The following is a 57,671-nucleotide window of genomic DNA, read 5'->3' as shown; positions in this document are numbered from 1 at the left end:
ATAGGTAATAAACACAAATGCTTTTAAGTCTATTTATCAGGAATTAGTATCAATTAAGTAATCAATCTAGACGTAAAATCAAAAAGCCGAACTGAATCCAGTTCGGCGTTTTTGTTATAAGTCACAGATTACGTATAGAAACCCTTAAAAATATCGACACTCGTTCAGTAAAAAATAAAAACATGATATAAAACAGTCTGTATATAAGAGAAGTCACAGCGTTACCTGAAATTATAAATCTACGGGGTAATCTTGAAAGTCAGACGTAAATACATTCTTAATTTTTCAATTGCGCTCGCCGTCGTGTCGATGATTCTTTCTGCCTTTCAATTTAATCGAACTGAAAGGTCATTGTTGGAATCTAACCAACTGTTTTTTCGTACGATTGTGAACGCGAGTTACGATATTGTCGACACCACAGTTAATGAGGCGATAAAGACATATCTTAAAGGAATTACGGATACCGTTGCGTCTCATGTATGGCATACCACGCCAGAACAAGAAGTTGAACAGGTAAGCCAAATTGCCCGTGAATTGCATATTGGACAATCGGGTTATATCTATTTGATGTCACCCCAAGGCGTCCATCTCTACCATCCATTCTTGCAAGGTCAGAAGCGTGGGCATCTTACTCATGTCCAAAAACAGTTCACTATTGACTCTGGCATGATCGAGTACTTTCACGCTAACCCTCATGAGATAAGCCGCAGAGCCAAAGTCGCTTATTCGATGAGGCTACCGAGTGGTAATACTTTGGTTGCGACGACCTATAAAGAAGAATTGATGTATTTGGTCGATCTTGAAGGTTTAAAAGATAAACTTAGAAAGTATGCGTTTGGTGATAGCGGATATGTGTACATTGTCGATCTGCAGGGTAACTTAGTGCTTCATCCAGATTATGAGCACAAATCATTGAAATCCTTAATAGGCTACTCGTCTGAACTGCTTATTGATCGAATCGCCACCAAACCAGAAGGTCAATTCAGTTACTCGATTTCCAGTGATAGTGGCACGACCAACAAAAAAATCTTCTATAAGTTTTACCCTTATCTTAATTGGGTCATTTCTGCAGGTATCTTAGAGCAAGAGCTTAATCGAAATCATAGCCTATTGTTTATTAGCTTGATGGCTTTGGTTGTAAGTTTGTTGAGCATTATTGTCGTGTTGGTGCTTTACCTGCGGCATCGTCATCTTAGAATCTTGGATGTGGCAAGCCTCGATTACCTTACTGGGCTTCCTAGTCGACGGAGTTTTATCGAACAGCTAAAACTGAAAATTACTCAAAGGTCGCCTTATCCGCTAACAAATGTCGGTGTCATTTTGCTGGATATTGACCATTTCAAGCGGGTGAACGATCAATATGGTCATGCTCAAGGCGATAGGTTTATCTGTGAGGTCGCAAAATCACTGAAGAGATTTGTTAACCGTCGTCGTTTGATTGCACGCTATGGCGGTGAAGAGTTTATTTTGGTGACGTTTGATTGTGATGAACATGAGTTATTCGAATTATCAGAGGCGTTACGGTTATGTGTTGAGCAACTTCAAGGCTTAGTGTCGCCAGTAACAATCAGCGCTGGTTGTTGCCATGCTCAAGCACTGACTGACATTGAAACCGCTATCGATAAAGCCGACAAAGCGCTTTATCAAGCAAAAGAGAGTGGACGTAACAACACTCAAGCGTATCGAGAGAACGAATATCACGTTGCTTACATGTGATCGGTTGAAAGCCTCATTGAATTGAAAAGTTTTGTTCACACAAATCGAGCTCTTGAGAACGACAAACACAAAAAAGCCCAAATAGATCGCTCTATTTGGGCTTTTTCAGAATTATTTGAAAGGCTAATCGTTAATTTAAGCTTTCGCTGCTTTCGCTGCTTTCATCGCTTCCGTTTTTTTTTCCTTTTGCATTTTTGCAAGGAAGTAGATGTTTACACAAGCGATAAAGCCGTTGGTGGCTGCAACTGGCCATGCGTCAATCATGATGCCGTATGCTGTGAAGAGTGCACAGCCAATAAAGTTAAGGACACGCAGACGAACGATATCTTTCATTGTTAATGAAATTGCGACCATAATAGACGCAGCGTAACCTAAAATTTCAACCATATTGAATTCCATTGTTTGACCCTCTTAAATTTGCCGATACTTTGTCGGTACCAATTCTTCTCTTCATGAGATGATTGAGGAAGCTCCGTGCCTCGAATGGTCTGGTTTTGTTTAACGGGGAGAACTATACCAACTCTGTTTTTGTGATTAAACCCCCAAAACAGACAGAGGTGAAGGTTAGCGATTACGCAAACGTTTAATGACCTTTCTATTAACATAATTACTATTTATGTTGGAGGTTGAATTGATAGTTATTCTTATATAGGTAAGGAAGCCTCGAATGATAAAACGATCCATTTGTGCAACAAAAAGGATAAAAAAAGCAGCACTATTGGCTTTGATGGCTATTGGGCTGACCGCATGCTCTACGCAAGAAATACCACCCACACACAATTATGGTGTGGTCACTAGCGGTGACTTTAGTTTCATGAAACACGGCGTGATGACGTACTCCTGGCACCCTGAGTCAGAAAAGGTTTACCTTTCTCAAAAATACGATGAAACCGTGGTAACCGATTTAGTGCGTGATTCGATTCAAGAACAGCTCTCAAGTAAAGGTTATCAGTTAAAGCAGGATGGTGTCGGTGATGTTGTTGTAGGCTTTGGATTAGCGGAAGAATCGGAACTGAACGATGAGTCTATCTTCGATGCGATTAAGCTATCTACTGGTGTGCCATTTTACGATGGTGAAGGTAAAGTCGCGGAGAAAGGGTCGTTGTACATTGCGTTTTTCGTACCTAACTCAGAGGTCGTACAATGGCAAGCATTAGCACAGTCTGGCATCCAACCTGATTTAGAGCCAAGCGAGAGCAAACAGCGTATTACTGGCTTTGTTGAAATGTTATTTAGACGCATGCCTGAGCGATAGCATTAGGCGTTGAATGCATTCGTGGAGTAAATATTAGTTGTGGAAAATATGGTCAGATCGCAGATTATACTTTTTTATTTGTAACGAATGGTACAAATACGTAAAGCAACGTAAAGTTCGCGCTTCTTTTGCTAGCATTTGTCTATACTGCTCAAAACGTTAACTTAGGTTTGATTCAATGAAACTGTTTTCCAAATACTCTCTCCCTCTATTAAGTATATTCATTGTAAGTAACGCCGCGATGGTAAGTAATGCAGCTATCGCAGCACCTTCTATAGTACCAAGCCCACCTAGCCTAGGCGCAAAAGGGTATGTGTTAATTGATTTTAATTCTGGTGATGTGCTGGTAGAAAAAAACGCACATACGAAGTTAAACCCAGCAAGCTTGACCAAACTGATGACCAGTTATGTGGCAGGTCAAGAGATGAAGCGAGGCAACATCTCTGCTGATGATCAGGTACGAATCAGTGAGAACGCGTGGGCGAAGAACTTCCCAGACTCTTCAAAAATGTTCATCGAAGTAAACACCGATGTAGCAATGATGGATCTTTATCGTGGCTTGATTATTCAATCCGGTAATGATGCTAGCGTTGCGATTGCAGAGCATGTTGCAGGCTCACAAGATGCATTCGTTGACCTGATGAACTCTTGGGCTACCTCTCTGAAGCTAGAAAACACCCATTTTGCCAATGCACATGGTTTGGATGCAGACGACCTCTATTCGACTCCTTACGATATCGCGTTACTCGGTCGTGCCATTATTCGTGATTTACCGGATGTGTATGGCTTATACAGCGAACGCTCTTTCAGTTACAACGGCATCACTCAACATAACCGTAATGGCTTGTTGCGTGATAGAAGCTTAACCGTTGATGGCATGAAAACGGGCTACACCTCTGGTGCTGGCTACAGTTTGGCGAGTTCAGCGACACAAGGTGAGATGAGACTTATCGCGGTTGTGATGGGCGCATCAAGCGTTAAGAGCCGTGAATCAGACAGCAAACAGCTGTTGAGCTACGGTTTCCGTTTCTTCGATACACTAAACCCGCATAAAGGCGGCGATCAAGTGGCTGAAGAGAAGGTATGGTTTGGTGAGCAAGACACATTGAAATTAGGTGTGGCAGAAGACACGTTCATTACGTTGCCTAAGTCAGACAGTAAAAAGCTGACTGCATCTATCGAGCTTAACTCTGAACTGAAAGCGCCAATTGCAGAAGGTCAAACTCTAGGTGTGGTTCATTACACCGTTGATGGCGAAGATGTTCAAACTCAGCCTTTGATCGCGCTTGAAGCGGTTGAACAGGGCGGTTTGTTCAAACGTTTAATAGACTACGTTAAGCTGTTCTTCGCGAGCCTGTTCTAAATAGAGCCTGTGGCGATAAGCCGCGCTGAAAAGTCGAAATATTATGGGTGTTGTGAGTGAATCACAGCGCCCTTTGTTATTTCTACATCAATGAAAACGCCGCGCCGCACTATCTTTATTAGCCGTAGCGGGCGGTTTCGATTACTATACGCAAAATTTAGCAGTGTAGTCACTTATGACGATAGATATAAAGAACGTAACCGAACCCGAAGTAACCTGTGCAAATTGTCAGGCATGCTGTTGTCGTTTAGAGGTTATGATCATCACAGATACGGGCGTACCTGAAGAGCACATCGCTTATGATGAATGGGGCGGTGAAACCATGAAGCGCTTAGACGACGGCTGGTGTTCTGCGGTAGATAGAGAAACACTGATGTGTACTATCTACGAAAACCGACCATGGATCTGTCGCGAGTTCGAAATGGGCTCTTTCGAATGTGTTGACCAGCGCAAAGATGTGATGGGCTAGGCGTCTGCAGTATTGAACTCAGTAACTAAAGTACGCTAATGAACTGTGATAATCACATTAAAATTAAATATCAGGGTTCTATACCTTAAGCAGTTGTAGAACCCTGATGCGTTTTATGAGATCAAATATTGAGTGAGATAAGAGTCTTCGCTCGATAAGTTAGAGTTTAGAACTCGGAAGGCACTTCAAACTCCATCCATTCACCGGTTGTCGGGTGAATCAACTTTAAGTAGCCAGCGTGCAGGTGTAAGCGCTCGCGTTTGTATCCGTATAAGTCGTCACCACGAATAGGTACACCAAGCCCTAATGGATGAGCACAGTGCACTCGCAGCTGGTGGGTTCGCCCTGTTTTAGGGTACAAGTGAACCTTGGTTTTGCCATTGTGAGTGCTAACCACTTGCCAATGGGTCTCTGCATTTCGGCCGTGTTGGTGACAAACCAGTTGTCTTGGTCTGTCCGTGATGTCGCCGCGCAAAGGAAGGCTGATATTGCCAGATTCGCCCGTTATCTCGCCATCTAACAAAGCGGTGTAGCGTTTCTCTACGGTTCTATTAATGAACTGCTTCTGAATATGCTTGTTTGATTCCGCCGTGAGCGCCAAGATCAACAAACCTGACGTCGACATATCCAACCTATGGATAATCAAAGGACCAGTCGCATCCGGGTAACGCGCTTTTATGCGGGTATAAACTGAATCTTCGATGAACTTACCGGGAACCGACAAGAACTCTTCAGGCTTATTGACGACTAAGATTTCATCGTCTTCATAAACAATATTAAAAGACTTACCAACCGCAGGGTTCACGATAAGCGGGTTATCTTCTAGCTCTATGCCACTTAACTGGTGTTCGAGGATCTCAAAGCTTTTACTCTGACAAACAGGGTAGAGGTTTGCGTGTTGTCGAATGATGTCTGTAGGCGGTAATCCCCACCAAAATTCAGACAAAGCTAACGGCTTGAACCCGTGTTCAAAGGCGAAGTTAAGCAGCTTTGGTAGGCAGCAGTCACCAGAGCCTTCAAGCGCGTCTTTACCATCGAGCAACTCGAGTAAATTCTTAGATTGCTTGGCTTGATTGATAAAGCGATAGTGAGAGAGGCGTTGAGTTTCCAACTGTTGTGAAACTGCTTGGTGATCTTGCTTACGGTTTTTCAGTTCGCTTTCAATCAAATCAATTTGTGATTGGCGCTCTGCGATCTTCTGTTTCCACTCAATACGAAGTGCTTTTAGGTCACGTTTCTCTTGGCTACTTTGATTGCCCAGTTGTTTGAGCAAATTCGCCGCTGACTCTAGATTCCCTAATGCTTTTTCTTGATTGGCTTGTTCTCTGAATTCGTTACGCTGAGCTTTGTTTGCGGCCATTGCTAACTGAAAGGCTTCGATAGCTTTTGCTGATTCGATTTTTAACCCTTCAAGCTCGGCCAATAATGTGTCTAGATTGTGCGACTGTTGCAGCTTTTCAATGTCGTCCGAGAGCTGCAATTGTCGAGCAAGGTTCGCACTGTTTTGAGATTGAAACTGTTTTGAATCGAAGGCTGGTGGAACAAAGTGAATGTTGTTTAACTGAGAGACCAAAGCCGGATCTAACTGCAAGCCTGAAAACGCAGAAAGGTAACCTAACCCTTGTGTGGTTGGATTCTGAACAAGAAGCACAGCGTAGAGATTACCTTGCGAGGTTTCATTCACACCACAGTCGACAAGTGATTGCTGAAGCTGCAGCATAGCGAATTCACACACAGGGTGCGGGGTATAGTAATACGGAAACGTAAAACGAGTCGGTAGCGCTAAATCGACATTCGTGTTTGCTAGGTGCAGAGGTGTGTATTGAGCGAGGTTTGTTGGCATTAAGATCAAACTCTATGGCTGTTCAGTTAGAGTTCGGTATTGTTGTCGAAATGAAGACAAATGAGAAGCCAAAGCAGAAGATAAATCGGCTTTGGCTTCATTTAGTTTCTTGTGTTTACTCTAGCAAGCACGTGTTTGAGTGAAACTCGATCAGTTCGAGTGTTCTAGCTCTACTTGCTCAGCTTTTTGGTAAGCAGGGTGGCTCTTTAAAAGTTCACCGTATTTAGCGATGTTAGGGTAAAGCGCAGTTGCACCAAAGTTACCAACGATTTCTACGATGAACGACATCATAAAATCTGCACCTGTTAGTGTGTCTGCAACCAAGTAGGTTTTACCTTCAAGTGCATTATTCACGTAAGTTAAGATCTTTTGGTTTTCATCGTCTGCATAACCGCCTAGGAAGTTAGTTTCACAGCCGTCCTTCATTACAAAGATCTTAAGCAGCATTGGCAAAATACCTGAACTCTCAGCGAAGTGAAGCCATTGCGAATACTCAACGTAGTTTGCGGTGCCGCGTGTAGGTGCGAACTTACCCTGACCGTATTTGTCGATTAGGTATTCCGTGATAGCACCAGATTCAGTGATCACGACGCCATCGTCTTCAATGACAGGAGATTTACCCAATGGGTGAATGGATTTGAGTTCTGGTGGTGCAAGAAAAGTGACACTGTCTCGTTTGTATGGTTTGATTTGGTAATCTACACCAAGCTCTTCCAACAGCCAGATGATGCGCTTTGAGCGTGATTTATTCAGGTGATGCAAAGTAATCATGATTCTACCTAGTTAACTAACGGGTTCAGTTCTGAATTTATTTAGCTTCGTTTGTTTTGATAACAAGCTTACCGAAGTTTTGGCCTTCTAATAGACCCATGAATGCTTGTGGCGCCTCGTCTAGACCTTCAATTAGGTGCTCACGATAGTGCATCTTGCCTTGAGACAACCATTCGGTCATTTGAACAGCAAATTCGTTATAACGGTGCGCGTAGTCATCAAAGATAATGAAGCCTTGCATCTTAATACGCTTGACCAGCAGCGTACCCATAAGGCTAGACATACGATCCGGGCCTTCAGGCAGTGATGTCGCATTGTATTGAGAGATAAGGCCACATACAGGAATACGAGCACCGGTGTTAAGCAATGGCATTACGGCATCGAAAACCTTGCCGCCAACGTTTTCAAAATAAACGTCGATGCCGTTGTCACATGCTTTAGCCAGTTGCTCCGCGAAGTCATCAGCTTTGTGGTCGATACATTCGTCAAAGCCAAGCACGTCTTTCGCGTACTGACACTTCTCTTGGCCACCAGCAACGCCGATAACACGACAGCCTTTTAGTTTGCCGATTTGTCCAACGGTTGCGCCTACTGCACCTGTTGCCGCCGCAACGACTAGCGTGTCGCCTTGTTTAGGTTGGCCGATATCAAGCAAACCCATATAAGCCGTAAAGCCAGGCATACCCATAATGCCAAGTGCATAAGAAGGGTGCGTTGGTTCTTTGCCTAGTTTGATAAGGCCTTCACCGTTAGACGCACCAAGATCTTGCCAACCTGTGTAAGCCAGTACCCATTCGTCAACTTCGTAATCAGCGTGGTTTGATTCTTCAACCTGACATACGGTTGCACCAACCATCACTTCATCAATCGCAACGGGATCTGCGTAGGATTTAGCATCGCTCATACGACCACGCATGTATGGGTCTAGAGAAAGGTAAACTGAGCGAAGTAACATCTCGCCGTCTTTGATGCTTGGCGCAGCTATTGTCTCTAAACGGAAGTTGTCTTGAGTCGGTGCGCCAACTGGGCGAGAAGCCAATACGATTCGGCGATTGTCTTGTTGAGTCATTGGATGTCCTTAATTGTGTATTTTATACATTTAGAATTAGACCAGTCGTCTAGTCTTGTTGTCTAAAAATCCCGCCGTCATCAAATTGATAAGAGGGCGGGTGATTTTTTTAAGTTAAAGCCAATAAAGCGCGCTGCGCGTTATTAGCTTTCACCTTTTAAAATTCGTTCGGTAAGGCTCAAAGCTGACTGTAAGCTATGTGAGCTTTGGCTCAGCTTGCTCAATAAGCTGGCGCCTAACCACATTGAGTATAGGTTCTGAGCTGCTTCTTGGCTCTCTTCAACCTTTATGGAGCCATCTTCAATACCGCCGACAATGCACTGTTCGATGGTATTCGTCACTTTTTCTGCACCCTTTAATAGCGCTTGGCGCATAGGATCAGAAAGATCAGAAACTTCCGCGCTGAGTTTAACGACCAAGCATTTATGAGCATTGCAGGTGCCGTTTTCAATCTGTGACCATCGAGTGAAATAACTGACAATTCTCTGGTAATGGTTGCCTTCACCATGAACCAAAATAGTTTCAACTCTGCTGATGTAGGTCTCAAAATAGTGCTGGATCAGAGCCTCGCCAAATTGCTCTTTCGATTTAAAGTAGTGGTAAAACGACCCTTTCGGCACGTCCGCTTCTTTAAGCAATTGCGATAAGCCAACGCCGTTAAAGCCGTTGTTCACTATTAATTGGTAGCCAACATCTAAAACATGCAGGCGTGTGTCATTCGTTTTTTCGTTCATGGGCGGTACTATAAGTTAAATTAGACCAGTCGTCTAGTGGTCGGTTTTCGAGGGTATATTTGGTCGTTGTTACAGTAGCTAAATAGCTAAATAGCTAAATAGCTCAATATCTAAAGAGGCTTCAAATGTTCAGATATAAAAAAGCCCCGACATAGCGCGTATGTTGGGGCTTAAATCAGTAACTTCGATTATTTGATAGAGATGAGTTCTACATCAAAAATCAGAGTCGATGATGGTGGGATAGGGCCTGAACCGCCTTTACCGTAAGCTAGAGTGCTTGGAATAAATAGACGAACTCTTTGGCCTTCAACCATGTAAGTCAAACCTTCTTGCCAGCCTTTAATTACTTGCTTAAGAGCAAATGAGATTGGCTCGCCGCGCTCAACAGAGCTGTCGAAAACAGTGCCGTCGATTAGCGTACCGTGGTAGTGAACCGTTACTTTGCTGTTCTTAGTTGGGTGCTCTGTGCCTGTACCTTCTTCAAGAACAAGGTATTGAAGACCGCTTTCAGTCGTAATCACGCCTTCTTTAGTGCCGTTTTCAATTAGAAATTGTTGGCCTTGTTCGAAGTTTTCTCCGCCAGACTTATGATTCGTCCAAGTACGGTAAATCATGAAACCCGCCAAAAGAAAGACAATGACCGGGATGACAAATTTAGACATAGTAAAACCTATTTATATTGAGTGCTGAATTTCGTAGTTAATACAAAATGTGTTAATCAGTTGACTAAAGCCGTGATTATGGTTGAGTCAAAAGGTAGTTGATCGTTTTTGCAATGCCAGCAACGTCTTGGTGACCTGCTGTTAGTACTTGGTATTTACCGTTGATGATAAAGGTTGGTACTGAGTTGATCTGACCTTTTACTGAGATCTCTTCTGCTTGCTTAACGTAGTCGAAAAGAGCGACTTGCTGTTCTTTATTCAGCTGGTATGGGCTAACCAAACCACGAGAAGTAAACGCTGTCTCTAGTGCTTGTTGACGCTGCTCAGGTGTTGCATCTGCACCCATTTGAACGGCACCAAATAGGTCGTCCATGAATGCGTGGTCAGGCGTCGCATCAAGCTGCATCACTGCTGTGTAGTAGATCATTGCGCTGATTTGAGCGCTTTCGTTGAACGTCACGTGCATCTTGCCAATAGTTTGGTCTGTTAGAGATTCAATCTCTGGAATGGCACTTTCCATTTGACGGCAGTGACCACAGTTAAGAGAGAAGATTTCAGTGATCGGAGACAAGTTAAATTCTGTTAGAGCAGTAGGAAGCGCTTCGTATTGAACGCCTTTTTGTGGCTCGTCTGTTTCACTACAACCCGCGATAATGAGTACGGCAGCGAGTGCTGTGATGAATTTAGTAAATGGTTTAAACATAATGTTTGCTCTAGCGTTGAGAAGTCGTGAGATTCTAACTATTTAGTGCGAATTGGAAAACAATTATAAGGTAAATAAATGCAAACAGTTCGAACTAGCGGCTGAACACAAGCTAGTAGACGGTTAACTGTGATCAACAGCACTTTTTTGGGTTCTGCTTTCTTTTCGTCTAAAGTTTTTCCCTCGGTGCCGATATAGACATTAGTGAATGGTTTATCTGCATGAGTGGTTGGTGAAGTAATGAGATATTTAGCGATAATGTTAAGCATAGCTTTGGCTGGGTGTGAAGCCACGTCACCAACTGACTTACTTGGCGGTGACATGCTAGAGACTGCACCACAAACCGATTACGACTTGATGCATCCTGAATGGGGTGTGGTTCAAACGACTCATGTAGCAAGCAATCGTGGGTACTCTATCCAGAGTAGCACTCATCAACACAGAACCATCACGACCAACTACGGACGTGGCGTTTCGACTAACGACCCACTGGAAGTCTTTTTAAGACAAAACCGCATCGATTTTGAAGTGTTGCCGGGTAACCATGTGATGGTAAAGCTTGAGCAGCACGTGAACTTTAAAACAGGTTCAGCATTCCCTGAGCCAGCGTATAATCAATGGCTAGATACGCTAGGCAGCTACCTTGCTCAACGCCAAGATATTGATGTGGTGATTGAAGGGCACACCGATAACACGGGCACAGATCGAATCAATGATCCGCTTTCAGAGCAGCGAGCAAAAGAAGTGAAGGCTCGATTAGAGAGTAACTACGTATCAAGTCGTTCCATCTATACTCGTGGCTTCGGTGAGTATGTTCCAGCTTGTACGAACGCTTCTGCGCAAGGCAAGGCGTGTAACCGCCGTGTTGAATTGATGCTGATTGTCACGAAGTAGTCGTTTGAAATTTCGCGCCCAATTTGAAGCGATTAACGCCAAATAACAGATATAAAAAATCCCTCACATTCGAGGGATTTTTTGTATCTGACTTTTGTTGCTTTATTGCTTATGCAAACTGCTTTTCTAAGTAAGTCACGATATCGGAAGATTCGTACATCCACTCAGTTTTACCGTCTTTTTCGATACGTAGACAAGGCACTTTCACACGACCGCCGCCAGCTTCAAGCTCAGCACGGTGTTGCTCGTTGTTTTTTGCATCACGAAGTTCAAATTGAACCGACTGACGTTTCATCGCGCGGCGCACTTTCACACAAAATGGGCACGCTTCGAATTGGTATAACGTGTGCGTTTTTGCTTGCTCATTTACTTTGCTTTGTTCTTCTTGAGAACGCTTCACACCACGTGGGCTGAAAACAAAATTCAATAACAAGATGACACGACCTAAGAACCAACGGATAAACTTCATAACTCTCTCTACATATTTAAAATTAGCGTTACAATTTGCAGCATTATATACACAAGTTTTGTCAGATGCTCGCAACAAACCGCTAATATCTATTTTGTCCGTTCGATCGTATGAGACTTAGCCACATTTAGCCCTAAACGCTTAGACAGTCGAGTCAGATTTGCTCGGTCTGTTTTCAGAACTCGCCCTGCTTGTGCCCAGTTAAAGTTGGCATCTTCCAACACCTCAGTAATGATACTGCGTTGAAAATCGTCCGTTGCACCACGTAGCCCTGCAGAAAGGTCGATCGTTGGTGTCGATAATGGTGTGTTTTTCACCTGAGTCGTCGCAATTGGCTGATCTTGGTCTAGAGGACCACAATCTTCCTTGGTGATTGTCACCAGGTTTTTATTGGTGCTGCGCGCTAACGCTTTCAATGCGGAACGACTGATCACATGCTCAAGTTCACGCACGTTACCCGGCCAACCATAACGGTTTAGGAAAGAAAGAACGTCGGAGCGGAACTTAACTTGGTTGATACCAAGCTTACGACGCGCTTGTTCTAAGAAGAAACCCGCTAATAGGCTGATGTCGTCACCACGATCTTTCAGTGCTGGCACCGCGATAGGATACACACTCAATCGGTGGTACAAATCGGCTCTGAATCGACCGTCTTCAACTTCTTGTTTTAGATCTCGGTTTGTCGCTGCCAATACTCGCACATCAATGGTTTGAATGTTGTCTTGGCCAACCGGTTGGATTTCGTTGTTTTGCAGCGCACGTAGGAGCTTACTTTGAGCGGCCAAAGGCAATTCACCAATCTCATCAAGGAACAGTGTGCCACCATCGGCTAAAGCAAATTTACCTAAGCGGTTTTTGTCTGCGCCAGTGAACGCGCCACGAACGTGACCAAACAGTTCACTCTCTACTAAGTTTTCAGAAATTGCAGCACAGTTTACGTAGACGAGTGGGTTACGTTTACGTTGAGATTGGTGGTGCAGGGTGCGAGCCACAAGCTCTTTACCAACCCCGGTGTCACCATGAATCAAGATATTAAACTCAGATGGAGCTACAACAGCGATGTCGTTCTTAAGCGCGACCATGGTGTCACTGTTACCAATCAACTCACCGCCGTCACGTTCCCACGCTTCTACGTTCAATTCTTCGAGTAATTGCTTTGACTGTTTTGCTTGATGCTCAAGTTGCGAGAAGGTCAGTGCCATCTGCATGGTTGAGGCTGCAATAGCTGCCAGTACTTCAAGGTTACGCGCCGGAATATTCGCGAAGACATCAGGTTTCAAGCTGTCTAGAGTCAGAATACCTAAGAGCTTATCGCCAAATAGCAAAGGCAAGCCCATACAAGCATGCATTGGTAAATCGCCATCATGGTCAATAAGCAAACCATCGAAAGGATCGGGTAAGGAGCTGTCAGCATCGAAACGAACAGGAGAGCGAGACGCGCAGATCTCTTCAAACCGTGGGTGTTCTGAAATGATAAAGCGACGACCGAACGTATCTCGGCTGAGCCCTTGCATTGCGATAGGTACTAGCGTGTCGCCTTGAAGGCTTAAAAGCGCGACACAATCACACGTTATGGTTTTGCGAATGGCATCGATCAGGCGATTGAAACGATCTTGATCGTTGACACCACTTGCGAGGCCAATGGTCATTTCCATGAGGGTAGATGCGGAGATATCTTGCATAAAAAACTCTAACTGTGTGTGTTTATCTACATAATAGAGTCTTATTGACTTAAAAAAAAGGTCTTTTTGACATTTTTATAAGATGAGTTTTGAGAAGAAAACCAGTAATGACGGGGATTGATAAAGTTGGCACTGATTGTGCAGAAGATACAGAGAAGCCCAATTATAGCGCTGATTAAACAGACTATTCTTGATCTCAATCAATCAGGTTGCATTAATCAGGTTTCGCGATTTTTTGAAATGAAAACGAGTCAAAATAACTCAGTTTCTAAAAATAACTAAGGTTTCAGAAAATCGATAAGTCATTCTTAATTTTTAGTAGTCAAAATGACATATAGGTCATAAGGCTCAGTGTTCGGAGTAAATTCATGCTTAACAATGCACATATCGAAATCATCAAATCTACTATTCCTCTACTTGAGAGCGCAGGCCCAGCTTTAACTCAGCATTTTTATCAACGTATGTTCACGCATAACCCTGAGTTGAAAGATATCTTCAATATGACTCACCAAAGAACAGGTCGCCAAGGCGTAGCACTGTTTGAAGCTATCGCGGCATATGCAAAGAACATTGAAAATCTAGCAGCGTTAACAACTGCCGTTGAACGTATTGCTCAGAAACACACAAGCTTTAACATTCAACCAGAGCACTACCAAATTGTTGGTTTGCACCTGATTGAGACATTACGTGAACTAGCTGCTGACGCCTTTACTCCAGAAGTGGAAGAAGCATGGACAGCCGCTTACCTATTCTTGGCGCAAGTATTCATCGATCGTGAAGCTGAACTTTACCTACAGCGCAAGCAAGCTGTTGGTGGTTGGGAAGCAGCGCGTGCGTTTGTGATTGCAGACAAAATCGAAGAGTCAGCGCTAGTAACAAGCTTTATCCTTCAGCCAAAAGACGGCGGTGAAGTTCTGGATTACACACCAGGTCAATACATCGGTATCGAAGTGAAACCAGAAGGCTCTCAATACAGCGAGATTCGTCAATACTCACTGTCTGATAAGCCAAACGGCAAGCAATACCGTATTTCTGTTAAACGTGAAGGACAAGGCCAAGAGACACAAGGCGTTGTATCTAACCACCTACACGATACGGTTGCTGTTGGTGATGAGGTTAGCCTATACGCACCAGCGGGTGACTTCATGTATCAAGAGCGCAGCAAGCCAGTAACACTTATCTCTGCAGGTGTTGGTGTAACGCCAATGCAGTCTATGCTTGAGTTCCTAAACACGGAAGATAAAAACGAGCCAGTACTTTACCTTCACGCTTGTGAGAACGTAGGCCAACACTCTTTCACGACTCGTGTTAAAGATATTGTTGCCGACAAAGGTTGGGAAGCGAAAACGTGGTACATGAACAAAGATGAATCTGCATGTGAAAACACGCATCAAGGTCAAATGGATCTAGCGTCTATCTCTGATACTAAAGGCTTTGAAGAGAGCGATTTCTACATCTGTGGTCCTGTTGGTTTCATGAAGAATATCGTAGAGCAGCTAGATGCAATGAAAGTTGACCGTTCACGCGTTCACTACGAAGTATTCGGCCCTCACGCTAACTTCTAATAGGTCTCGGCATTTCTAGTAACACTCGCCTGAACTATTAATACCTTGCCTATTCAAAGGCCTCACAGTGTGAGGCCTTTTTGGGTTTGGTTGGTTTTGTCTGACATCATCGACTACTGCAGAACACGATGGTTCAGCTAAGATCTTTTCGCTTCTATCTAAGAACGTTTCATCTTCTTGGACATGTAGTCGGAATCGAAAAACTCAGGCCAGTACATTTTTACGTAACCACCGGCAACCCAAATCACTAGAATGGTGGCGATGGTTAGCTCAAAGAAACCAAACTTGTGTAGCCAATACCATTGTGGGTATTCCGCGCCGAAAAATGTAGTTAGACGATGCATGGCAATAGCGCTGATCACAGATGGGAAGGTGACGGCAGCAATCGAAGGTTGGAACTTCAAACGCATCAGGCGGATGTAACACAAGTAAATCAACAAAGTCATGGTGATGGCAATGCCCGCCAATGCACCTGTTAGAATCGGGTCTGGGTTGTCGAAGTTAACCAAGTAAGCGGCTAAAGACAAGTTAACCGGAGCTGCCATGATAGCGAGTGTTGGTCTTGCTCGGCGAGGAAGATTGCCTTCGAACACCAAGCGGTATAACACCACTGGCAACATAAGGAAATAGATACCAATACAAGTGACCGCAAGTGTTTCTGAAAATACGGTGTGCCCGAACTGTGTGCCAGCTAAGGAACTGCTGATCAAACCGACCGGATACAGAAACCAACTCGGTACAATGTTCGACATTTTGAAGTTGATGATCTGAAAACTAAAGAACAACACCATCATGGTAAAGTGCAGCAATAGCGCGCAGAACCAAACTGGGTAGGCGATAGCTGGCGATATCTCGGCTAAATAGTCGCACAGAATCAGTAAAGCCATGCTCATTGGTGCCATCAAGCTTCCACTTAACGGGTGGCGAATGTCATTAAGGAAGGTATTAAAGCTCGTTAAATAGCGCAGTAAAACAGGCAGCAATAATAGCGCGCCGAATGCAGCGAGGTAGGGACGAATTATCTCACCAATGCCCGGGATATATAACGCCCAAGCTTGTCCTAACCCAATAACGCCAAGTGCTAAAGACGCCTGAGATGGCGGCACATTTTTTACTTGGGTTAATCTTCTCCAGTTCAACGACTTACTCCGACTTAGTTAATTAAAGACTTTTAGAATATTTGCTTTAGTTAGAGTGTGTAGGCCTTTCATCAATAGATTTTGAGGGCACTCAACTAATTTTGAGTGGATGATACCAAGTTTAACGTTTGCTTTTTTGATTTTGATACGGAATCGGGAGATTAAGCACGTTGAATGTGTGCTTTTGTTTCATGAGTCATTTGTAATTAACATACTTTCTCTTGTTGAGGGAGATCTTGTTGTCTTAGTTTTTCGTTTTTCAGCGTACGATTAAGCAGTTGACTGTAAATTGGCTGCCCACCCAACATTTGAGCAATGATTACCGCACCTAAGCAGGTGATGATCAACGGCAGGATCAGGTAGTAGTTATTGGTCATTTCAATAACCAACAGTATGCCAGTGATAGGCGCTCGAACAGTGGCAGCAAATAAGGCTCCCATGCCAGCAATGGCAAACATACCCGGTTCAATATTCAGTTCAGGGAAGAATGCCGCTGCGATAAGCCCGAACGCATAACCAAAGAGTGTTCCTAGCGCAAGCATTGGTGCAAAGATACCGCCTGGCGCACCAGAGCCGAAACAAAGCAGGGTTGTGAGGACTCGGCCTAAGAAAATCAGCAACAACACATTGGCGCTGTAGCTGCCATTCGTGATGTTCGGGATGATACCAATACCACCACCAGTTAATTCAGGTATATAGAGCAGCAACAAGCCAAAGCAACCACCAAGTAGGGTACCTGTCATCAAGTAGCGTTTACGGTCATTCTTGTGTATCGCCACAAACAGGTCTTGGGAAAGCGTGATCAGCTTATTGAAAATTACACCGAACAGACCGAACAACACACCTAACAGCAAGAACAACCAAAGTGCGTCGAGTTCAGGTGGCTGGTACTGAGGTATTGTAATAACGGCTGATTGACCATTGATAGAGCGAAATACAATGTTGGCCGAAACTGCTGAGATGATGACGGCTTTGATTGATATGAGTGAGTAGCGAAACTGTGGTCTCATCTCCTCGACTACAAACATGATGCCTGCCAGTGGTGCGTTGAATGCGGCGGCTAAGCCACCAGCGGCACCTGAAGCCAACAGTGAGTGGCGAGTGTCATCATCTTTGACTCGAAAGATATCAGTGACCATACGACCGATACTGCCGCCCATTTGAACGGTTGGCCCTTCGCGGCCTAAAACCATACCAGAGCCTAACGCGCCCATGCCGCCAAAGAATTTTACGGGTAATACTCTCCACCATCGAACAGGGCGCATGCCGTCCATTGCACCTTCGATTTCAGGGATACCTGAACCGGCAGCTTCTGGAGCAAAACGGTGAACGAGAAAATAACCAATAAAGGCGAATGCCGCACTAATAAGGAAAGCAGCAAGCCACAGTGGTAAATGGCTACCGATTTCATCTTTCAGCCAATCGGTACGAGTTTCTGTGATGAAATGAACCGCAACTTCGAAATAGGTACCCACTACACCAGCAAGTACACCCACAATACAAGAAAGGAAGAGAACCGAAGCTGGGGTCTTATCTCTTGAGAGAAATTGATTAATAGCATCCCTTGGCATCTTGGCTAGTAAGGACTGCTTAATTTTCTCTCTTCTGGTCATAAAGATAAGTTTCCTGAATGAGTTAAGGCGGGGTTGCATTAAATTATACGCTTCCTCTGCATATCCTATAGCAACAAAGATGAAAAGTTGAATTTCATTTATGGAATGTGCGTGTTACATAAATGGAATCTATGGTCAATAGTGGAATCACCGTCACAGTTTTGATCGATTCTCTGGCGGCGGCTTGAATATCCCCAAAAATGAACCATAGTTAAATCGTAAAGCAACATAACGAACCGCAAGGAGAAGTGAGGTTTTACACACAATTTGGATGGATTCAGAAACAAAGTTTTAGTTCCTCGTTAAATGTTCAGGTCGATATTTAAGGCTTCCTGATTCGCGAACTCACGATTGAGTAACGAGGGTGAGGCGTACTGAGTAAGTACGCCTTTAGTTCGTCTGGAGCATCCCATTTTCATCGTTCCCCCCCTTTTCTAGTGACACCCATACAACTTCTGGCTTAAATCATTCTCCGTATAAACAAGCGATTGGGGTCAATTTCTCCGTGATTGTGTATATACTCCCTTAAAAAGGAGAACTGATATGACTAAAAAAGTTCCTACAAACATCATTACGGGTTTCTTGGGGGTTGGTAAAACGACAGCCATCTTGAACCTACTAAAAAACAAACCTGAGAATGAAAACTGGGCTGTTCTGGTTAATGAATTCGGGGAAATCGGCATTGACGGTGCATTGATGACAGATCAAGGCGCTTTGATTAAAGAAGTGCCGGGTGGATGCATGTGCTGTACTGCGGGCGTGCCTATGTCAGTGGGTATTAATGCCTTACTTCGCCAAAAGCCAGACCGTTTATTGATTGAGCCGACAGGGCTTGGTCACCCTAAACAGGTTATAGCGACACTGACTTCCGATCAGTACACACCATATGTCGATTTAAAAGCGACGCTTGGTTTGGTTGACCCACGAAATCTGTCTAATGAAAAGTACACCTCGAATCAGAATTTTAATGATCAACTAAATAGTGCAGATGTGATTCTTGGCACTAAGGTTGACCTTGTTCATTCTGAAGACATCGATGTGTTCAATGATTGGGTGACGGATCAAACGCCAGCAAAAGTCTTCCATAAGCTAATTCACGATGGTGAAGTGCCATTGGAAGTGTTAGACATTGAAAGAGTATACGGCAGTGCTTCATCTCATATTGAAGCGCATCATCACGATCACGCTGAACAAGAGCCTCAATTCCAACTTCCTCCTGGTGAAGCTTTCATCCGTAAAGAGAATAAAGGACAGGGCTATTTCAGTTGTGGTTGGTTGTTTGGCGCAGAGCATAAGTTCGACTTCGATGCGCTATTCTCTATGTTGTCAGATCTAACGGCCGAGCGTGTAAAAGCTGTCGTGAACACCGACCAAGGTTGCTACGCATTCAATGTGGCGAATCAAGTCGTGTCTGTGAACGAAATTACGCTTGATGGCTTTGAATCTCGACTGGAAGTGATCGACTCGCAGCTCATGCCATGGGGCGATCTCGAGCAGATTCTACTCAAGCTGTGTGGCATCAAATAGCCCTGTTTTTGCTGTTTGAACCAAGGATCTTGGTGTTTACCTCGTTGAAGGCGGGATAAACACCAGATTAAATGAGAAAGTTTGCGTTATATCACGATAAATGTGAGATAAATCACTCTAATTACTTTATAGTGCTCGGCTGAAATAAGAATGTAGGCTGTCTGCTTAAGGAACCCGTAACAATGTCATTTTCCTCTCAAGGTTTTGCTCCTGAATTAGTCAAAGCGTTGACTGAGTGTGGTTATGAAAAACTCACTCCAATTCAACAAAAAGCGATTCCAATGGCTCGTAAAGGCCATGATATTTTTGCTACTGCTCAAACCGGTACGGGTAAAACAGCGGCATTTTCATTGCCTGTTATCCAACACCTTTTGAACAGCGGTAAAAAGGCGTCTAGAGGAACGGCTCGCGGCCTTATTCTTGCTCCAACTCGTGAGCTTGCTGCGCAGATCGCTCAAAACATTAAAGACTACGTTAAATACACAGATCTAAGTGTTTCTGCGGTTTACGGTGGTAACAAGATGTCTTCACAAGTTCGTCAACTAGAACTGGGTGTGGATATTTTGGTTGCAACACCTGGCCGTTTAGAAGAGCACTTAGAAGCGGGTAACGTGTCTATTGCTAACCTAGAATTTCTAGTATTTGATGAAGCTGACCGTATCCTTGATATGGGCTTTATCAATGCCGTTCGTAAGATCATGTTGGATGTAGAAACATCACCGCAAATCATGATGTTCTCTGCAACGACTTCTACTCAGTTAAACCAACTGTCTGTTGATATTCTGCGTAAACCAAAACGTATTAGTGTTGAGCGCGAAAACTCAACGGCTGCTACTGTCGGCCACGTGGTTTACCCAGTGGATCAAGAGCGTAAAACAGAACTGCTTTCTGAGCTGATTGGTCGTAAAAACTGGCGCCAAGTGCTTGTTTTTGTTAACTACAAAGAAACAGCGAACGATGTAGTTAAAGAGCTTAAGCTAGACGGCATTAAAGCAGTACTGTGTCACGGTGATAAAGCGCAAAGTGCTCGTCGTCGTGCTCTAGACGATTTTAAAGAAGGTAAAGCGCGTGTAATGGTAGCAACCGACGTTGCGGCTCGTGGTCTTGATATCGAAGACTTACCACACGTAATTAACTACGACATGCCTTTTCTAGCAGAAGACTATGTTCACCGTATTGGCCGTACAGGTCGTGCAGGTAAGCAAGGTCACGCTGTCTCTTTCGTTAACCGCGAAGAAGAGCTGACTGTCGTTCAAGTTGAAAAACTGATTCAACAGCGCATTCGTCGTGTTGAACAACCGGGCTATGAACCGAAGAAACGTGATGCTTACATCGAGAAGCTGAACACTAAATCGGCTTACAAAAACCGTCAGGGTCGTAAGAACAACGCGAACGAAGAGCCACAAGATCAAGCAAGCGCTGAACGTCGTTTGACTATGATGAAGCGAATTAAAAACCGTCGTAAGTAATTACGGTTGGTGATTGAAAAGAGCCACTGTTATGTGGCTCTTTTTGTTTGTATTGATCGCAATATTGTTTATTGTCATTACTGCTTCGTTTCAACCTCGCTTCATTTCAAGCCCGATCAAGAAACAAGAACTAATAAATAAAAACAAGTCGATAAGGTAATAATATGGATAGCGCACTACTTTGGGCTTTTATTCCCACGTTTTTCTTCGTGTCAATCACGCCCGGTATGTGTATGACTTTGGCGTTGACACTTGGAATGAGTGTTGGATACAAGCGTACATTATGGATGATGATCGGTGAACTGGCTGGTGTCGCTGTGGTTTCTATTGCCGCGGTATTGGGTATCGCTTCGATCATGTTGAATTACCCATGGCTATTTACGGGCTTTAAATTTGTTGGTGCGGGTTACCTGTTTTATTTAGGCGTTCAGATGTGGCGTTCGAGAGGCAAACTGGCGATCAGTACTGACAACCAAACAACAAAAGTCAGCAATGATTGGGACTTGGTGGTTCAAGGTTTTGTCACTGCAATTGCGAACCCAAAAGGCTGGGCGTTTATGATTTCTTTGCTGCCTCCTTTTATTAACAGCAATAAAGACTTAGTACCGCAGTTACTCATTCTCGTGTCGATCATTCTGGTTTCTGAGTTTGTTTGCATGACTTTATACGCGACCGGCGGTAAGAGCTTAAAACATATGCTCGGCAAGGCGGATAACGTTAAGTTGATGAACCGTATTGCTGGTACGTTGATGATGGGTGTTGGTGTGTGGCTGTTCGTGAGTTAATTCTGAAAAGCGATAACGGTTAGAGATCTCCGACTCAGTCGTCCCTCCTTCTCGAGGATGACTAGAGCTTGGTATGACGAGCTCTTTGGATGATGATAAGTTTTTAAGGCTTGGTTCCTTACTTAAACCGAAGAATGCATAGAATATAAAAAGAGCAATAGGGCATTTGGCCTTATCGCTCTTTTTGATTTTACTGAGCTAGCGAACAGAAACTAGATAACAGAAATGTTTCTGATTAGCCTGCGTTGTATATTTAAACCGCGATTTCACCGCCGTCTTCTCGACGAATCACAACCGTAGATGCTCTTGGGCGGACTTTGCCTTGAGTTTGTGCGGTTGCATCTTCAGACGATGGCCAGTTTGCCGGGTGTTGAATGTTCACAAACAGTGACTTGAAATCTGGGCTGATGGTAAAGCCTGTTACTTCACATCCGTTTGGTCCCACAAAGAAACGCTTTAGCTGCGCTTGATTGTTTGCATCAATTACCGCGCTGTTGCCTTGGTCATCCGTTAATTGAGATGGAACCACTGCCAGCATTTGGTCATTGGTGTAGCCAGTGACTTCGTCTGCGCCATTATCTGTCTGAATCCATAAAATACCACGAGCATCAAACGCTAAGCCGTCAGGACTCGCGAACTGGTTCATGTCTGTTAGACCAGAGCGGTTAATAGACTTGTCTTCCACTGCTGGTGAACCAAATACGAAGATATCCCAATCGAACTCGCCTGCCGTTTTGCCTTCATCCCAACGGATAACATGACCGAACTTGTTGTCTACGCGAGGGTTTGCAGAGTTCGCTTCTTTACGCTTGTTGTTATTAGTCAGCGTTAGGTAAGCCGTACCTGTCATTGGGTCAACAGAGCACCATTCAGGGCGATCCATTGGCGTTGCACCAACAAGGTCGGCAGCGCCTGCTGTATTGATGATAAGCGCTGCTTGAGAGTCAAATGAATCACCTAGCTTACCGCCGTTTGTAGTCTTGCTGCCCAACGTTAGTGGTAGCCAAGTACCTGAACCATCATCGTTGAACTTAGCCACATACAGTGTGCCTTTGTCCATGTACTTATCACCTGCACTTAGGCGATTGCTAGGCTCTGCGTCACGCGGGTCCCAATTTGCTTCAGAAACGAATTTGTAAAGGTATTCAAAGCGAGAATCGTGACCAGAGTAGAATACGATTGGCTCGCCTTCGGTCAACTTACCAAACGTACAGCCTTCGTGACGGAAACAACCCAGTGCAGAACGTTTCTTAGCGCGAGAGTTTGCTGTGTATGGGTCGATTTCAACAATGTAGCCGTGACCGTGTGCTTCGTTACGGTAATCGTCCATTGCTGACTCACCTGTTGGTGTTACGTCAAAGCGAGCAAATTCGTCTAGGCGTTCTTGTTTGTCACCAGAAAGCGTGTCCCAACCGTAACGTGTTTTGTCGGTAGCGATACCAATACGTTCTTGCGCTGGTGTTGTCTCGCCTTTGTTAACGAAATAACCCGGCCAGTTTTCTTCACACGTTAGGTAAGTGCCCCATGGTGTGTAGCCATTACCACAGTTGTTCAACGTGCCACGAGCTTGGCTGCCGTCTTGTGAGAACTTGGTTTTGGTAAATTCACTGTGTGCAACAGGACCAGACAGATCCATTACGGTCGCGCCTGTGTAGCGGCGGTTCAGAGGATCGTTATCGACCATCACCCATTGGTTGCCTTCAAGTCTTACACGAACCACACTCACGCCGTGTGCGTTGATCTCTTTACGTACTTCATCAAGGCTAGGGCGGTTGCCTTCATCGTATGTAGGACCATTAGCGTGCAGTGCTTTTTGGTCGATGTATTCGTGATTAATCACCAACAAACCGTCGTTGCTGTTGCCATTAAGCGGGAAGAAGTGCATGCCATCGTGGTGCATGCCCAGTGAGTTTGCTTGATCTTGTGCGTTGTTGGTTCCGTCTTCTAACCACGCCTTGCCTTGCTTGTTAAGTGGAGTACCCCAAGGAACTAATACTTGTGCTGTATAGCCTTTTGGTACAACGACACTGTCTGTCAATGATCCTTTAACCGATTCGAATGCAAGTGTTGCAGTGCTTTTTTGTGCGCCCGTTGTTTGCATTGTCGCAGCGTTAGCCGTGCTGTGACCCGCTAAACCAAACGCGCCAAATGCGGTCATTGCACTGATGCCTAAACCGCCTTTCAGAACGTTTCTTCTTGAAAGGTTCGCATCTAGAACTTCTTCGAAAGGCTTGTTGTTACTCTTATTGAATCGAGTGCTATCAAATGTTTCCTTGCTCATCGGGACTGCTTCCTGTTGGCTGACTTTATTATTCGTTATTTATGACTTACCCACTTACTAATGAATTGGTTAATAACTTGGGCTGATGTGTGAGCAATCGTGAAGCAGTTAAGTGACAGATTTTTATAGTTTTGATTAAGGTTTTGTTTCTGTAGCACGATTTTTGCTGCTAAGCCTCTCGTGCAATACAAAACTCTTGGGAATTAACGAAGAACTGTGTATAAATGCTTTATCAAACGAAAAGAGAGACAGTTATGAAATTAGATAAAATCGAAAACAAAAATCGTCGCCTACGCAAGAAGTTATACCTAGGTGAATTCGCTATTCTAGGTTTTGAAGTAAGCTGCACGACTTCGATTGCTGATTTTGACCAATACGATGTGTTCATCGATGAATTTATCGATTTTATCGACAGCATAGGCCTGTGCTTTGGTGGCGGTGGTCTAGAGCTGTTCGAAGGTTTCTTATGTTCTATTGAGCGCTACCGTTCAGTGACAGAAGCAGAGCAACTGCAAGTAGCGCAGTGGCTTGAAGCTCGCGCAGAAGTAAGCAAAGTAGAAGTAAGCGAACTTGTTGACGCAAACTACGCATTCTAAATTGGTGTTGTTCGGCTAGCTCAGTTGGAAGCGAATAGAGCTTTCCTGAGAGAAGCTTTATACATCAGTGAAAGGCCCAGTCGGTATATCGATTGGGCCTTTTTGCGTTTGGTCTGCGCTATTCTTGAACCATGATCCCTTGTGTAACTTTCATTTCTAGAACGAGAGTTTCTAACTACATATCAGTTTCTTACGGCTGTCTTTCTGGATAGTAAGAAGTTTGAATAAACTTGTGAGAGTTTTATGAGAATTCAATGAAGTTGCTGATAGATTTGATCGTCATTCTTAGAGTCAACAACACCACAGTTCGTTCTGGCAAAGGTAACGGTATATCGCTGTTATTCGTTTTGTTGGCAACGATAGGACTCGATAAAGGATGGAATCAAAATGAATAAACGTACTCAAATCAGCTTAGTGATCAGCTCGGCTATGTTGGCCTTCGGAGCGGCTCAAGTTCAGGCTGCTGAGCTTGAAGTCACTGTCACTAATGCAACGAAAGGGATCTACTTTACGCCTATCTTAGCGGTGGCTCATGACTCAAGCTTGTTCATGTTTAGAACGGGTGAAACGGCTTCTTCGGAACTAGAGTCCATGGCCGAAGGTGGCGATATTTCAGGTTTATCTGGTGTCATTGCCAACGCGGGAGGCGTGGTGGTTGAGAACCCAGCGGCCGGCATCCTCAATCCAGGCGTCGCAACTACGTTTGATATCAGTACTGGTGATTTAGAGTACCTATCATTGGGTGCAATGTTGCTGCCGACAAACGACGGCTTTGTTGGTCTAGATAGCTGGAAGATCCCAACTCAAGCGGGCACCTACAAAGCGACTCTAAATGGTTATGACGCAGGCACAGAAGCCAATGATGAGCTGGCGGGCAGTATGCCGAACCCTCCATTCATTACCTTTGGCGCTGGTGGCACAGGTGTAGAAACGGCAGTATCAAACGCTAAGGTTCATATTCATCCAGGTAACATTGGTGATGGTGATGCGGCGGGCGGCATCAGTGACCTCGATAGCAGTAGCCATCGATGGTTAAACCCTGTTGCAACTATCACCATTGTTGTGAAGTAAGGGGGATGTATGAAAGCTAGAATTCTATTTATCGCTGCATCAGTAGCTGTGTTAGCGGGTTGTCCGGACGATGACGACGATTACTATCGCTATGATGTGAGTGTTACTAACCTCACCCACAATCAACCAATGTCACCACTCGCGGTGTTGACTCACAATACGAATTTTGATCTGTTTGAAGTTGGGCAAAGTGCCTCTGTCGATCTGGAATACTTGGCGGAAGGGGGTAGTAATGCACAATTGCTTGCGCTCAGTGACAGTGACGCCAATGTTTATCAAGGCATCTCAGGCAATGGACTGATTCTTTCAGGTGAGCAAGACACGGTGTCGATTCGTGTCGACCCAAATCAAGAAGGGTATATCTCAGTTGCTTCCATGTTGGTGAACACCAATGATGCGTTTGTCGGCGAATCCGGATTATCGCTCAAGTCATTAGCGGTGGGTGATACCTTTACCATGAACATGAATGTTTGGGATTCGGGAACTGAGCTGAACGATGAGCTTGCTGCAACCATTCCGGGACCAGCAGGCGGTGGTGAAGGTTTTAATACCACACGAGACGACACCGATATAGTGAGTTTTCACTCTGGCGTAATCAGCCAAGATGATGGCCTTACGACTTCTACTTTAAGTGCAAATCATCGTTTCCTTAACCCCGGTGCAAGAATCACCATTACTCGAACTCAGTAACAGGTTGAAAGCACGATGAAAGAATTCCTGCTCTGTTCCGGTCAATTGAAAGGTGGGCGGACTCAGAATAGAGCAGGGATCATGAATAGTGCTGCGGTAAATTTGATGGCAAACATATTGTTGGTTGAAGACGATGATGACTTGGCTGAACTGGTGCAGATGCATCTTAAGTTCCAAGGGCATAACGTAATCAGAGCTAATGTGATTGAAAAGGCTCAGGCGCTCTATAAAGAGGGTCATTTCGATTTGATCGTACTGGATCGTGGCTTACCAGACGGTGACGGACTCGATTTCTGTCGAATGTTGCGTCAGCAAGAGGATTGGACGCCAGTACTCATGCTAACCGCAAGAGACGCTGAGTTAGATAAGGTGTCAGGCTTAGAAGCCGGTGTTGATGACTACATAACGAAACCTTTCAGCGTTCTCGAGTTTCAAGCAAGAGTGAGGAACGTGCTTCGCCGTTTAAGCCATGTCGAATCAGCGACTCAAGAGGTTGTGACAGCAGAATCGATTATGAATTTTGGTGTGCTCACTATTCAACCTGAACGCCATCAGGTGTCACTCAATAACCAAGACGTACCGCTGACAGCTACCGAGTTTACCTTACTTCATTTCTTAGCAACCCGCCCGGGGCGTGTGTATAGCAAAGACGAGCTGCTCGATCATGTTTGGAATACTCATCACTCTGGCTATCACCATACCGTGTGTAGCACAGTCAACCGTCTAAGAACCAAGCTTGCGATGCCGAATAGTGATGATGATTTCATTAAAACCGTTTGGGGTGTTGGTTATAAGTTTGAGTCGAAAGCTTAGGCCTATGTGTCGCGTCCGAAGTTTACTAAAAGGCCAGTAAGACCTAAGAGCCATCGAGGAGAGAACATGAGTTTCAAATCGCGTTTAGTGTTGTTCACCAGTTTGTGGTTTCTGCTCGTGAGTGTGGTGATTGCTTACACCTATCATTGGCAAAAAGAGACCATAGAGCAGAGAACTAAACAGAGCTTACACAAAGAGCTCGCGGTTCACATGCGCGATGATAATCCTTTGATGATTGGCACTGACTACAACCCCAAAGCCCTTAAATCCATATTTCATACCTTGATGTTGATTGGTCCCGATTTCGACATTTATTTTCTCGACAGCCAAGGAAATATCACGACGCACGCTGCGCCAGAAGGCACTGTGTTGGCAAGCCAGATAGACTTAGCACCCATTAGACAATTTTTAAATGACGAGCCTTATCCGATTCTTGGCGAAGACCCTATCAATCCTGATTCTCGTAAGGTGTTTTCCGTTGCTGCGATTGAAGAGTTGGGTTCAACAGTTGGGTATCTGTATGTGTTGATTGGCAGTAATCGCCATACCGTGATTGCTAATTCGCAAGTCGACACACCTTATATGGCGCTAGCAGGACTTATGCTGATCTCTATCTTGGGTTTTGCAGTTGGGGCTTATCTATTGGTTAAACGTAGCCTGTTAAACCCAATAGAAGCAGTAACCAACAAGCTGCAACAACAAGCAGAGCAAGATTTTCGATTGGACCCGAACTTCATTCATCAAGTACCAGAATTGGTGCCGATTGCACGCTCGTATCAGTTGATGGCGAAGCACATTCAACAGCAATTTTTGCAACTTGAATATCAGTCGTCACATCGAAGACAAAGCTTATTACAGCTCAGTCATGATTTGAAAACGCCATTGTCGAGTGTATTGGGGTATCTAGAAACGTGGAGGATTCAAAACCCACATTCGGATCCACTCATAGATGTGGCATATCGCAATGGCAACAAGTTATCTGAACAGCTCCATTCGCTGTTAGATAGCGCCAAGAAAGATAACCCGGTACCCACATATCAATACGCTTCAATCGATTTCAATGGGCTGATGAGCGAATGCTTAGAAACGATACAAAGCAAATATCGCCATAAAAATGTTGAGTTGAACATTAATATGCCTATTGGAATCAAGGCTGTGGGTGACAGTGATCTGCTTGAGAGGTTGATTTTGAATCTGTTAGATAATGCATTGAGGCATAGCCCAAGTGGCACTGTGGTGTCGTTAGATGTTGGTTTTGAAGCGGATTCCAAACGGGTGAAGGTGGTGATTCATAATGAGGTTGAACTGGAAGCGCCGAATGGTTCTTTGGGAATAGGAACCAAGATCGCGCAGTCGATACTGATGTTGCATCACAGTGTGCTAGAAACAACAAAGGCAGAGAACTCCTTTCAGCAAAGCTTTTACTTGCCTTCGGTATAGCTCTATCTGCCTTCGATTTAGCTTGATGTGTACTTACGTAGAAGTAACGTTAAGCGTCTTTTCTGTCTTCGTTACCTTCGTTCACTTTCGCGTAGAAGTGAAGCAGCTCAGTTAATTCTTTAACCCAGCCAAACGCATCTTTAGGTGCGTTCTTTAAGATCTTTTCTACTTTCTCACAGTGCACTTCGATTGCGATTGCTTCTTCAAGGTTGAAAGAAATTGAGTAGAAGTGCCAAAGCAGTAGGCGAGTCATTCGCTCAATGTTCTGTTGCGAGTTATCCGACTCTGAGAAGGCGAGGTTCACTTCACCAAGCGCGATAGCGGTCATTCGAAGCATTGCGTCAAATTTTGCTGATTGCATGCGCTCTTCGCTGGTGACTTCTTCTTGCTCGAACGTAAACAATTCCGTCATTGCATCTTCAGGTACAAGGCGATGAATCATTCTTAAACTAAATTCTTCTAGTTCATGGCGAGGCATGGTGATTAAGCAATTTAAGGTGTAGTCGCGTTGCATGGTGTTCTCTTGGATCTGCAAAAAGGTCGGACAGTTTAATGGAGAAGCGAGTTTAGAAAAAGCAGATTTTAGATAAGCCTGCGTTGGCAGGCTTATCTGTGTACTACAAGCCCTAAAATCGATGCTTAGGGGAACTGTATTTAGGTTTGAACGCAGTATCAGGCTTTGCTATGGCTTGGCGGTTGGTACTGCATCGACTGGTCGTTTCTCATGAATATGTTGCTCGCGACCAAACTGCCGATGCAAATAGAACCAAGGGCGAGCCAAGTCATCGCATCAGGAATCTCGTTGAATAGTGGGATCGCCAACAAGGTCGCCACTGCGGGTGTTGCACTGCCAAAAGCGGCAGAGCGTTCAGCCCCTAAGGTATTAACCGCATAAAGGTAAGTGAACGCAGCGATTAAACCCGCCCCAACGCCTTGCACTGTTGAATGAACGGCAAGCTCCGTGAAGGGCCAATTAGCGATTGGTGTGTCCATTAGGTGGCTTGGGAGGGTTCCAGTCAGGATTAGGACGAGTAAAAGCAAAGTAGAACAGAGAGAAATAAAACCGGCACTGACTAACGCATTAAGATTAGCGACACGGGCTGAGATGGTGAACATCGCCCACATTAAGCTTCCGCATAAAAACAACAAATGACCTTTGGTGTATTCGAAGTTGAAGCTGCTTAAGCTACTCCCTAAAAACAACAGTATGCCGAGCAAAACCAAACCTAAACCAACAACACGATGTCGGCTGAGTGGCTGCTTAAAAAAGAGTACCGCAATTCCTGTAACGAACAGAGGAAGCGTGCCCGGAACAAGAGCACTGCCATGAGATACCGGAACAAACTGCATGGCCGTTCCGGCAACAAGCAGATAAGGTAATCCGCTACCTACGAACATACCCGTTAGATACCGTTTAGGGACGACGGCAATTGCGCTGCGTGCTTTCCACATCAAAGGCAATAACACCAAAGCCGGTATGAGAAATCTTGTGAGAGCGATATCGGCAGGTGTTAAATCTGAATTTGCGCCGCCTTTAAGAGAAAGAAAAAAGCTCGCCCAAATGAGTAGGGTGACAGTAATAGATAAGTAGCCAAGATTCATAATATAGAAGGAGAGTGGGTGATGACTCATTATGGAACAGTTGGTGTGCCACAGGTTGGCAAGTTTTGGCTAAACTTGAACTATCGTTGATGATTTCTGCTAATATTCACCAAATAATTAACGGATTTAACTAATGTTTGGCATTTACTATGGATAGAATTGATAGACATCTTCTCGAACTGTTACAAAAAGATGGCAGGTTAACCACGGCTGAACTTGCTGATGAAGTGGGTTTATCACCTTCGCCTTGTGCAAGACGAGTTAAAAGGCTAGAAGAAAAGGGCATTATTGACGGTTATCGTGTGAGCTTGTCACGAGAACAAGTCGGCATCGCAATGAGTGTGTTTGTTGAGGTGAGCCTAAACAACCACCAAGAAGTGTCGATAGATAAGTTTGAGGCGGCTGTTGTAGAGATGGAAGAGGTGATCAGTTGCCACGTTGTATCTGGGGCTTATGACTATTTGCTAGAAGTGGTTAGCCCGAACTTGATGGCCTACGAGGCATTTACAAGAAAACTTCAAAGGCTCTCTAACGTGAAAGATATTCATACCCACCTTGCGATAAGACAAGTAAAAGGCAATGCACCACTGCCAATTTATACCGATTAAGCCAAACTCTGAGCAGTAACACGAAGGCAGAATGAGCTGAAAACGAAATGGTTTACTCCTGAAGTAGAAGCGCGGTCAATATCAAAAATCATCCATTAAGTGTCAGGCTTCAGGCAATAAAAAACGGAGCACCTCGTGAAAGGTACTCCGTATATGATAGGTGCAAAACTTAGTGATACTTAAAGTTAGAGATTGAACAATCCCCAGTTTGTGCATTAATTCTGAATGAAAAAGCATGTGAATGATAATCCACGCCGTCATTCCAAATTGTCTCTCCAAATATCTTACATAGCTCTAGCTCACTTACTGAACCGAACTCTTCCATGTGTTTAGCTACAGATAAAAGTTTACCTCTTATCTCTGCAGTCCATTCCGTGTTACTCAAGCAGTTGAAAGCCATAGTCTTTTGCATATTACCTAGCCAAAATGTTTCTTGTTATTAAGTTATATGAAGATTCATGATAACAATTTTCTGGCGTTTGTAAATCTATTTTGTGATGAATATCTCACATACTCGCTTGCATTGGTCGGAAATTGAACTTCATTGTTGATAGATAGCACATTACTTTTACAACCTATTGATAAAGCTTTGATTAACGAGTTCTTAGAATATTATGAATGGGATTGAGCATATTTATCGGAAAAGTCCAGTCGAACGAGTGAGAGAATCTAATGGTGATTTCAGTTTGATGCACCGTTTGCTGGTTGGTTTATGTGGCGGGCTTCGTCAATCATCGTCGCTTCTCTGCGGTATTTTGAAGACAGCTGACGGAATTTTTCACTGAGTGTATGGAGATCTCGGGAGAGTGATTGTGAGCTTTGGACGTGCACCTGCGCGCTTTCTGCCTGGCGTGGGAGTTTTGCTTTGGTGCAGTGTTTGGCGACGGCTTGCCATGAATACGCTAGAGAGTCAGCGCCTTCAAGTTCACTAGACACAAAATACGCCTGTTGTAGCAAAACCTCGGAGACGTCATACGCGGTATTCATATGACTATTGAGCTGCACATTAAACCTTTCTTCGTACTTTGCCCAAAGCTCAATGATCTGCTTTTCATTAAAGTGTTTAGATAACAATGTCTGTGACTCATAGGTTGAAAGAACTTGGTTGAACTCTTTGGTGTACTGACTATAGCGACCTTCAAAAGAGAGCTGACGATCCAACAGTGTTTGCCAGTTTTCACGGTCACAATGATTCGCTAGAGCGACATTGGCACTCAAAGTTACGCTTACAATGATAACTTTCCCCCAAAAACTCATGACTTTCCTCTACTTACCGTGCGCTCTATTGAGAGTATAGATGAGCAGCAGCATGAGTTGATGTACACTTGAGACATACCTATAACGGAAGAGCTGGTGGATTTGATGAAAAAAGCGCTGATCGCTTTACTTGTGTTGTTGATATTGGGCGGAGGGGGAGGAGCGGCATACTACTTCTTAGTCATGAATAAAGACCCAATCCCACAAGAGAAAACGGAAGAGCCGGCGTTAGAAGCTACCGAGCAATCTGAATCTGACCTCGTACCCATCATGGATCTTCAGCCTGAACCAGAGCAGACGGAATTTTACGTTTTGGAGAGAAAGCTAGAAGTGGTCGAGCAACCTGAAATTGATGGCTTGATAACGGATTACCTCTACAAAGGGGAAAAGGTGGAGGTACTCGAGAAACAGGGAGAATGGGCTCGTATCTCAGACTATATTGTCCTTAAAGATGGCGGCCCACAGACGGCGGAATGGGTCTCTATGTCAGGCTTATCGAATGATGAAGTCATTATTTCGGAAAAAGAAAGCAAAGAGATATTGGATTCCTATTTGGTTAAGTCTGATGACCTCAAGATCCATCAAGAAAAATTCCGTAATTCGGTGGCTAAACTGATCTCTGAGGGGGAGTGTGCCCCAAGTGATTTTGAAGAATTAGGCGGATGGGTGAAATCTGTTAAGTACAGCAATCGAGATGTCTATTTTATTTATTGTGGTGGGTTGTCCCTTGAAAACAAAATTTATCTTGATGTAAATACAAATGAAATATTTACGAAGTAAGATCCCACGCTCAATTTATTAATGCTATTTACTTAAGCCCACTCATAGATTGAGTGGGCTTTTTGTCTATTCATAATGCTCATCGTCCCCATTTAGAACGTTAATTATATTGAAGCTCATATAGAATCATTAGGAACCATTTATTAATTTCTAATAATAGTTTTGTTATTATTCTCGTGATCAATCATTTCAAATTCCCACATTGCATTATTCTTGAAACAAGCTGGGAGATATAGATTTATCTCGTATTAACAAAGGCTTATCTGCTTGTTGATAAAAGTAAAATTAAATAAACCTTATTAATATCAGAGCTTTGCGTTAATTTACATGTTCGTAACATTTCATTAATTTTGGGATGCAAGTCTAGTTTTTAATCATAATACGAAAATATTTTATATTTGTAATAATACTTTTTGATTTTGAGTTGTAGGGTTTAATTAAAGCAAAACGTAAAGTTTAATTATCAGCTAAGACATTATCTTATTAACATCATTGTTATTTAATTGCTTGTAAGGGATGGAACCATTAATGAAAAAGCTTGCTTTAATTACAGGGTCAAAAGGCGGTATCGGCTCAGCAATTTCCTCTAAATTAGTTGCAGACGGCTATCGTGTTATCGCGACTTATTTTACTGGAAATTACCAATGTGCCTTGGATTGGTTTAACGAAAAACAATTCACCGAAGATCAAGTGAGATTGTTTGAATTAGATGTTACCAATACTGCGGAATGTGCGCTGAGCTTAAGCAAGTTGTTAGAAGAAGAAGGCACGGTGGATGTACTAGTCAATAACGCAGGTATTACACGTGATAGCGTCTTTAAAAAGATGGATGCCGAAGCGTGGAAAGATGTGATTGAAACGAACTTAAACAGTTTGTTCAACGTGACTCAACCTTTGTTCGCTCCTATGTGTGAAAAGGGTAACTGCCGTGTCATCAACATCTCTTCCGTCAATGGTCTTAAAGGTCAATTTGGACAGACTAACTACTCAGCAGCGAAAGCTGGAATGATTGGTTTTTCTAAAGCTTTGGCTGCAGAAGGCGCTCGTAGCGGCGTAACCGTGAACGTGATTGCCCCTGGCTACACAGCAACTCCTATGGTTGAGCAAATGAAGCCTGAAGTACTGGATTCAATCAAGAACCAAATTCCGATGAAACGCTTAGCAACACCTGTTGAAATTGCAGATGCAGTGGGCTTTTTAGCGAGTGAATCTGGCGCGTACATTACAGGCGAAACATTGTCTGTGAATGGCGGCTTGTACATGCAGTAATTGGCGAAACTGAAGGGGTTGGAATGATGGAAAAAGTATTTATTGTTGCGGCTAAGCGCACTCCTATTGGTGCATTTACCGGGTCGCTAAAAAACGTATCTGCGGGTGAACTGGCTGGCGTTGCGATCAAAGGTGCACTTGAGTCTGTCGATCTTTCGTTAGATGCGATTGATGAAGTAATCGTCGGCAACGTGATTTCGGCAGGTCAAGGCATGGGGGTTGCTCGTCAGGCTTCCATCTATGCAGGGCTTCCTGAGGAAACACCAGCATACGGCGTGAACATGATTTGCGGCAGCGGAATGAAATCAGTGATGGACGCAGCGGCGCACATCAAAGCACAAGATGCTGAAGTGGTTATTGCTGCTGGCGTTGAAGTGATGTCACAAATTCCTTTTGTGGTACCAGCGAGCGTTCGTAATGGTCACAAAATGGGTGACATCTCAATGAAAGACTTACTGGTTGGTGATGGCTTAACCGATGCGTTTAATCACTACCACATGGGCATGACCGCTGAAAATATCGCGAACACGTTGAATATTTCGCGCCTAGCTCAAGATAACTATGCCTTAGAAAGCCAACAAAAAGCCGTTGCTGCGATAGAGGCGGGTAAGTTTAACGAGCAAATCGTGCCTGTAGAAGTTAAGCAGCGCAGACAAACCGTCACTTTTGATACCGATGAGTATCCGAAGTCAGACGCGACATTCGAAGGTCTGCAAAAGCTTCGTCCAGCTTTTGACCGTGAAGGGTCTGTTACGGCAGGTAACGCTTCGGGCATCAATGATGGCGCGAGTGCAATCATCTTAGCCTCAGAGAGTGCAGTAGCGAAATACGGACTGACACCACTGGTAGAGCTAACGAGCTACGCACAGTCTGGATTAGATCCAAAGATTATGGGTTTAGGCCCAGTAGAAGCCGTTTCTAAAACGCTTGATAAGGCGAATCTCACTCTAGAAGAAGTAGATTTGTTTGAATTGAATGAAGCGTTTGCAGCACAAGCTCTTGGCGTAATGTACCAATTGTCAGAGCAGCATGACTTACCGCTTGATGAGTTCAAGCCAAAGGTCAATGTGAATGGTGGTGCAATCGCGCTTGGCCATCCTTTAGGTGCTTCAGGCAATCGAATTATTGTTGCACTCATCCATGAAATGCTTGAACAGAAAACGACTTATGGCGTTGCTTCACTCTGTGTGGGTGGGGGAATGGGAACCGCTGTTTTGCTAAAAGGTATTGAAGGTTAGAGCCTGATATATCGGTAGCAAGCTTAAATATCGGATCAGCTTTTCAAAGCATCGCGAGTTAATCGATGAGCGTTGGCTGAAACGATAGTGACACAAATTTATTAAACTATGTATTCATCAGGAGTTACTTATGTACACGGATATTTTCAAAACAATTACTGACCAAACTGAAAAGCAATTTGAACCGTACTTAAAGTTCAACAAGTTGGTTGCAAAGAACGTCCAAACGATGACAGAACTGCAAATGAATGCAATGCAGACTTACACGAACATGGGTCTTGCGCAAATGAAAGCAGTGACTGAAATCAAAGACGTGACTAGCCTAACGGCGTTCAACAGCCAGCAACTAGCAGCGCTAACTCAATTGTCTCAACAGATGATGAGTGATAGCTCAAAAATGCAAGCTGCTGCAAAAGAGTTCAAAGAAGATGTTGAAACACTAACAACTGAAAACTTGAAAACAGTTACACCTGCATAAATAAAATCGCCATCGAGTCAGCACAGTGTTTACTGTGAGGCTCGGTGGCGATTTTCCGATTATTGGAGTCATGTTATGTTTCAACACTTCTTTTCGGACTACCTTGTTAAACTTCAACAAACAAACCAGCAATGGTGGGAAAACTTTGAACAAAACAAGGAAGCCGCGCAATCTCCCCTAAATCAAGCGATGCAAGAGTTGAATTTTGATGATGCGTCAAAAATCTTCGAGCAAGCCGCTAACCAACCCGCCGTTCTCCTTCAGTTACAATCCCAGTGGTGGGAACAGCAACTTAAGATTTGGCAAAATGCCGCACTGATGGGTAATACCGAAAGCGTCATTACTGAAGAGCGCAGTGATAAACGCTTTATTGATGAAGCGTGGAAAAATGACCCGTTTTACAGCTTTATCAAGCAGTCTTATTTGTTATTCAGCAAAAGCTATATAGACACCATTAATTCAATCGAAGGCATAGACGAGAAAACCAAGGAACGTGTGGCGTTCTTTTCACGTCAGGCTATCAATGCTCTTTCTCCTAGTAACTTCATTGCGACTAACCCAGAGTTGATGAAGCTAACGCTTGAGCGCAATGGTGAGAACTTGCTAGATGGGCTAGAGCAGCTACAAGCTGACGTTGAAGCGAGCGCGGATATCCTCAAGATCCGTATGACCAACAATAATGCCTTCCGATTAGGTGTTGATGTTGCGAACACGGAAGGTGATGTCGTTTTTCAAAATGATCTGTTCGAGCTTATTCAATACTACCCAAAAACACCTCAGGTGAACGCCACGCCTTTGTTGATCGTTCCTCCATTCATCAATAAGTACTACATTCTCGACCTTCGTGAAAAGAACTCAATGGTTCGTTGGTTGCTTGAGCAAGGGCACAGCGTCTTCATGATGTCTTGGCGCAACCCAGGTGAAGCGCAAAAAGACTTAGAGTTCGGTGACTATGTCACGGAAGGCGTAGCGAAAGCCGTGACGGCAATTGAAGATATCACGGGTAAAGAGCAAATCAATGCTGCAGGTTACTGCATTGGTGGTACTGTTCTCGCTTCAACGGTCGCTTACTATGCTGCTAAAAGAATGAAGAAACGCATTAAAACTGCGACCTTTTTTACGACTCTATTAGACTTCTCTCAGCCGGGAGAGGTTGGCGCATATATCAATGAAACGATCATTAACGCCATTGAGAAACAGAACGATGCTAAAGGATTCATGGATGGTCGTTCATTAAGCGTGACATTCAGTTTGCTTCGTGAAAACAGCCTGTACTGGAACTACTACATTGATAACTACCTAAAAGGCAGCAGCCCAATGGAGTTTGATCTGTTGTACTGGAACAGTGACAGCACTAACGTTGCAGCTAAATGCCATAATTTCTTGCTGCGTGAGCTTTACCTTGAGAATAAACTTGTTCAAGACAAAGGCGTGAAAGTAGGCGGTGTCTGGATTGATCTCAATAAGATAAAAATACCAAGCTACTTCATTTCAGCGAAAGAAGATCATATCGCGCTTTGGCAGGGGACTTACCGTGGTGCCTTGAATACCGGTGGCAACAAGACGTTCGTGCTTGGTGAATCTGGTCATATCGCGGGTATTGTTAACCATCCAGATAAGAAGAAGTACGGGTTCTGGCTGAATGACAACCTAGACGACTCGGCGGATGAGTGGCTAACTAATGCGACTCATAATGAGGGGTCTTGGTGGACACACTGGAATCAGTGGCTACAAGGTTTTGAAACTGACGAAAAAATCGAACCTTTCAATCAAGGCTCAGAGCTTAATCCTGTGATTGGCAAAGCGCCAGGCAACTATGTAAAACAGGTGCTGCCGATTGTCGATCAAGAGCAGGTTGATAAAGAGACCGCAGAGAAAGAAGCGCCAGAAAACGAAGCTTAGGGCGTTAAGTCACATTCAATTATAAAGATACACAACGTCAGATAATAAAAAAGCCACTGAAATCAGTGGCTTTTTCGTATCAACTCATATCAGAATTATCTGGTAGAAGTTGATGGAATCTCGATTGTTAATCGATTTCTTTGTCTTTACCCATAGATAAAATCCAAAGAGATACGGCTGCAACACCTGCAAAGCCACCAAGAATGATAACTGGCATAGCGCTGTAACCTAGGATGTGCCAAATTACGCTTTCTAAAGTACTCATTCAATCGCTCCTTATTGCCAGCCTTCAACGCCGTGCATGTCTGGTAGTTTGTGTGCAATACCTTTGTGACAGTCTACACACGTTTTTTCACCAGAAGCTAGCGCAGTCGAGTGTTGTTTCGCACTACGGGGGCTCTGCTCTGAGAAGTCCATGTAATCGAACTGGTGACAGTTACGACACTCAAGTGAATCGTTCTTCTTCAATCGAGCCCATTCGCGTTCCGCTAGGTGAGCACGACGTGCTTTGAACTTTTCTTCAGTATTGATGGTTTTCGCAATAAAGTGTGCGTATAGCTCTTTAGATGCTTGAACCTTACGAACAATTTTATCTGTCCATTCATGAGGAACGTGACAGTCTGAACAGATAGCACGAACACCAGAACGGTTAGAGTAGTGAATTGTCTCTTGGATTTCAGCAACGATAGGTGCGTGACAGCCAGAACAGAATTCTTCCGTGTTGGTTGCCTCCATACCCGTGTTGAATGCACCCCAGAACAAAAGACCACCCGAGAAACCCAAGAACAAAACAACGCCTACGGCTGCTTTGCTTGGTGTCGCAAGTCTTTTCCAAAACGCTTTAAGTAATTTTATCATATATAGCCTCTCTTACAGTCCGGCTACGATTAACGCAGTGAATCTACAGGTTTGAACTCGTTCTCAACTAGTGGCTTAGCATTAGCTTGAGGTACGTGACACTGTAGACAGAAGTAACGACGAGGTGATACGTCTGCAAGTACCGCATCTTCACGGTTCATGTAGTGAGTTACACTCACTTTAGTAGCACCCATTTCTTTTGCGTTTTTCCAGCTGTGGCAAGAAAGACACTTGTTAGCGTTAAGAGAAACTTCATAGCTACGAATAGTATGAGGCACTAGAGGTGGTTGGTATACGTAGTCACTCTCAAGTACTTGGTCACGAGGGAACTTTTTGAAGTCATCTGCTGCGCGAGTTGCTTCAAGTTCACTTGCACCACGTAGAGATTCTACGCCACCAATGCCGCCTGGGTTATCCAGTTCAGCTTCAGCTTGAACTGCACCAGCTAGCAAAAGACCAGCTGATAGTAGGGCAGTAATCAGTTTTTTCATGGTTAATTTCTCCGCCTAAAGGCTAATTCTTTGAGTGGACTACTTCTTTCAAAAAGTAACGAAAAAAGCAGTCGCAATATTAAAAACGTCAGATCTACGAGCTAAGTGGTAAGAACATATTGTCCTTAAGCGACCTTAGTGATCTTAACTGGACACTTCTTGTAATCCGTCTGTTTAGACAGAGGATCCGTTGCATCCAAGATCAACTTGTTGATCAGAATTCTTGCATCAAAGAATGGTACGAATACCAAGCCTTGTGGTGGACGGTTACGACCACGAGTTTCAACACGAACGCGTACTTCACCACGTTTGTTTTCGATAAGAACTTCATCACCACGGCGAAGACCACGAGCTTTAGCATCAGCAGGGTGGATGTAACAAAGTGCATCCGGTACTGCTTTGTAAAGTTCTGGTACACGACGAGTCATAGTACCTGTGTGCCAGTGCTCAAGAACACGACCTGTACATAGCCACATATCGTATTCATCGTTTGGTACTTCAGGTGGCGCTTCGTATGGTGCATTGATGATCAGTGCTTTACCATCTGGTTTGCCGTAGAAGTCCCAATCAGAACCTTTCTTAGCATATGGATCTGAACCTTCTTTAAAGCGCCATAGTGTCTCTTTACCGTCAACAACAGGCCAACGTAGACCACGAACTTGGTGGTAGCGATCGTATGGTGCTAAATCGTGACCGTGGCCGCGACCAAAGGCTGCGTATTCTTCGAATAGACCTTTTTGAACGTAGAAACCTTGAGCTTGTGCATCGTCGTTAAGCTCTTGAGCTTCAGACAGTGGGAATGCATCAACGTTGCCGTTTTTGTAAAGCACGTCGTACATGGTTTTGCCACGGTACTCAGGCATTTTCGCAACCAGTTCTTCACCCCAAACTTCTTCAATAGTGAAGCGCTTAGAGAATTCCATGATTTGCCATAGGTCAGACTTAGCTTCACCTACAGTTTTCACTTGTTGGTACCATGCTTGTGTACGACGCTCTGCGTTACCGTAAGCGCCTTCTTTCTCAATCCACATTGCTGTTGGAAGGATGAGGTCAGCCGCTTGAGCTGTTGCCGTTGGGTACGGGTCAGAACATACAATGAAGTTATCTGGGTTACGGTAACCTGGCAGACGTTCAGTGTTGATGTTTGGACCCGCTTGCATGTTGTTGTTACACATTACCCAGTAAGCGTTGATTTTACCGTCTTTCAACATACGGTCTTGAAGAACAGCGTGAGCGCCGGGTACCGGTGGAATGGTGCCTTCTGGAAGTTTCCAGATATCTTCTGCAATTTTACGGTGTTTAGGGTTAGCAACCACCATATCGGCAGGTAAACGGTGAGCGAATGTACCAACTTCACGCGCTGTACCACACGCTGACGGTTGGCCAGTTAGTGAGAATGGGCTGTTACCTGGAGTAGAAATCTTACCTGTAAGAAGGTGGATGTTGTACACAAGGCTGTTCATCCATACGCCACGAGTATGTTGGTTCATACCCATAGTCCAAAGTGACATTACTTTGATGTTTGGATCGGCATATTGCTTAGCCAGCTTGATAAGGTCTTCTTGAGATACACCTGACATTTCAGACGCTTTCTCAACTGTGTATTCAGCAACAGACGCTTTGTAGTCTTCGAAAGAGATAGCAGTCATTTCGCCTGAGTTAGGGTTTGCGGCTGCTTTCTGTAGTGGATCATCGTCACGCAGACCGTAACCGATGTCTGTCGTTGCTTGCTTGAAGTTCGTGTGCTTGTTCACGAAGTCCCAGTTAACGGCATCGTTTTGAATGATGTAGTTAGCAATGAAGTTAGCAATTGCTAGATCTGATTGAGGTTCGAAGATGTAACCCGTGTCTGCAAGCTCGAAAGAACGGTGGTAGTAAGTAGACAGTACGTTTACTTTAACGTGTGGGTGGCTTAGACGACGGTCTGTAATACGAGTCCATAGTACTGGGTGCATTTCTGCCATGTTTGAACCCCACAGTACGAATGCGTCTGCGTGTTCAAAGTCATCGTAACAACCCATTGGCTCATCAATACCGAAAGTGCGCATGAAGCCTACTACAGCAGAAGCCATACAGTGACGAGCGTTTGGATCTATGTTGTTTGAACGGAAACCCGCTTTCATCATCTTAACGGCTGCGTAGCCTTCCATTACTGTCCATTGGCCTGAACCGAACATACCAACACCTGTTGGACCGTTCTTCTTCAGTGAAGCTTTCCATTTCTCAGCCATCACGTCGAACGCTTTGTCCCAAGATACGGGTGCGAAATCACCATCTTTATGGAACTCACCGTCTTTCATGCGAAGTAGAGGAGTCTCAAGACGGTCTTTACCGTACATGATTTTTGAAAGGAAGTAGCCTTTAATACAGTTAAGGCCTTTGTTTACAGGAGCTTCTGGATCGCCTTGAGTCGCAACCACTTTACCGTTTTGAGTACCTACTAGTACTGAACAGCCCGTACCACAAAAACGACAAGGCGCTTTATCCCACGTGATTTTTGTTTGATCAGAGCTAGCAATCAGGTTGGTTGCTGTTGCCGGTAGAGTTACACCTGCAACGGCTGCCGCTGATGCAGCTGCGTTTGCTTTCACAAACGCACGTCTTGTCATTTTCATACTTCACCCTCAAGTTGAGAATTGTTGCTTCCAGTTTCTAAATCCGTTTCGTCGAGTCCAGTTTCGATTTGGTGATAAACCAAAGCTGTCCCCAAAACGTTCTTAATGTTGTTTATTGATTCGATGGTGTCCGTTACAAAACCTTGGTTTTCAGTTTCTAGGACCACGATGATTTTGCCTTCAGGGCTATCTCCGTAGATTTCAGCGTTATCGAATTGCTCGATCTCCGCTTTGATCTCATTTAGATGCTCAGGGCTCACATGCACGACTAAACTTGATATATGCACTTCATTTAGTGCCATAAATTGCTCTCGTTATTTTTGTTTTATGCATTACTCACAAGAATAGCCGAAGTAGGGCAAATTGCTACGCAGGCGCCACAACCGCTACACTCATCTAACTTGATTTTTGGTAGAGCAACACTGCCTGCTCTAAGTTGAAATTGAATGGCCATAGGTTCACACATGTCACCACAGCTTCGGCATTCAACATTTTGTTGCGCTAAACACTTATCAGAGATTTGTGCTTTTGCTTGCCAAGGCTCTCCTTGCTTTGGCTTAAAAATGGGTTCGGGACAAACATCTGCACATTGATAGCAGAACGTACACTCATCAATAGAGAAATCTACAGTGGGAAAACCACCATCGCCTACAATGATTATCTTAGTCTCACAACTCTCGATGCATTTACCGCAGCGAGTACAGTCATCTGTAAAGCTTTCTAGGCTGTCAATCCAAGGCAAACGAATCTGGCTTGAGTCAACTTTTCGTCTAGAAAAAAGACGGCGTTTTGATAGATCTACCACTAGATACCTATAGATGTTACTAAGATGTTGTAATTGTAGGTCATTATTCTATTAATATCTTGTAATGAGTCCTCACAAGTAGTGTAGTTTTAGAAACAATTGTATAAATACCCCCTAAGGGCTAATTGGGGGCATATATTGTCTTAGATCAATAAATTACGGAGCGAGTGATCACATATTGAATGGAGCTATGATTTTTGATGTGTGACAATACGATATCGCTGGCAAGTCATTTATCAATAGGAAGGCACTTTTGCTTATAAAACCGGTTTCATCTGTAACAAGTACGATAGCAAAATCTTTGCTCTCTATACTGCTGTTGTCGGTTGCTACGACTGGCTTTGCCATCTTTACTTTGGCTTCAAGTTTGAATGATGCGGAAGCGGTTAACGTGGCCGGTTCAATGCGAATGCAAAGCTACCGTTTAGCCCATGATATTCAAATAGAATCTGTCGATTATGAATCTCATATTCGTGAATTCGAAAGTTCTCTTTACTCGCCATCCATGACCAATTTGGTCAGTTGGAATGTTCCGACAGACATCACAGAAGATTACTATTTAATTATCGGCCGTTGGCATGAGCTAAAACAGGTCTTGAATAGCGAAGAGCGCGATCACTACTTGGTGTTGGTTGAAAACTTCGTGGCTGAAATCGATGGATTTGTTTTTAAACTGCAAGAATTCTCAGAAGACAAATTGATTAAACTGGCGTGGGCTGGTGGTATCGGTTTGGGCGGAATTCTCGTCATATCTCTTTTTGTTGTTCATTTTGTACGTAAACAGGTTGTTAAACCGCTACATGCTCTTGTCGGTGCGAGCCAAAGAATCAAAAACAGCGACTTCGAGGTAGAACTCAAGGTGACCAGTAACAACGAAATGGGCATTTTGACCAAAACCTTCAACTCGATGGCCAAAGATTTAGGCGTGCTTTATCGAAACCTTGAAGATGTGGTGGATGCAAAGACGATTGAGCTGCAAAATGCGAACCAGTCGCTGCAGGCACTTTATAACTCGTCACAAGAGCTCACGGTGACGCGTATTGCTCCTGAAAACTTCCGAGCTATCTTGCAGCATCTCGTGAGCTTGGAAGGGATTGGATCACTGAGGCTCGAGATTGTCGATAACTCAGGCCGTTCATTGATTATGGATGAAGGTTACGATTCGAATTTAGACTACGAAAAGTTTGAGATGAAACTCGACGATAACGAACTTATTCTCGGCTATTTATACTGTTCATATCACCACGGGCACTCAACTAAAGCTCTGATCGAAAGCTTCATTCAACTGCTATCGAGAGCGATCTACTACAATCGTGCTCAAAAGAAAGCTGAACAGCTTATTATCATGGAAGAGCGTGCCACGATTGCACGTGAACTCCACGATTCATTGGCTCAATCACTGTCGTACTTGAAAATTCAAGTTACACTATTAAAGCGTGTGATTGGCAAACTGCCAGAGCAACAGCACCGAGAGCAATCTGAACAAATCGCGTCTGAGATCGGAAACGGCTTAGCCGACGCTTATACCCAGTTAAGAGAGCTACTCACCACATTTAGGTTGACCATTAAAGAGGGCAACTTTGGAGACGCCTTAAGTACCATGCTTGAGGCGCTCAGCGAGAGAACCGATGCGAAGATTAACCTCACTAATAATCTCTCATCGATCGAGCTTGATGCGCATAGTCAGGTTCACTTGCTTCAATTGATTCGTGAAGCAACAATAAATGCAATAAAACACGCCAATGCCGACTTGATAGATGTATGCTGTATCGATGAGGACGGTGAAGTATTAGTCGTGATAAAAGATAATGGAGATGGCTTTGACTCAAGTAGTTCCAAGGTGAACCACTACGGGATGAGCATTATGCAGGAGCGTGCGGCAAGACTGAATGGCGACTTGACGATTGAAGCGGCGCAAGGTGAAGGCTGTACAGTCATATTGAAATATAAAAGTTTGAAGGAAGTTAAAGTTGACGATTTGTAAAGTAATGCTGGTTGATGATCATCCATTGATGCGCAGAGGTATAAGCCAATTACTGAGCTTTGAAGACGAATTCGAAGTGATTGCAGAAGCAAGTAACGGCACTGAAGCGGTTGCTCTTGCTCATGAAGAAGAACCTGATTTGATCCTTTTGGATCTCAATATGAAGGGCATGTCTGGTTTAGATACCTTGAAAGCACTTCGCACTGACGGTTCTAGCGCAAACATTGTTATTCTAACGGTTTCTGATAGCCCTGCAGACATTGAAGCGATTGTAAAAGCAGGCGCTGATGGCTACTTGTTGAAAGACACTGAACCCGATGAGTTAATTGAACTGCTTAAGCAAGCACACAGCGGTGACAAGGCTTACAGCAGTGTGGTTGCTCGTTACCTAAATGATGCTGGAAGCCGCAATGATATCTTCGAACAACTGACTGAACGTGAAATGCAGATCCTTCAAGAAGTCGCGAAAGGTTACCGTAATAAGCAGATCGCCGATCACCTGTTTATTTCTGAATCGACAGTTAAGGTACATATGAAAAGCTTGTTGAAAAAGCTGCAAGTGCCTTCCCGTACCGCTGCAACGGTTCTGTATCTAGAACGCTATGGTGAAATGAAGTAGGGCTTGTTCCTTTGAGATAACACTATTTCAAGCCTGACTGTTTATACATTTTGTACATGTCTCGATAGTTTTAACGATGTTGAGAAAGTGACATTAAAAAAGGCGCTGAACTTATTAAGTTCAGCGCCTTTTTGTTTACGCATTTTATATTCAGTATTGGTGTTCGTTTGTTCTTCGTTCTTTGAGATTAGAAACTTAAGGCTTACGCCGACATTGGAACCAATACAAGCGTACCGAAGATAACCGTAATAAGACCACAGATTACGGGTACAGACGTACGTTTTACGACTTCAAATGGGCTGATTTTACCCATACCAGAAGTCGCTACGATTACGCCAGATACTGGTGAAATTGTACGACCTAGGTTCGATGCTTGAAGCATTGGGATGATTAGGAACGCTGGGTTCAAGCCCATTTTCGCCGCTAATGATGGAGCCAGTTCTACGAATGCATAGAAAGGTGCATTACCTGAACCTGTCGCAATTGCCGCAGCAACCGTTAGACCTGTGAGGATAAGCATCAATGCGATGCCGCCTGCGCCTGCAGATTCGGCAAGACCGATTAGGTTATCAATTGCACCGATAGACATTAGACCTTGAGCAAATACGCCCGCCGCAACCAACAGCATTACCACGCCTTTGAACGCGTCAGCCATGCCTTGGTAGCAAGAGTCTAGATCTTCTAGTGTTTTCTCGCCGTCAAACTTCTTAACAACGTAATCGATAACTGCGCCTACGAAGATAGAACCTACCACAATAGTGTAGATATCAAGTGAAAGCCCTGGAATCGTACGACCGTTGAATAGGAAAACGCCGATGATAGGTAGGAATGGAAGTGCAGCGTAGAAAGCCGGCGCCGTTGTTTCGATTTCAGAAACGTCTACTTTTTCCATTGGTGTGTTTTCTTTCTTATCTAGGTATTTGTTCCAGAAGAAAGCCGCACCCGCCATCACGATGATCGCACAGATAGAAACAGGCAGTACCGTTTGAACAGCAAACACATCAAGAGACATGCCTGATTTTTCTGCCGCGATAACCACATCACCAGACGTTGGTGAAAGAATGATGGCTGCAGGTGACGCACAAACTGCAACTGCCGCTGGGCGAGAAATACCCATTGCCGTCATCATTGGGAATAGGGTTGCCATCAATAGCACACCAAGACCCGTTGCAGAACTTACTGCTAGAGACATCAGACACGCTACGATGTAAGCCGCAACAAGAAGTACATAGGGAGATTTGATCGCAGCAAGCGGTTTAGAGAACTGTTTCACTACCACGTTGTTAGCACCAATGTGCGTCATGTAAGAAGCAAAACCACAAAGAAGCATGATTTGCATGCCTAGGCCGCCCCCGCGGTACTGAAGCATGTATTTAACAAATTCTAGTGAGTCGGTAACCATGTTACCTGTTGAAGCTACCTTAGCTGGTAAGACTGTGTGACCAATAAGGCCGGTGATAAGAAGTAGGGCAAGGCCAGCAGTTAGTAATACACCCGCCGCTTTATAGCCTTTTACAATAAAGTAACCAACAGCAATAGTAATCACTAATCCGATCAAGAGCTCTAACATAGAAATCTCCACAAAGTTTAAAAAATATAAGAAAGTGTTTCAGAATATGACAATGAATGTACAGAAAACTGCACTGTGGCACGAGGCATAGTTGAGGTTGATATGATCTAAGACAAACATTTTTTTCGATGTTAATTGTGGTTGTAAATCGTGAATAACTACTGTTGTTTAGATGTTAATAAACAAATTTTGTGGCTTGTTAGAATATAACTTGGATCACCTTTGGTTGTTCTATTTGCATATGGTGGTGTTATTTTATAAATCGCGAGTATTTTTTGTACTTTGGAAGGAAACGTGTAACGAAGTGGGTATTTATCGGAGTAAAGAGGTGAGAATCTTAGCTTTTAAGCTTACTTACATTTAAAGATTACTTATGTTTAACGCCTACTTACTTCCCATAAGTAAGCGCTAAAACACAAGTTATAATAAGGCGATTCTTCAGCTTCTTCGTTTAACTCAGAACCTTCATTTAATACGACTTCGTCCTCGAGTACCACTTCTTCAACTTCTTCTGCGAATAGGGGCATAGAGAAAGCGATTAGAACTAAAGGTAGCTTTGGTAGGAATCGTGTGTATGAAATTGTATTTGCTAATGGGTGCGATGTTCGTGAGATAGTGTGTTTCGACATAATGGTTTTGTATATAAAGTGATTTAACACGACGAACTAAGTGTTAGTCTGATGAGTAGACAGTGATCGAATCGAACCGTTGGCATTGTCGGCGCAGGTTCCATCGCAATCGACTCCCAATTCATTTTTGGGGTCGGAATGGTATGCACGGATTGGATTAAGTGGAGGTGCTGATTGAATAAGCTCACTTCACTTACAGCGTCCTCAAGTTGTTTGGTATTCATCTACATTCCTGTCGACTGTTGTTCTTGTAATTTGGCGCTTAGTTTATGGTCAAAGCGCCAGAACAGTATTTAAATGAATGTGAATGATCTTTCGTGAGGTTACTTGATATTGGTTTAGGAATATTTGGGTAGGAAAGTTGGTTTTATGATTGAGTTAACAGCATAGAAACACAGAGAACAAGGCGCTCTCTGTGTTGGTCATTTTGCTATTATCGAAACTCGCTGATGAGCATTATCTCTGGCGTCTTGCGACCAAAGTGAATCGGTAATCGTTAGACGTGAAGTAGTTGCGGCTGTATTCAAATACAGTGTTATTGGCGAGGTAACCGCGAGTACGTTTTTCAATGATAGGCTGAGCTGGGTCAATACCTAACTGTTTAGCAACGTCTTCAGGCGGAAGAATCGGTACCAATTCCTGCTCACTTCGATCAATCACCATGCCTTTGGTGTTCTCAATAAAGTCGTATTTTGATGTCTGCATCACTTGATAGGTGAGATCTGGGAATAGAGCAACAGGTAACCAAGTTTCTTCAACCGTGATTGGATTGTTGTCTATGAAACGAACACGTTTTACGTAGAAAACCAATTCGCCTTCTTTGATATCTAAATGTTCAGACATCGCCAAAGAACACGGCTTCATTTCGAAGGCCAGAACTTCACTGTGTGTAACCACATCCAAATGCGCCCACTTTTCTTGAAAGCTCGACTGTTTGTAGATGTCGTAATTGATCTTGTTCTCTTTTACGTAAGTGCCGCTGCCTTGAACGCTTTCAAGCTCATCGTTTTCGATCAGTAGTTTCAGTGCTTGCCTAACCGTTACGCGGCTTACCGAGAATACTTCACGCAATTGCGCTTCCGTTGGGAGTGCTTCTCCAACTTTATATTCTCCAGAACTGATCTTTTCTCTTATTGCATCGGCGATTTGGCGATACATAGGGAGTCTTGCCATTTTTGCCTCATTTGTGCGCTAGGACAACTAGACTTTGATTAACAACCTGTACCTTAAATACGTAAATTTGCTCTATATAAGCTTTGCTTTAAAGGTTAGTGTGAGCATCGTATCGGCGTTTTGTAGTACATATAATACAAATTAAACGATACATAACAAGCTTTCTTAAAGGATTTACCAATACAGTTTTAAATACAAATTAAATACAAATATGTATTGGTGAGATCGTGATCACGGATTAAATGTCTTGAGGTTGTATTATTCATCTCGTCGACAGGGACGACTGTCGTACTAATCTGTGACTATGGGACAAAGGTTATGAAACTTACTACTCTAACGAATAAGTCGCTCGTAAATCTGCAAACTACGTTTAGCAGTCGAGAAGAAGCGATTTACGCACTTGCTGACCAACTGAATCAGCAAGGCAAACTGCACAACAAACAAGAGTATCTTGATGCAGTATTTGCTCGTGAAGAGCAAGGCCCGACAGCGCTTGGCGAAGGCCTAGCAGTACCGCACGGCAAGACTGACGCGGTTAAAGAAGCTGGTTTCGCTGTTGCAACATTGAAAGAAGACATGAAATGGAAAGGCCTAGATGAAGACGAAGATGTGAATCTTATCTTCCTAATTGCCATCCCAAATGCAGAAGCGGGTTCTACCCACATGCACCTGCTGACCGAACTGACAACCACATTGGTTGATGACGATGTTCGTGAAGCAGTATTAAAAGCAACAACCGCTGAAGAAATCTTTGCGCTTCTTGATAGCGACAATCAACAAGAAGAAAAACAAGACAACTTAGATACAAATGCGCCGGCAATTGTATGTGTTACTGCTTGCCCAGCAGGCATTGCTCACACCTATATGGCGGCTGAGTACCTAGAAAAAGCGGGAAAAAAGCTTGGCTACAAGGTTCATGTTGAAAAGCAGGGCGCAAACGGTATTGAAGATCGCTTAACTGCGGAACAACTTAACAATGCTGTGGCGTGTGTTTTTGCTGCTGAAGTTGCGATTAAAGAATCTGAGCGCTTTAACGGCATTCCTCGTGTTGAAACACCAGTTGCAGAACCGATTAAACACGGTGAGCGCATTCTTAATGAAGCGATTGAAGAGTCGAAAAAAGGTAATGGTGCAGAACGCACAGTGGCTACTGACAACAAGCCTAAAAAGTTGCCATTGAAAACTGAGCTTAAACAAGCACTGCTTTCTGGTATTTCTTACGCAGTTCCTCTGATCGTTGCTGGTGGTACTGTTCTTGCGGTTGCTGTTCTTATCGCACAAATTTTTGACCTGCAAGATCTTTACGCAACAAAAGATTCTTGGCTATGGATGTATCGCAAACTAGGTGGCGGCCTACTGGGTACATTGATGGTGCCAGTACTGGCGGCTTACACAGCTTATTCACTAGCAGACAAGCCCGCACTTGGCCCTGGTTTTGCCGCAGGTATTGCAGCAAACATCATTGGCTCTGGTTTCCTAGGCGGTGTTGTTGGTGGTTTGATTGCTGGTTATGTGATGCGTTGGGTAAAAGAGCATGTTCGCTTAGGTCCTGCGTTTAACGGATTCCTTACTTTCTACCTTTACCCTGTGATTGGTACTTTGGTAGCGGGTAGCTTGATGCTATTTGTTATCGGTAAACCGGTAGCGTTCCTAAACCAAGGTCTAACGGATTGGTTGAACGGTATGTCAGGCACCAATGCGCTGTTATTGGGTGCGATTCTTGGTCTGTTTGTATCATTCGACCTAGGTGGTCCGGTAAACAAAGCTGCTTACGCATTCTGTTTAGGTGCAATGGCAAACGGTGTTTATGGTCCTTACGCAATCTTTGGCTCAGTAAAAATGGTATCGGCGTTCACGGTAACGGCTTCTACCATGATTGCTCCACGCTTATTCAAAGACTTTGAGATTGAAACCGGTAAATCTACATGGCTACTTGGTCTTGCGGGTATTACTGAAGGTGCAATCCCAATGGCGATTGAAGATCCAATCCGTGTAATCGGCTCATTCTTACTAGGCTCTGTAGTAACAGGTGCAATGGTGGGTGCGGCAGGTATTGGTCTATCCACTCCGGGCGCAGGTATCTTCTCTATCTTCTTGTTACACGATTCTGGTTTGGGCGCATTCTCTGCTGCTGCAATCTGGTTCGGTGCTGCGATTGTCGGCACAGTGATTTCAACCATTACTCTTCTGATGTGGCGTGGTCACGCTGTAAAAAAGGGTAAGTTTGAAGCAAGTACTGCAACACAGAACTAACTGAATTTTGAGTTAGCTCCTAACTCACTGCGAAATCAATATATAAAAAATAACAAACAACTGGCTGTCCTAAATACCTGTGCTCCTAACGGTTTTATTCACACAGATTCTGGGCGTGGTTTTCTGCACCCTAAATTTAGTGGCAGCCAATTTTAACCCCTTGAAAAAATTTAATTTAGTCGTATTTGGGTTCGAACTTTAGTTTTACTCGAAGCGACACATTTAGGTAAATGATTATGACTACATCACGCGTACACATTACTCCTCACATGCACTGGGATCGTGAATGGTATTTCACAACAGAAGAGTCTCGTATTCTTCTTGTGAACAACATGGAAGAAATCATGAACCGTCTGGAAAGCGATCCAGAATACAAATACTACGTTCTAGATGGTCAAACCGCCGTTCTAGAAGATTACTTTGCAATAAAACCAGAAAACACAGAACGCGTAAAAGCATTGGTTGAAGCGGGCAAGCTTATTATTGGCCCTTGGTATTCTCAAACCGACACAATGCAAGTTTCTGGTGAGTCAATTGTACGTAACATGATGTATGGCATTCGTGACTGCATGAAGTTTGGCGATGCAATGAAGATTGGTTACCTACCAGATTCATTCAGCATGAGCTCGCAGCTGCCGATGATCTACAACGGTTTCGACATCACGCGTGCAATGTTCTGGCGTGGTTGTTCAGAGCGTCATGGCACCAACAAAACAGAATTCTTATGGCAGTCTAATGACGGCAGTGAAGTGACGGCACAAGTGCTTCCGCTAGGTTACGCGATTGGTAAATACCTTCCACAAGACGAAGAAGGCTTGCGTGCTCGTTTAGATAAGTACTTCCCAGTGCTAGAAAAGCCATCGGTGACTAAAGATATCTTGCTACCGAACGGCCACGACCAAATGCCGATTCAAAAAGACATCTTTGAAGTAATGGACAAGCTTCGCGAAATCTACCCAGATCGTGAATTCTCAATGAGCCGTTACGAAGAAGTGTTCGAGAAAGTAGAAGCGGCGCGCGACCAACTCGACACAATTAAAGGCGAGTTCAACGACGGTAAATACATGCGTGTTCACCGTACGATCTCTTCTACGCGTATGGACATCAAACTGATCCACGCAGAAATCGAAAACAAGATTGTAAACATCTTAGAACCGCTAGCGTCTATCGCTTGGACATTAGGTTTTGAATACCACCACGGTTTGATTGAGAAAATGTGGAAAGAGAGCATGAAGAACCACGCTCATGACTCTATTGGTTGCTGTTGTTCAGACAAGGTACACGCTGAAATCTTAAACCGTTACATCCTTGCTGACGACATGGCGACCAACCTGATTCACTTCTACAAGCGTAAGATTGTTGACCACATGCCAGATCGCGAAGGTTGCGACAAACTGGCGATGTTCAACCTTTCTCCATACGAGCGTGAAGAAGTGGTTAACACCACTATCACTATCCGTGCTCAAGAGTTCTCTATCTTTGATGAAAACGAAAACCTAGTTGAGTACTTCATCCAAGACAAGCGCCAAATTGACCCGGGTAAAGTAGACCGTCAAATCGTTCACTACGGTAACTACGACCCGTTCATGGAGTTTGATATTCAAATCAAACGCATTGTGCCAGCGATGGGCTTCACCACGTTACACATCCAAGGTAACGAGAAGGGTGCAGTAAAAGTTGCAGAACAAAAAGACTACTTACTAGAGAACGAGTACTACCGAATCAATGTAAACGACAACGGTACTCTGACTATTTTCGATAAAGAGACAGAGCAAGTATTCGACCAAGTACTTCGTTTGGAAGACGGTTCTGATGACGGTGATGAGTACGATTACTCTCCATCTCGTCAAGAATGGTTACTGTACTCAGATGAATTCCCGGTAGAAACATCAATTGCCCACCAAGGCTTCCAATCGGTAGCGAACATCGCTTTCCGAATGAACGTACCTGCAAACCTTGCAGAGCGTGAAGAACGCACGGGTCAAAACGGATTCGTTGAAGCGCAATGCCAAGTGGTATTGAAGCAAGGTTCTCGCCGCATCGAAGTACGCATGGAGCTAGACAACCAAGCCGACGACCACCGTGTACGTGTGCTAGTACCAACGCCATTCGTTTCTGAAACTGTGGTTGCAGATAACCAGTTCGGTTGTATTACTCGACCAACCAATGACCCTGCTATGGCGGTTTGGGAAGAAGAAAAGTGGAAAGAAGCACCAGTTCCTGTGTATCAGTTAATGAACTTTGCAGCGTTAGAAAACGGCAAAGCGGGTATGGCGATCATGTCGAATGGTCTGCGTGAATTTGAAGTGATTGCATCCCAAGGTGGCGAGAATAGAGATACCTTCGCACTGACACTATTCCGCGGTATTGGCGTATTAGGCAAAGAAGAGCTATTGCTTCGTCCGGGCCGTCCATCAGGCATCAAGATCCCGACCCCTGATTCGCAAGTGCGCGGTAAGTTAGTGTGTGAATTCACGTTGTGCGGTTTCTCTGGTAACCATATTGACGCGAACATCATGGCGCAAGCACGTGACAATGTCACTCAAATCGAATGCTACAACAAGATCCCTTACAACGCGATGAAGCTCAACGTGGGTGAGCAGAACCTACCTATGAGTTTTAGCCTTCTGTCTAAGCAACAATCAGGCGCGGTGTTGAGTGTGCTGAAGAAAGCGGAAGACGAAGATGCACTGATCATGCGTGTCTACAACCCGGCAGAATCGGGTTCAGTATCGGATTCAATCTCTTTTACTCAAGCGGTTTTAAGCTGGAAAGAGACAAGCATGGACGAGCGCGTACGCGAAGGTGATGTAGCATCTGAAGAGTTCGGCCAGATAGCACCTTGCCAAGCAAAAACATTCCAAATCAAATTCTAATTTCGATAACCCGCTCACCTTGGTGGGCGGGAATGGTGAACGACAATGAAAATTGTAATTGCCCCTGATTCATTTAAAGAATCACTCGACGCTCATCAAGTTGCGTCTTGCATTGAGCGTGGATTTGCCGATGTTTTCCCTTACGCAGAGTTTGTGAAAATGCCACTCGCCGATGGCGGAGAAGGCACGGTAGACGTGTTGCTAGAGGCGCTCAATGGTAAGAAGCAACGGCTGCACACGACGGATCCAATCGGGCGTGAATGTACGGCTTATTGGGCTTCGTTGGAACAGACTGTTGATGGCGCCAACGTAAAAACTGCCTTGGTGGAATTTGCTCAAGCATCGGGTTTAGACCTATTAACCGTAGAAGAAAGAGCACCGTTAACCGCATCTTCGTTTGGTACTGGGCTATTGATCAAAGATGCACTAGATCAAGGTGTTGAACAAATCATTATTGGTTTGGGCGGCAGCGCAACCAATGATGCAGGTGCTGGCATCTTACAAGCGTTGGGAGGCAAGTTATTAGACAAGCAAGGCAACGAGCTATCTGGTGGCGGCGCCGAATTAAGCCGGTTAGCAAGCATCGATCTTGAAGGACTGCACCCTAGATGCAAAGAAGTGACGTTCGTGGTCGCGTGTGATGTGAATAATCCATTATGTGGCGAAAGCGGAGCCAGTACTGTGTTTGGTCCGCAAAAAGGCGCATCAAAAGCTCAAGTTGAACAACTTGATACTGCGATCGGGCACTTTGCCGATATCGCTCAAGCACATACGGGTACTAATCATCGCGACACAGCTGGATTTGGTGCTGCTGGTGGTACACCTCTGGGGTTAAGTCTTGCATTCAATATCCAAATTAAAGCGGGTATTGAGATGGTATTAGATGCCTTGGATGCAGATAAGGTTCTTGAAGGTGCTTCACTGGTCGTGACCGGAGAGGGGCAGATGGACAACCAAACCCTGCAAGGTAAAACACCTTTCGGCATCGCTCAGCGAGCTCAAAAGTTGAGTATTCCAACCATTGGAATTGCGGGCTCTTTGGGGCAAGACGTTGAAAAACTTTACGGCTCAATGTCTAGCTTATTTGGAACCGTACGTTCACCTCAGTCTTTAGACCAAGTTTTATCAGAAGCGAATCAAAACCTGACTCGCACTGCCCGTAATATCGCCGCCACGCTCAAGCTTGGTAGCCAGATTTTTAATGAGAAGTAATTATGTCTCTATTTAAACTCGACAACGTTATTCAAAACTACGCATGGGGAAGCAAAGACTCCATTAACCAATTGTTTGGTATTGTGAACCCAAACCAGGAACCTCAAGCAGAAATTTGGATGGGTGCTCATCCAAATGGTTGTTCAAAGGTAGGCGATACCGGTGAATCGCTTTCTCACATGATTGATGAAAACAAAATCGATGTCTTAGGCGGATACACGGCGGCTCGTTTCGGTGAATTGCCTTTCTTGTTTAAGGTGTTGGCCGCTGAAACACCGTTATCGATTCAGGTTCACCCGAACAAGCGAAAATCAGAATTAGGTTTTGAGCGTGAGAATGCACTTGGTATCCCTTTGAATGCGTCTAATCGCAACTACAAAGATCCAAACCATAAACCTGAGTTGGTTTATGCGTTGACCTTCTACAAAGCGATGAATGGCTTTCGTCCAATCGACGACATTATTGCCTTGTTCGAAGAAGCGGATATTCCTTCGTTAGCGATTGAGCTTAATGTACTAAAAGCCAATGCCGACAGTGATTCTTTGAAGTCGTTCTTTAGCGCCATTATGTCTCTTGAAGGTGACCGCAAAGCGTCTGCGCTTAATGAGCTTTATGCTGCACATGCGCGACCAGCCAAAACGGTCATGGGGCGTGAAGCTCTTCAATACAGCATCGAATTCAAACAGCATTATCCAGGTGATATTGGCTTATTTGCGCCATTAATGCTTAACACGGTTGAGCTGGCGCCCGGTGAAGCGATGTTCCTGTTCGCAGAAACCCCACATGCTTATGTTCAAGGTACGGGTTTAGAGATTATGGCAAACTCAGACAATGTGCTGCGTGCCGGTCTCACTCCCAAATATATCGATGTCCCTGAGCTTATCGACAACACAATCTTTGAGCCGATTAAGCCAGAAGATATCCGCCTTAAGCCTGTATTGAAAGAGGGCAAGATGAGTTATCCGATTCCAGTGGATGACTTTGGCTTTGATATCTTGTCTGCGACTGATGAGAGCAAGTCACAGTATCTACGTAGCGCGGAGATCTTGTTCTGTGTGGAAGGAGAGGCGACCGTCACTTCAGAAGGGCGGTCAGTTTCTCTTAAGCCCGGAGAATCGGTCTTTGTAAGCAGTAATTCAAGTGTTTACCAATATCAAGGGAATGGCATTTTGGCTCGTGCTTTTAACTAGTGCCCCCGTGCTAGCGATCAGCAAAAGAAATGTCAGAGTGCCACTGTAAAGAGGCACTCAATATTGGATTGATGGTTGTTACCTATCTGTCTTTGACAGTCATGATTATTGACCATACCCGCTACTCTGGCGGGTTTTTTCATTATTAGAATGAGCAGATATAAGCGTGTAGAAACGAAAAACCCTGCGATCAGAGCAGGGTTTTCTATTGAATCAGTACTGAGTGATTGGTTAGGCAATGTGCGTCATTTTATTAAGCACAAAGGTTTCGATACAATCTTCAGTCGCAGCCATGTACTCGGCGATGTGTTGGCTCGCTAAGTGCTTCTCGAGATGAGTTTCAGACTCCCAGTTCTCATGAAAAACGAAGTGAGCAGGGTTACTGTTATCTTGGTGCAGATCGTAATTTATACAACCATCTTCAACACGGGTTTTATCGATCAATTTAATCATCTCTGATTTAACTAACTCAATCTTATCCTCTTTAGAGACGATTGTTGCAATAATAGTTAGCTTGCTTGCTCATTCTTTATTCCTCGGAGTTCCACTCAATAAGTGCAACTAATATAAGTATAAATTCAGATTGAAAAAAGAGTTCTGAATTCCAATAACTATGGTTCTTGGAATCCACAATTCAAGTTGAGAGCCTAGAGCTGGTGGCGAGTAGGTTACGCTCATAAAAAAGCCCTCATAGCAATATGAGGGCTTTTGAATAAGGATCAAACTGTGTTGTTACTGGGGTGTTAAGCGTACTGTTTTACCTTAAGCGTATTGCTCAACCGTCATTGCCCAATTTTTCTTCTGCTGTTCAAAATTCATTTTGATTTGTTGGTAACGAACCTTAAGTACTGAGTGTTCGTACTTTTTCACAACGTCTTCGCGTTTACTTTCAATTAGCTGCTTTTTAACTTCGTAGTATTCGTTCATGTTTGATACAAGCGCATCGAACTCTTGTTGAAGCTTTTCCGCGATTTGTTGCTTATCGGCACGGTGCATGATTTTTTGTTGCGTGCGCTTTAATAACATTGATGCTTCTGCCTTTTCAATACGAGCTTGTGGTGTTTTCTTAAGCTTGCTTGCTAAGCCCATCAAAGAAGCACTCTTAATCAACCATTTTGTTGGATCGTATTGCCACCAGTAGATGCCGTTACGGTAGTCGTTCTCAAAGATGTGGTGGAAGTTGTGGTAGCCTTCGCCAAAAGTGAGTACCGCTAGCACACCGTTGTCACGCGCTGTATTTTTGTCGGTAAAAGGTTGGCTACCCCAGATGTGAGCAAGAGAGTTAATGAAGAATGTGGTGTGGTGGTTGAGGACCAAACGAACTGCACCCACAATTAACAACATGCCAAGCACGTCACCGTAAATTACACCTAATGCGATTGGAACACCGAAGTTCATAAGTAGTGCCAATAAAACGTAATGCTTGTGCTGCCACATAACAATCTTATCTTTTTTCAGGTCGCGACAATTTTCGTAATCTGTGTACATTGCAGTGTTGTAATTACGAATCATCCAGCCTATGTGCGAATACCAAAATCCACGCTTTGCTGAGTATGGGTCTTTGTCGTTGTTATCGACATGCTTGTGGTGCACACGGTGATCAGAAGACCAGTGTAGCGCGCTGTTTTGTAGAGCAAATGCGC

Annotated in this window: 55 protein-coding genes (1 of these 55 only partly in view); 27 read left to right on the top strand and 28 right to left on the bottom strand. The window is 44.1% G+C overall.

Going from position 1 to position 57,671, the window contains the following annotated elements:
• Positions 1–252 precede the first annotated feature (252 nt).
• Positions 253–1,716 carry a diguanylate cyclase domain-containing protein gene (locus tag AB4133_RS09540; RefSeq protein WP_372224278.1) on the top strand — a complete coding sequence of 488 codons (1,464 nt, stop codon included), beginning with the start codon at positions 253–255 and terminating at the stop codon, positions 1,714–1,716.
• A gap of 135 nt (positions 1,717–1,851) precedes the next feature.
• Here the strand turns inward: AB4133_RS09540 and AB4133_RS09535 are convergent, their stop codons facing one another.
• Complete coding sequence (locus AB4133_RS09535) at positions 1,852–2,115, bottom strand: YgjV family protein (protein ID WP_372224276.1); 264 nt, start codon at positions 2,113–2,115, stop codon at positions 1,852–1,854.
• 268 nt (positions 2,116–2,383) lie between these two features.
• On the opposite strand from AB4133_RS09535, the gene AB4133_RS09530 reads away from it, so the two are divergent.
• From AB4133_RS09530 to AB4133_RS09520, 3 genes are all read left to right on the top strand, one after another.
• The gene (locus tag AB4133_RS09530) at positions 2,384–2,971 is read left to right on the top strand and encodes a DUF4136 domain-containing protein (RefSeq protein WP_372224274.1); all 588 of its coding nucleotides are present in this window, start codon (positions 2,384–2,386) and stop codon (positions 2,969–2,971) included.
• A 178-nt stretch (positions 2,972–3,149) separates the two neighbouring features.
• Positions 3,150–4,334, top strand: a complete 1,185-nt coding sequence (locus tag AB4133_RS09525) for a D-alanyl-D-alanine carboxypeptidase family protein (protein WP_017064476.1) — start codon at positions 3,150–3,152, stop codon at positions 4,332–4,334.
• 175 nt (positions 4,335–4,509) lie between these two features.
• Positions 4,510–4,803, top strand: a complete 294-nt coding sequence (locus tag AB4133_RS09520) for a YkgJ family cysteine cluster protein (protein ID WP_080582263.1) — start codon at positions 4,510–4,512, stop codon at positions 4,801–4,803.
• Between the two features lie 166 nt (positions 4,804–4,969).
• Here the strand turns inward: AB4133_RS09520 and AB4133_RS09515 are convergent, their stop codons facing one another.
• From AB4133_RS09515 to AB4133_RS09490, 6 genes are all read right to left on the bottom strand, one after another.
• Positions 4,970–6,646 carry a pseudouridine synthase gene (locus AB4133_RS09515; protein WP_372224273.1) on the bottom strand — a complete coding sequence of 559 codons (1,677 nt, stop codon included), beginning with the start codon at positions 6,644–6,646 and terminating at the stop codon, positions 4,970–4,972.
• 150 nt (positions 6,647–6,796) lie between these two features.
• Entirely contained in the window at positions 6,797–7,417 is a 621-nt protein-coding gene (locus AB4133_RS09510) for a glutathione S-transferase family protein (protein ID WP_372224272.1), read from the bottom strand.
• A 37-nt stretch (positions 7,418–7,454) separates the two neighbouring features.
• Entirely contained in the window at positions 7,455–8,486 is a 1,032-nt protein-coding gene (locus AB4133_RS09505) for an NADP-dependent oxidoreductase (protein ID WP_372224270.1), read from the bottom strand.
• A gap of 143 nt (positions 8,487–8,629) precedes the next feature.
• Positions 8,630–9,220: a TetR/AcrR family transcriptional regulator gene (locus tag AB4133_RS09500; protein WP_017062643.1), complete on the bottom strand. Its 591-nt coding sequence runs from the start codon at positions 9,218–9,220 to the stop codon at positions 8,630–8,632.
• A 188-nt stretch (positions 9,221–9,408) separates the two neighbouring features.
• A complete protein-coding gene (locus AB4133_RS09495; RefSeq protein ID WP_372224268.1) occupies positions 9,409–9,882 on the bottom strand; it encodes an FKBP-type peptidyl-prolyl cis-trans isomerase in 474 nt (157 codons plus the stop codon).
• A gap of 76 nt (positions 9,883–9,958) precedes the next feature.
• Entirely contained in the window at positions 9,959–10,585 is a 627-nt protein-coding gene (locus tag AB4133_RS09490; RefSeq protein WP_017062641.1) for a thioredoxin domain-containing protein, read from the bottom strand.
• Positions 10,586–10,843: 258 nt separating this feature from the next.
• Between AB4133_RS09490 and AB4133_RS09485 the strand changes: the two genes are divergently transcribed.
• On the top strand, positions 10,844–11,479 hold the full coding sequence (locus AB4133_RS09485; protein WP_029235219.1) for an OmpA family protein: 636 nt from the start codon (positions 10,844–10,846) through the stop codon (positions 11,477–11,479).
• 109 nt (positions 11,480–11,588) lie between these two features.
• On the opposite strand, the gene AB4133_RS09480 is transcribed toward AB4133_RS09485, so the two are convergent.
• Positions 11,589–11,948 carry a glutaredoxin gene (locus AB4133_RS09480; protein ID WP_017062638.1) on the bottom strand — a complete coding sequence of 120 codons (360 nt, stop codon included), beginning with the start codon at positions 11,946–11,948 and terminating at the stop codon, positions 11,589–11,591.
• 89 nt (positions 11,949–12,037) lie between these two features.
• Complete coding sequence (norR, locus tag AB4133_RS09475) at positions 12,038–13,630, bottom strand: nitric oxide reductase transcriptional regulator NorR (RefSeq protein WP_017062637.1); 1,593 nt, start codon at positions 13,628–13,630, stop codon at positions 12,038–12,040.
• Positions 13,631–13,998: 368 nt separating this feature from the next.
• Here norR and hmpA point away from each other — a divergent pair, with 368 nt between their 5' ends.
• Complete coding sequence (gene hmpA / locus AB4133_RS09470) at positions 13,999–15,195, top strand: NO-inducible flavohemoprotein (protein WP_017062636.1); 1,197 nt, start codon at positions 13,999–14,001, stop codon at positions 15,193–15,195.
• A gap of 158 nt (positions 15,196–15,353) precedes the next feature.
• On the opposite strand, the gene AB4133_RS09465 is transcribed toward hmpA, so the two are convergent.
• Together AB4133_RS09465 and clcA are read right to left on the bottom strand one after the other, a co-directional pair.
• Complete coding sequence (locus AB4133_RS09465) at positions 15,354–16,301, bottom strand: TDT family transporter (RefSeq protein ID WP_017062635.1); 948 nt, start codon at positions 16,299–16,301, stop codon at positions 15,354–15,356.
• A 239-nt stretch (positions 16,302–16,540) separates the two neighbouring features.
• Entirely contained in the window at positions 16,541–17,947 is a 1,407-nt protein-coding gene (gene clcA / locus AB4133_RS09460) for a H(+)/Cl(-) exchange transporter ClcA (protein ID WP_017062634.1), read from the bottom strand.
• A gap of 543 nt (positions 17,948–18,490) precedes the next feature.
• Between clcA and AB4133_RS09455 the strand changes: the two genes are divergently transcribed.
• The 3 genes from AB4133_RS09455 (at position 18,491) to AB4133_RS09445 (ending at position 21,728) form a co-directional block, all read left to right on the top strand.
• A complete protein-coding gene (locus AB4133_RS09455) occupies positions 18,491–19,474 on the top strand; it encodes a GTP-binding protein (protein ID WP_017069160.1) in 984 nt (327 codons plus the stop codon).
• A gap of 182 nt (positions 19,475–19,656) precedes the next feature.
• Complete coding sequence (locus AB4133_RS09450) at positions 19,657–20,943, top strand: DEAD/DEAH box helicase (protein ID WP_017062632.1); 1,287 nt, start codon at positions 19,657–19,659, stop codon at positions 20,941–20,943.
• A 164-nt stretch (positions 20,944–21,107) separates the two neighbouring features.
• A complete protein-coding gene (locus tag AB4133_RS09445) occupies positions 21,108–21,728 on the top strand; it encodes a LysE family translocator (RefSeq protein WP_248400753.1) in 621 nt (206 codons plus the stop codon).
• A 253-nt stretch (positions 21,729–21,981) separates the two neighbouring features.
• On the opposite strand, the gene AB4133_RS09440 is transcribed toward AB4133_RS09445, so the two are convergent.
• The gene (locus AB4133_RS09440) at positions 21,982–24,009 is read right to left on the bottom strand and encodes a PhoX family phosphatase (protein ID WP_372224266.1); all 2,028 of its coding nucleotides are present in this window, start codon (positions 24,007–24,009) and stop codon (positions 21,982–21,984) included.
• A 254-nt stretch (positions 24,010–24,263) separates the two neighbouring features.
• Here AB4133_RS09440 and AB4133_RS09435 point away from each other — a divergent pair, with 254 nt between their 5' ends.
• From AB4133_RS09435 to AB4133_RS09410, 6 genes are all read left to right on the top strand, one after another.
• Positions 24,264–24,605, top strand: a complete 342-nt coding sequence (locus AB4133_RS09435; RefSeq protein ID WP_004731398.1) for a YggL family protein — start codon at positions 24,264–24,266, stop codon at positions 24,603–24,605.
• Between the two features lie 254 nt (positions 24,606–24,859).
• Positions 24,860–25,000 carry a hypothetical protein gene (locus tag AB4133_RS09430; RefSeq protein ID WP_017067451.1) on the top strand — a complete coding sequence of 47 codons (141 nt, stop codon included), beginning with the start codon at positions 24,860–24,862 and terminating at the stop codon, positions 24,998–25,000.
• Positions 24,993–25,676, top strand: coding sequence for a spondin domain-containing protein (locus AB4133_RS09425; RefSeq protein WP_372224265.1), 684 nt, complete (start codon positions 24,993–24,995; stop codon positions 25,674–25,676). The genes AB4133_RS09430 and AB4133_RS09425 overlap by 8 nt, the downstream gene beginning before the upstream one ends.
• A gap of 9 nt (positions 25,677–25,685) precedes the next feature.
• Entirely contained in the window at positions 25,686–26,366 is a 681-nt protein-coding gene (locus tag AB4133_RS09420) for a spondin domain-containing protein (protein WP_372112852.1), read from the top strand.
• Between the two features lie 81 nt (positions 26,367–26,447).
• Positions 26,448–27,179 (top strand): response regulator transcription factor, encoded by a 732-nt coding sequence (locus AB4133_RS09415; RefSeq protein ID WP_017067448.1) that lies wholly within the window; start codon positions 26,448–26,450, stop codon positions 27,177–27,179.
• 66 nt (positions 27,180–27,245) lie between these two features.
• A complete protein-coding gene (locus AB4133_RS09410; RefSeq protein WP_372224264.1) occupies positions 27,246–28,619 on the top strand; it encodes a sensor histidine kinase in 1,374 nt (457 codons plus the stop codon).
• A gap of 49 nt (positions 28,620–28,668) precedes the next feature.
• Here the strand turns inward: AB4133_RS09410 and AB4133_RS09405 are convergent, their stop codons facing one another.
• Positions 28,669–29,133: a hypothetical protein gene (locus AB4133_RS09405; RefSeq protein ID WP_017064489.1), complete on the bottom strand. Its 465-nt coding sequence runs from the start codon at positions 29,131–29,133 to the stop codon at positions 28,669–28,671.
• Between the two features lie 158 nt (positions 29,134–29,291).
• On the bottom strand, positions 29,292–30,221 hold the full coding sequence (locus AB4133_RS09400) for a DMT family transporter (protein WP_017064490.1): 930 nt from the start codon (positions 30,219–30,221) through the stop codon (positions 29,292–29,294).
• Between the two features lie 149 nt (positions 30,222–30,370).
• Here AB4133_RS09400 and AB4133_RS09395 point away from each other — a divergent pair, with 149 nt between their 5' ends.
• On the top strand, positions 30,371–30,829 hold the full coding sequence (locus tag AB4133_RS09395) for an Lrp/AsnC family transcriptional regulator (RefSeq protein WP_017062622.1): 459 nt from the start codon (positions 30,371–30,373) through the stop codon (positions 30,827–30,829).
• 169 nt (positions 30,830–30,998) lie between these two features.
• Here the strand turns inward: AB4133_RS09395 and AB4133_RS09390 are convergent, their stop codons facing one another.
• Together AB4133_RS09390 and AB4133_RS09385 are read right to left on the bottom strand one after the other, a co-directional pair.
• Positions 30,999–31,241, bottom strand: coding sequence for a hypothetical protein (locus AB4133_RS09390; protein ID WP_017062621.1), 243 nt, complete (start codon positions 31,239–31,241; stop codon positions 30,999–31,001).
• A gap of 269 nt (positions 31,242–31,510) precedes the next feature.
• Entirely contained in the window at positions 31,511–32,086 is a 576-nt protein-coding gene (locus AB4133_RS09385; RefSeq protein WP_372133679.1) for a hypothetical protein, read from the bottom strand.
• Between the two features lie 96 nt (positions 32,087–32,182).
• Here AB4133_RS09385 and AB4133_RS09380 point away from each other — a divergent pair, with 96 nt between their 5' ends.
• The 5 genes from AB4133_RS09380 (at position 32,183) to phaC (ending at position 37,753) form a co-directional block, all read left to right on the top strand.
• On the top strand, positions 32,183–32,866 hold the full coding sequence (locus tag AB4133_RS09380; protein WP_017072234.1) for an SH3 domain-containing protein: 684 nt from the start codon (positions 32,183–32,185) through the stop codon (positions 32,864–32,866).
• A gap of 528 nt (positions 32,867–33,394) precedes the next feature.
• Positions 33,395–34,135 (top strand): SDR family oxidoreductase, encoded by a 741-nt coding sequence (locus AB4133_RS09375; RefSeq protein ID WP_017062618.1) that lies wholly within the window; start codon positions 33,395–33,397, stop codon positions 34,133–34,135.
• Between the two features lie 26 nt (positions 34,136–34,161).
• Positions 34,162–35,373, top strand: a complete 1,212-nt coding sequence (locus AB4133_RS09370; protein ID WP_102320772.1) for an acetyl-CoA C-acetyltransferase — start codon at positions 34,162–34,164, stop codon at positions 35,371–35,373.
• Between the two features lie 130 nt (positions 35,374–35,503).
• Positions 35,504–35,851 (top strand): phasin family protein, encoded by a 348-nt coding sequence (locus tag AB4133_RS09365; RefSeq protein WP_017062616.1) that lies wholly within the window; start codon positions 35,504–35,506, stop codon positions 35,849–35,851.
• A gap of 75 nt (positions 35,852–35,926) precedes the next feature.
• A complete protein-coding gene (gene phaC, locus AB4133_RS09360; protein ID WP_017072236.1) occupies positions 35,927–37,753 on the top strand; it encodes a class I poly(R)-hydroxyalkanoic acid synthase in 1,827 nt (608 codons plus the stop codon).
• Positions 37,754–37,880: 127 nt separating this feature from the next.
• Here phaC and AB4133_RS09355 read toward each other — a convergent pair whose 3' ends face one another.
• The 6 genes from AB4133_RS09355 to napF all read right to left on the bottom strand — a co-directional run bounded on the left by AB4133_RS09355 (position 37,881) and on the right by napF (position 42,522).
• Entirely contained in the window at positions 37,881–38,018 is a 138-nt protein-coding gene (locus AB4133_RS09355; protein ID WP_010430103.1) for a TIGR02808 family protein, read from the bottom strand.
• An 11-nt stretch (positions 38,019–38,029) separates the two neighbouring features.
• Entirely contained in the window at positions 38,030–38,611 is a 582-nt protein-coding gene (locus AB4133_RS09350; protein ID WP_009845456.1) for a NapC/NirT family cytochrome c, read from the bottom strand.
• A gap of 29 nt (positions 38,612–38,640) precedes the next feature.
• Positions 38,641–39,102 carry a nitrate reductase cytochrome c-type subunit gene (locus tag AB4133_RS09345; protein ID WP_017062614.1) on the bottom strand — a complete coding sequence of 154 codons (462 nt, stop codon included), beginning with the start codon at positions 39,100–39,102 and terminating at the stop codon, positions 38,641–38,643.
• Positions 39,103–39,227: 125 nt separating this feature from the next.
• On the bottom strand, positions 39,228–41,717 hold the full coding sequence (gene napA, locus AB4133_RS09340) for a periplasmic nitrate reductase subunit alpha (RefSeq protein ID WP_102393131.1): 2,490 nt from the start codon (positions 41,715–41,717) through the stop codon (positions 39,228–39,230).
• Complete coding sequence (locus AB4133_RS09335; RefSeq protein WP_372224263.1) at positions 41,714–42,019, bottom strand: chaperone NapD; 306 nt, start codon at positions 42,017–42,019, stop codon at positions 41,714–41,716. Before AB4133_RS09335 ends, napA begins: the two co-directional genes overlap by 4 nt.
• A 23-nt stretch (positions 42,020–42,042) precedes the next feature.
• Complete coding sequence (napF, locus tag AB4133_RS09330; RefSeq protein WP_017067052.1) at positions 42,043–42,522, bottom strand: ferredoxin-type protein NapF; 480 nt, start codon at positions 42,520–42,522, stop codon at positions 42,043–42,045.
• A 253-nt stretch (positions 42,523–42,775) separates the two neighbouring features.
• Here napF and narQ point away from each other — a divergent pair, with 253 nt between their 5' ends.
• Together narQ and AB4133_RS09320 are read left to right on the top strand one after the other, a co-directional pair.
• Entirely contained in the window at positions 42,776–44,506 is a 1,731-nt protein-coding gene (gene narQ, locus AB4133_RS09325) for a nitrate/nitrite two-component system sensor histidine kinase NarQ (protein ID WP_372118135.1), read from the top strand.
• A complete protein-coding gene (locus tag AB4133_RS09320; protein WP_017062609.1) occupies positions 44,493–45,125 on the top strand; it encodes a response regulator in 633 nt (210 codons plus the stop codon). Before narQ ends, AB4133_RS09320 begins: the two co-directional genes overlap by 14 nt.
• Before the next feature lie 202 nt (positions 45,126–45,327).
• On the opposite strand, the gene dcuC is transcribed toward AB4133_RS09320, so the two are convergent.
• The 4 genes from dcuC to AB4133_RS09300 form a co-directional block, all read right to left on the bottom strand.
• Entirely contained in the window at positions 45,328–46,695 is a 1,368-nt protein-coding gene (dcuC, locus tag AB4133_RS09315) for an anaerobic C4-dicarboxylate transporter DcuC (RefSeq protein WP_017062608.1), read from the bottom strand.
• 377 nt (positions 46,696–47,072) lie between these two features.
• Complete coding sequence (locus AB4133_RS09310) at positions 47,073–47,324, bottom strand: hypothetical protein (protein WP_133151380.1); 252 nt, start codon at positions 47,322–47,324, stop codon at positions 47,073–47,075.
• A 23-nt stretch (positions 47,325–47,347) separates the two neighbouring features.
• Positions 47,348–47,548 carry a hypothetical protein gene (locus tag AB4133_RS09305; protein ID WP_080582262.1) on the bottom strand — a complete coding sequence of 67 codons (201 nt, stop codon included), beginning with the start codon at positions 47,546–47,548 and terminating at the stop codon, positions 47,348–47,350.
• Between the two features lie 232 nt (positions 47,549–47,780).
• Positions 47,781–48,497: a GntR family transcriptional regulator gene (locus tag AB4133_RS09300; protein ID WP_009845448.1), complete on the bottom strand. Its 717-nt coding sequence runs from the start codon at positions 48,495–48,497 to the stop codon at positions 47,781–47,783.
• Positions 48,498–48,815: 318 nt separating this feature from the next.
• Here AB4133_RS09300 and mngA point away from each other — a divergent pair, with 318 nt between their 5' ends.
• The 4 genes from mngA to manA all read left to right on the top strand — a co-directional run bounded on the left by mngA (position 48,816) and on the right by manA (position 56,028).
• Positions 48,816–50,750: a PTS 2-O-a-mannosyl-D-glycerate transporter subunit IIABC gene (mngA, locus tag AB4133_RS09295; protein WP_372224262.1), complete on the top strand. Its 1,935-nt coding sequence runs from the start codon at positions 48,816–48,818 to the stop codon at positions 50,748–50,750.
• 236 nt (positions 50,751–50,986) lie between these two features.
• A complete protein-coding gene (mngB, locus tag AB4133_RS09290; RefSeq protein WP_372224261.1) occupies positions 50,987–53,626 on the top strand; it encodes a mannosylglycerate hydrolase in 2,640 nt (879 codons plus the stop codon).
• 45 nt (positions 53,627–53,671) lie between these two features.
• Positions 53,672–54,838, top strand: coding sequence for a glycerate kinase (locus AB4133_RS09285; RefSeq protein ID WP_102320779.1), 1,167 nt, complete (start codon positions 53,672–53,674; stop codon positions 54,836–54,838).
• A gap of 2 nt (positions 54,839–54,840) precedes the next feature.
• Positions 54,841–56,028: a mannose-6-phosphate isomerase, class I gene (gene manA / locus AB4133_RS09280; protein WP_017070588.1), complete on the top strand. Its 1,188-nt coding sequence runs from the start codon at positions 54,841–54,843 to the stop codon at positions 56,026–56,028.
• 231 nt (positions 56,029–56,259) lie between these two features.
• Here the strand turns inward: manA and AB4133_RS09275 are convergent, their stop codons facing one another.
• Together AB4133_RS09275 and AB4133_RS09270 are read right to left on the bottom strand one after the other, a co-directional pair.
• The gene (locus AB4133_RS09275; protein ID WP_372224317.1) at positions 56,260–56,535 is read right to left on the bottom strand and encodes a putative quinol monooxygenase; all 276 of its coding nucleotides are present in this window, start codon (positions 56,533–56,535) and stop codon (positions 56,260–56,262) included.
• A gap of 255 nt (positions 56,536–56,790) precedes the next feature.
• On the bottom strand, positions 56,791–57,671 hold the 3' portion of the coding sequence (locus AB4133_RS09270) for a fatty acid desaturase (protein ID WP_029222538.1). It continues 262 nt past the right edge of the window; 881 of the gene's 1,143 nt are visible here — the last part of the coding sequence; its start codon lies beyond the right edge, outside the window; its stop codon occupies positions 56,791–56,793.

It is taken from the genome of Vibrio sp. 10N.286.52.F8, from assembly GCF_041468745.1.
In the GTDB taxonomy this organism is placed as follows: domain Bacteria; phylum Pseudomonadota; class Gammaproteobacteria; order Enterobacterales; family Vibrionaceae; genus Vibrio; species Vibrio crassostreae_C.
This window is presented reverse-complemented; position numbering and strand designations above follow the sequence as displayed.

Coding starts and splice junctions, on each gene's coding strand:
- hmpA (WP_017062636.1), top strand. CDS start 13,999: ATGCTTAACAATGCACATATCGAAATCATCAAATCTACTATTCCTCTA.
- AB4133_RS09300 (WP_009845448.1), bottom strand. CDS start 48,497: ATGGCAAGACTCCCTATGTATCGCCAAATCGCCGATGCAATAAGAGAA.
- AB4133_RS09455 (WP_017069160.1), top strand. CDS start 18,491: ATGACTAAAAAAGTTCCTACAAACATCATTACGGGTTTCTTGGGGGTT.
- AB4133_RS09535 (WP_372224276.1), bottom strand. CDS start 2,115: ATGGAATTCAATATGGTTGAAATTTTAGGTTACGCTGCGTCTATTATG.
- AB4133_RS09365 (WP_017062616.1), top strand. CDS start 35,504: ATGTACACGGATATTTTCAAAACAATTACTGACCAAACTGAAAAGCAA.
- AB4133_RS09450 (WP_017062632.1), top strand. CDS start 19,657: ATGTCATTTTCCTCTCAAGGTTTTGCTCCTGAATTAGTCAAAGCGTTG.
- AB4133_RS09405 (WP_017064489.1), bottom strand. CDS start 29,133: ATGCAACGCGACTACACCTTAAATTGCTTAATCACCATGCCTCGCCAT.
- AB4133_RS09285 (WP_102320779.1), top strand. CDS start 53,672: ATGAAAATTGTAATTGCCCCTGATTCATTTAAAGAATCACTCGACGCT.
- napA (WP_102393131.1), bottom strand. CDS start 41,717: ATGAAAATGACAAGACGTGCGTTTGTGAAAGCAAACGCAGCTGCATCA.
- AB4133_RS09435 (WP_004731398.1), top strand. CDS start 24,264: ATGAAATTAGATAAAATCGAAAACAAAAATCGTCGCCTACGCAAGAAG.
- mngA (WP_372224262.1), top strand. CDS start 48,816: ATGAAACTTACTACTCTAACGAATAAGTCGCTCGTAAATCTGCAAACT.
- AB4133_RS09415 (WP_017067448.1), top strand. CDS start 26,448: ATGAATAGTGCTGCGGTAAATTTGATGGCAAACATATTGTTGGTTGAA.
- AB4133_RS09370 (WP_102320772.1), top strand. CDS start 34,162: ATGGAAAAAGTATTTATTGTTGCGGCTAAGCGCACTCCTATTGGTGCA.
- norR (WP_017062637.1), bottom strand. CDS start 13,630: ATGCAAGATATCTCCGCATCTACCCTCATGGAAATGACCATTGGCCTC.
- manA (WP_017070588.1), top strand. CDS start 54,841: ATGTCTCTATTTAAACTCGACAACGTTATTCAAAACTACGCATGGGGA.
- AB4133_RS09310 (WP_133151380.1), bottom strand. CDS start 47,324: ATGTCGAAACACACTATCTCACGAACATCGCACCCATTAGCAAATACA.
- AB4133_RS09395 (WP_017062622.1), top strand. CDS start 30,371: ATGGATAGAATTGATAGACATCTTCTCGAACTGTTACAAAAAGATGGC.
- AB4133_RS09495 (WP_372224268.1), bottom strand. CDS start 9,882: ATGTCTAAATTTGTCATCCCGGTCATTGTCTTTCTTTTGGCGGGTTTC.
- clcA (WP_017062634.1), bottom strand. CDS start 17,947: ATGACCAGAAGAGAGAAAATTAAGCAGTCCTTACTAGCCAAGATGCCA.
- AB4133_RS09335 (WP_372224263.1), bottom strand. CDS start 42,019: ATGGCACTAAATGAAGTGCATATATCAAGTTTAGTCGTGCATGTGAGC.
- AB4133_RS09515 (WP_372224273.1), bottom strand. CDS start 6,646: ATGCCAACAAACCTCGCTCAATACACACCTCTGCACCTAGCAAACACG.
- AB4133_RS09510 (WP_372224272.1), bottom strand. CDS start 7,417: ATGATTACTTTGCATCACCTGAATAAATCACGCTCAAAGCGCATCATC.
- AB4133_RS09520 (WP_080582263.1), top strand. CDS start 4,510: ATGACGATAGATATAAAGAACGTAACCGAACCCGAAGTAACCTGTGCA.
- AB4133_RS09420 (WP_372112852.1), top strand. CDS start 25,686: ATGAAAGCTAGAATTCTATTTATCGCTGCATCAGTAGCTGTGTTAGCG.
- AB4133_RS09390 (WP_017062621.1), bottom strand. CDS start 31,241: ATGCAAAAGACTATGGCTTTCAACTGCTTGAGTAACACGGAATGGACT.
- AB4133_RS09385 (WP_372133679.1), bottom strand. CDS start 32,086: ATGAGTTTTTGGGGGAAAGTTATCATTGTAAGCGTAACTTTGAGTGCC.
- AB4133_RS09485 (WP_029235219.1), top strand. CDS start 10,844: ATGTTAAGCATAGCTTTGGCTGGGTGTGAAGCCACGTCACCAACTGAC.
- mngB (WP_372224261.1), top strand. CDS start 50,987: ATGACTACATCACGCGTACACATTACTCCTCACATGCACTGGGATCGT.
- AB4133_RS09480 (WP_017062638.1), bottom strand. CDS start 11,948: ATGAAGTTTATCCGTTGGTTCTTAGGTCGTGTCATCTTGTTATTGAAT.
- AB4133_RS09530 (WP_372224274.1), top strand. CDS start 2,384: ATGATAAAACGATCCATTTGTGCAACAAAAAGGATAAAAAAAGCAGCA.
- AB4133_RS09525 (WP_017064476.1), top strand. CDS start 3,150: ATGAAACTGTTTTCCAAATACTCTCTCCCTCTATTAAGTATATTCATT.
- AB4133_RS09490 (WP_017062641.1), bottom strand. CDS start 10,585: ATGTTTAAACCATTTACTAAATTCATCACAGCACTCGCTGCCGTACTC.
- AB4133_RS09440 (WP_372224266.1), bottom strand. CDS start 24,009: ATGAGCAAGGAAACATTTGATAGCACTCGATTCAATAAGAGTAACAAC.
- dcuC (WP_017062608.1), bottom strand. CDS start 46,695: ATGTTAGAGCTCTTGATCGGATTAGTGATTACTATTGCTGTTGGTTAC.
- phaC (WP_017072236.1), top strand. CDS start 35,927: ATGTTTCAACACTTCTTTTCGGACTACCTTGTTAAACTTCAACAAACA.
- AB4133_RS09305 (WP_080582262.1), bottom strand. CDS start 47,548: ATGAATACCAAACAACTTGAGGACGCTGTAAGTGAAGTGAGCTTATTC.
- AB4133_RS09430 (WP_017067451.1), top strand. CDS start 24,860: ATGAAGTTGCTGATAGATTTGATCGTCATTCTTAGAGTCAACAACACC.
- AB4133_RS09500 (WP_017062643.1), bottom strand. CDS start 9,220: ATGAACGAAAAAACGAATGACACACGCCTGCATGTTTTAGATGTTGGC.
- AB4133_RS09400 (WP_017064490.1), bottom strand. CDS start 30,221: ATGAATCTTGGCTACTTATCTATTACTGTCACCCTACTCATTTGGGCG.
- AB4133_RS09505 (WP_372224270.1), bottom strand. CDS start 8,486: ATGACTCAACAAGACAATCGCCGAATCGTATTGGCTTCTCGCCCAGTT.
- AB4133_RS09410 (WP_372224264.1), top strand. CDS start 27,246: ATGAGTTTCAAATCGCGTTTAGTGTTGTTCACCAGTTTGTGGTTTCTG.
- AB4133_RS09345 (WP_017062614.1), bottom strand. CDS start 39,102: ATGAAAAAACTGATTACTGCCCTACTATCAGCTGGTCTTTTGCTAGCT.
- AB4133_RS09375 (WP_017062618.1), top strand. CDS start 33,395: ATGAAAAAGCTTGCTTTAATTACAGGGTCAAAAGGCGGTATCGGCTCA.
- AB4133_RS09445 (WP_248400753.1), top strand. CDS start 21,108: ATGGATAGCGCACTACTTTGGGCTTTTATTCCCACGTTTTTCTTCGTG.
- AB4133_RS09350 (WP_009845456.1), bottom strand. CDS start 38,611: ATGATAAAATTACTTAAAGCGTTTTGGAAAAGACTTGCGACACCAAGC.
- AB4133_RS09425 (WP_372224265.1), top strand. CDS start 24,993: ATGAATAAACGTACTCAAATCAGCTTAGTGATCAGCTCGGCTATGTTG.
- AB4133_RS09355 (WP_010430103.1), bottom strand. CDS start 38,018: ATGAGTACTTTAGAAAGCGTAATTTGGCACATCCTAGGTTACAGCGCT.